The sequence below is a fragment of the Methylobacterium sp. J-048 genome (assembly GCF_022829515.1).
GTDB lineage: Bacteria > Pseudomonadota > Alphaproteobacteria > Rhizobiales > Beijerinckiaceae > Methylobacterium.
Genome location: NZ_JAKSYL010000296.1, coordinates 1 through 56,782 on the forward strand (window position 1 = coordinate 1; position 56,782 = coordinate 56,782).

A 56,782-nucleotide genomic window follows, 5' to 3' on the forward strand; every position below is an offset into this window, starting at 1 on the left:
CCTGTTCTCCGGGCCGCTGGTCGCCGACCGGTTCTCCGCCGGCTCCAAATCCGCCCTCATCCCCGAGCAGCCGGTCGGCCGCGACGGCGCGATCTCGGTGCCCTATGCCGGGCGCATCAAGGTCGCAGGACGCCGGCCCCAAGACGTCCAGGGCCTGATCGAGAACGAGCTCGCCGGCAAGGCCATCCAGCCGCAGGTGCTGGTCTCGGTCACACGGCCGATCAGCCAGGCCGTCACCGTCACCGGCGAGGGCGCGGCCGGCGCCCGCCTGCCGCTCTCGGGCCACGGCGACCGCATCCTCGACGTCATCGCCGCCGCGGGCGGCAACCGCTCGCCGGTGTCGGAGACCTTCGTGCGCCTGTCGCGCGGGCCGCTCACCGCGACCGTGCCGCTGACGACCGTGGTGTCGAACCCGAAGGAGAACATCTACCTGCGGCCCAACGACGTGCTGACCCTGGTGCGCGATCCCCAGACCTTCCTGGCGGTGGGCGCGCTCGGCCAGGCCACGGAACTGCCGTTCCAGGCCGACGGCATCACCCTGGCGCAGGCGCTGGCCAAGGCGCGCGGCCTGTCGGACTTCGCCGCCGACCCGGCCGGGACGTTCATCTTTCGGTTCGAGCCGGCCAGCGTGGTGCGCCGGCTGAACCCGGCCACCAAGCTCACCGGCACGCCGCTGGTACCGGTGGTCTACCGGATCAACATGCGCGACCCCAACAGCCTGTTCACCACCCAGGCGTTCCGGATGCGCAACCGCGACCTGATCTACGTCTCGAACGCGCCGTTCACCGAAGTCCAGAAGGTGTTGACCGCCTTCAGCGGCGTCACCGGCCCGCTCAGCTCGGCCGCCACGGCTTACGCCTACGCCAAGTAGGCCACGCAATCCCGCCGGCTACCAAGTCGGCGGAACCAGCATCCCCAAAACACAAACAGGGCGCGGATGGTATCCGCGCCCTGTTTGCATTCTCAGGTGGTGAACCGCGCCGGATCCCCGCGCGGCCCGAAAAAACTCAGCCGCGCTTGGCCAACAGTTGCTCGATCAGCGAGCCGCCCTTGTCGATCGCCGCCATCTCCTCGGCCACCGCGTTTACGGTGTCGCGGATCTGGTCGGCGGTGTGCTCGGAGGTCAGGAAGAAGCGCAGCCGCGAGGCCCGCTCCGGCACCGCCGGGTGGATGATCGGCTGCACGTTAATGCCGCGGCGGAACAGCCGGTCCGACAGGGTCACGGCCTTCAGCGAGTCGCCGACGATGATCGGCACGACCGCGAGGCCGAGGCTGAACCCGGTATCGAGGCCGAGCTTCTTGGCGGTCGCCAGGAACAGCGTGCCGTTCTGGCGCAGGCGCTCGACCCGCTCCGGCTCGGCCTGCATCACCGCCAGGGCCGCCTCGGCGGCGGCGGCCAGCGGCGGCGACATGCCGACGCTGTACACGAAACCGCCGGCCGTGTGCTTGAGGTACTCGATCAGGGCGATCGGGCCGCAGATGTAGCCGCCGCAGGTCGAGAGCGTCTTGGACAGGGTGCCCATCCAGATATCGACCTCGTTCGGGTCGACACCGCAATGCTCGAACAGGCCGGCCCCGGTGCGGCCGGTGACGCCGAGGCCGTGGGCCTCGTCCACCATCAGCCAGGCATCGTAGCGCTTCTTGAGAGCGACGAGCCCGGCCAGGTCCGGCGCATCGCCGTCCATGCTGTACAGGCCCTCGACCACGATCAGCGCCCGGCGGTGCTCGTGGCGGGTGTTCTGGAGCAGGCTCTCCAGGGCGTCGAGATCGTTATGCGAGAAGGAGCGCCGCTGGGCGCCGGAGAGCTGCGCGCCGGTGACGATGCTGTTGTGGGACAGCGCGTCGTGGAAGATCACGTCGCCGGCTTCGAGCAGGGCGCCGATGGTCGTGACGTTGGTGGCGTGCCCGCTCACCATCACGATGCACCCTTCGGTACGGTAATGCTTGGCCAGCGCCTGCTCGAGGCTGATGTGCCCCGGCCGCTCGCCCGCGACCACGCGGCTCGCCGACGCCGACGTACCGTAGGCCTCGATCGCCTCGCGGGCGGCATTGCTGACCCGCGGATGGCCGTTCAGGCCGAGATAGTCATAGGACGAGAAGTTAGTGAAGCTCTTCTGGTCGATCCGGGTGGTCGCGCCGGCCTTGGCGTCGTGGACCCGGAAGAACGGGTTGCCCAAGCCGATCAGCTGCGCCGCCTGGCGCTGCAGCTGCAGCTCGCGGTAGCCGGGCAGGTTCTCGAAGTTCTGCGCGGCCGATTTCCCGGCCGGGGACGCCGCCTTCGCGGGCGCCGGGCGCGGCGTCGCGCGTCCGAGGCGGTTCGTCACGAAGCCGGCGAGCGCCGCGCGCCCGCCGTCAGGCCGTGCCGTATCGGTCATGGGTTGGTCTCTTTGATCTCGCTGGACGTCTGCGCGATGAGTTCCCGGAGCGGCGCCATCATCTGGGCGTCGATCTCACCACCGATATGCTTCGAGACGAGGCTCATCGCGACACCGGCGGCCTCATCCATGGGGGCCGAAACCGCCTGAATTAAGGACTCCGACAGTTCGTTGACCGTCATGCCGGACGACAGGCCAGCCGGCGGCGCATCGAGGGCGAAGCGCTCCTGCAGGCTGGCGCCCAGCTCGACGCCCATCAGCGAATCGAGGCCGATCTCGGAGAGTTGGCGAACCCGGCTGATATCGTCCTTGGGCAGGCGCAGGATGCGGGCGATGTCCTCGACGATCGCGTCCGACACGGTCTTGCGGACCGCGTCCACGTCGCCGCCCTTGAGCAGGGCGCCGATGTTGATCGCCTGGACGCCGCCGGCCTCCACCTGCTGGTCCGACCCGAGGTCGGCGTAGCTCGGGGAGCGCATGGTGGCGAGCCGCTCGCGCGCCTTGCCCCAATGCATCGCCGCGATGGCGATCACCGCCTCGTCCGGCGAGGTCCCCTGGGCTTCCAGCGCGTCGGCCATCAATTCGAGGCAGCGGCGGGCCTCCATCGGGGTCACGCCGACGCGGCCGGCGAGACCTTCCATGACCGCCTTGTTGCGGGCGAGCATGCCGACATCGCCGATCGCGCCCCAGGCCACCGCCAAGGCGGGCAGGCCGCGGCGACGGCGCTGCCGGGCCAGACCTTCCATGAAGCCGTTGGCGGCGACGTAGGAGCCCTGGCCGGGATTGCCGATGAACGTCGTCGCCGACGAGAACATCACGAAGTAGTCGAGGCTGCGGTCCCGGGTGGCGGCATCGAGATGCTGAGCGCCGATCACCTTCGGACCGATCACCGCGTCGAGTGCAGCCGCATCGATGTTGGCGATCAGACCGTCCTGGAGCACCGCGGCGGCGTGGAGCACGCCGGCGAGCTTCCTGCCGCCCTGCTCGATCTCCGCGATCAGCCGGTCCACCGCCGAACGGCTGGTGATGTCGACCGCCTTGGCCTCGACCGTCACGCCGCGCCCGGCGAGCTCGGCGACGATCGCCTTGGCCTCGTCGGTGGTCGCGCCCTTGCGGCCGGCGAGCACCAAGTGCTTGGCACCCTTGTCGACGAGCCAGCGCGCCGCCTCCAGGCCGAAGCCGCCGAGGCCACCGGTCACCAGGTGGACGCCCTCGGGCGAGACCGTAAACGGCCGCTTCGTGTCCTTGAGGATCGTGCCGGCCTTGGGCGGGCTGATCACGATCTTCCCGATATGCCCGGATTGCTGCATCAGCCGGAACGCGTCCGAGGTCTCGGCCGCGGTGAACGGCTGGTAGGGCAGGGGCTTGAGGCCGCCGTCGTTGAACAGCGCCATGACTTCGCGGAACATCCGCGCGCCGTCGTCGCCCTGGTGCTGGATCACCTGATCGAGGTCGACGCCGAAGTAGCTGAGGTTCCGCCGGAACGGGCGCAGGCCGATATGGGTGTTGGCGACGTAGTCGCGCTTGCCCAGCTCGACGAAGCGGCCGAACGGCCGCAGGGCGTTGAGCGAGCGCTCCATCGCCTCGCCGAACAGGCTGTTCAGCACGATGTCGACGCCGTCGCCGGTGATCGCCCGGACCTCGTCCACGAAGGCGAGGGAGCGGGAATCGAGCACGTGCTCGGCACCCAGCGCCTTCACCAGGGCCCGCTTCTCGCGGGAGCCGGCGGTGGCGATGACCCGCGCACCCTTCAGCTTGGCGATCTGCAGCGCGGCGAGGCCGACGCCGCCCGCGCCGCCATGGACCAGGACCCACTCGCCGCGCCGCATCCGGGCGCAGGAGACGAGGCCGTAATAGGCGGTGAGGAAGGCCACCGGCACGGTCGCCGCCGCCATCGGATCGAGACCCTGCGGCATCGGCGCGACCACGAGCTCGGGCACGACGATGTGGGTGGCGAAGCCCGACTGGGCGAAGGCGACGACCGGATCGCCGGCCTTGAAGCCCTTGACGCCCGCACCCACGGCCGTGACCCGGCCGGCGCATTCGAGCCCGAGACGGGGGCCGGCGAATCCGTCCTCCAAGATCTCCTCGGGCAGCATCGAGAGCGCCCAGAGCACGTCGCGGAAGTTGAGGCCGGTGGCCTCGACCGCGATCTCGATCTCGCCCTTGCCGGGGGTACGGCGCTCGGCCGGGCCCCAGACCATCTCGTTGAGGCCGCCGGTGTTGCTGCGCTCCAGGCGCGCGGCCTCGGCCGGGACGGCATCCGCCGGATCCCGGTGCTTCGGCCGGCCGGCATGGAAGCGCACGACCTGCGTCCGCTCGTCGTCGAGCACGATCTCGGTCTCCGGCGTGCCGGAGAGGATGAGGTCGCGCAGGCGCTCGGAAGCGCGCTTCGACGACATCTCGGGCGAGAGGTCGATGCGGCGCACGTCGAGGTTCGGGGCCTCGTTGGCGAGGGTGCGCGAGAACGCCCACACGCCGGCCTCGATGTTGGTGGTCTGGCCGCCGCGATCACGGGTGGCGCCCGGCGCCACGACCCACAGGCGGGTCTGGCGGGAGCCGAGATGCTCGGTGCAGCGCTTCAGGCTGAGGCAGCGGTCGCGCAGACGCTCGGCCGCCTCGCCGCCGCGGGTGAAGGCGCCGGCCAGGAACACCACCGTGTCGGGGGTCTCCTTCTCCAGCTCCATCAGCGAGGTCTCGGAGTCGAGGATGATCGAGACATGCACGCCGCCCGCGACCAGCAGGGTCGCCAGGGAGGAGGCGGTCTCGGCCGCGAACTCGTCGTCCGAACCGATCACGAAGGCGAAGCTCTGGGCCGGGGCCGGGCCCGGACGCACCGGAGCCTCGGCGACCAGCAACAGGTCGTCGCCATTGGCCGAAGCCGCGCGCTCGACCGCGACCTTGACCAGGCCGTGGGCACTGAGCGTGCGCTGCCAGCCCTCGATATCCTCAAGGCGCCCGACCGGCATCCCGCCGACGGCTTCCTCGAACCAGCCGTTGGTGAGGCCGAACACGAGGTCGCGGAACAGGGACGCGCCCGGCTCCACGGCCACCAGCAGGCCGCCGGTGGCGAGGGCTCCGGCGAGCTGGCCCGGCAGGCTGCGCTCGCCACGATGCAGGCTGCCGGCCGCCAGGATCAGGTCGAAGCTGCCGGAGGCGAGTTCGTCGGCCGCCTCGACGACGGTGGCGCCGTGGGTCAGCGACAGGCGGGCGCGCTCGGCGAGCCTGCGGTCGGTCTCGAACACGGTGAGCCGGGCCTCGGCGGCGGCGGCGAAGGCCGCGGCCTGGGCCGAGAGCGGGCCGAAACCGACCTGCAGCACCCGCAGGGCGCGCTCCTTCGGGAGCTGGCCGCGGCTCTTCTCGATCAGGTCGGCGACCAGGTCGGCGGTGTGGCGCGCGGTGGCCGAGCGCATCACGAAGGCGTCGATGGCGCCCTGGGGCAGGGCCGGGGCGTCGGTCAGCTTGCCCGCGAGCAGGCGGTCGACCATGGCGCCGACATCGGCGATCAGCACCAGCTCGGCCGAGAGATCCGGATGGTCGCCGGCGATCCAGCGCATGATCTCGTCGGGGGCCGGCAGCGCCGAGCCGTCTTCGCCGAGGGTCCAGTTCTGGCCGGCACGTTCCGCGAGCCCGCTGCTTTCGAGCGCGTAGAGGGCGTTGAGCAGCCAGGGCCGCAGGGCCTCCGGCACACGCCGGTCCGTGACCGAGACGGTTCCACCGTCCGCAAGCCCCGAGGCGAGGCGGTAGGCGAGCGAGGTCGCCCAACCTTCCAGCAGGAGGTGGCCCGGCGACAGGGCGGCATCGGCCGGCCCCTTCGCCTCGGCGGTGAGCGGGCGCAGGCGCGCGGCCACGCTCGGCCGGCGCTCCATCGGGATCGCGGTCGGCTCGGTGGCGAGTTCCGGCACCTGCGAGATCGCGAAGGCGGAGAGGTCGCCGCCGCCCTTGGCGCGCAAGGCCTGGAAGCGGCCTTCGCGGATCGTGGCGACGACCGCGCCGTCGGCGTCGAGCAGGGTGAAGTCGGCCAGGATCGAGCGCTCGTTGCAGCGACGCGTCCGGATCACCGAGCGGGTGATCACCGCGCCGGGGCGCAGCAGCCGGACCTCGCCGAAGCGCACCGGGATGTAGGCCTTACCGGCATTCTCGCCGAGCAGGTCCGCGAACAGCAGGATCAGCCCGTGGAAGCAGGCGTCGAGCCGGGCCGGAACCAGGGTGAAGCGGCTGTCGGCCTCGGCCGGCAGCAGGTCCGACACGATCGTCGCGTCATCGAGCCGGGCGCTCATGGCGACCTGCCGGAAGCTCGGGCCGAACGCCAGGCCGGAGGCACGGGCGCGGGCGTAGAGCGCCTCGCCGCTCAGGACCTGCTCGCCGGCCGTGTCGAAGTCGAACCCGTTGAGGTCGGGCGCCTTCGGGGCCGTGAACGTGCCGTCGACGATCTTGGCCTGGGCGTGGAGTTGCCAGGGCGTCTGCGTCAGGCGCGGACGGCTGAGCACCTGGATGCCGTTGCCGGTGCCCGACAGGCGCACCGCGACCTCGCGCAGCGCCTCCTCGGCGAACACCATGGGCGACAGGATCTCGAAATCCGCCAGCACCACCTCGTCGTGGCGCATCGCCTCGCGGACGCAGGCCAGCGCCATCTCGACGAAGCCGGCGCCGGGCATGATCACCTGGCCTTCGACGCTGTGATCCTCCAGCTCCGGCAGGGTCGACGGATCGACGAAGCCGTTCCACTCCAGGCCGTCGAAGGTGGTCCGCGAGCCGATCAGCGGGTGGTAGGGGCGGGCGCTCATCGCGCCGACGCTCTCGGGGGTGTCGGCGAGGCGGAACGGGCGCCGCTGCCAGGGATAGGTCGGCAGGCGTACATCGCCACGGGGCGCGTCGCCGAAGAGCAGGGCCTCGTCGACCTGGGCGCCCTGGACCAGGGCGGCGCTGACCGCCTTGGCGATCGGGTCGCCGCCCGAGGCCTTGCGGTGCATCACGCCGACCGTGGCGGTCTCGATGCCGAGCGGCTCGACCGCGTCGCCGACATGGGACATCAGGGTCGCGCGCGGGCCGACCTCGACGAACACCCGAGCGCCGCGGCGGGTGGCATCCTGCACGGCCTCGCTGAAACGCACCGGCTCGCGGATGTTGCGCCACCAGTAGCCGGCGCCGAAATTGTCGCCCTCCAGCACGGCGCCGGTGACGGTCGAGACCATCGCGGTGGTGCCGGCGCGGGCCTTGAGCCCGGCGAGATCGCGCAGCAGCGGCTTCTCGGTCGGGTCCATGAGCCGGCCGTGGAAGGCGTAGGCGAGGTCGAGCTTGCGGCCCCGGCGGCGCTTGCGCGACAGCGCCTTGAGGGCGGCCTCGATATCGGCCACCGGCCCGGCGACCGTCACGGCCTTGGGGCTGTTATAGGCGGCGATGTCCAGGGACGGGTAATCCTTGAGGAAGGCTTCGACCTCCTCGGCCGGCATCAGCAGCACCGCCATGGTGCCCTGGCCGTGCGTCGTCTCCTGGTGGTGGCTGCGGTAGTAGATGACCCGGACCGCGTCCTCAAGGGTGAGGATGCCGGCCGCCTCGGCGGCGGCGATCTCGCCGACGCTGTGGCCGAGCACGTAGGACGGGATCAGGCCCTTGGCCTTGAGGGCCGCGGTCGAGGCGCTCTCGATGGCGAAGATCAACGGCTGCGAGACGCTGGTGAGCGCCAGGCGCTCGTCCAGGTCCTCGGCGTAGAAGGCCTGCTTCAGCGACCAGTCGGCATAGGTCTGGAACAGGGTGTCGACCCGGTCGAACGCCGCCCGGAAGGTTGGGTTCTCCTCATAGGCCTCGCGGCCCATGCCGGCCCACTGGCTGCCGTTGCCGGAATAGACGAACGCCACTTCGGCAGCGCGGTCGACCGCGGTCCCGGTGAACGCGTCCTGGGCGTCCTCGCCCTCGCCGACGGCGCGCAGGGACGCGGCCACGTCGGTCTTGCCGTCCAGCGCGATCGCCAGGCGGGCGGGCATGCGCTCGCGCCGATGCGCCACCGCGGCGGCCACGGCGGCGACCCGGCCGGGCTGGGCCTCGAAGCGCTCGGCGTAATCGAGGGCGAGCTCGTTCAGGGCGGCGCGGGTCTGGGCCGACAGCAGCAGCACCTGGGCGGACGGCGCCGAGGCGACGTCCTGCGACGGCGCGCCCGCGTTCCCGTCGGTGATCACGACGTGCGCGTTGGTGCCGCCGAAGCCGAAGGAGTTCACGCCGGCATAGCGCTCGCGCGGGCCGCGGCTGATCGGCAGGGCCTCACGGACGACGCTCAGGTTGAGCTCGTCGAACGGGATGTCGGGGTTCAGCTCGGCCGCGTGCAGGGATGGCGGCACGAGGTCGTGCTCCAGCGCCAGCGTCGCCTTCATCAGGCCGGCGAGGCCGGAGACCGGCTCGGTGTGGCCGATGTTGGTCTTGATCGAGCCGATCGGCAGCGGCGCCTGGCGGCCGCGCCCGAGCTTGGTCCCGATGGCCGAGGCCTCGATCGGATCGCCGACCGGGGTGCCGGTGCCGTGCGCCTCCATGAAGGCGAGGTCGTCGAGGCGGATCTCCGCGTCGCGATACACCCGCTCCAGCAGGGCGCCCTGGGCGTAGCCCGACGGCAGCGAGATGCCGGTGGTGCGGCCGTCGGAATTGATGCCCGAGGCCACGATCCGGGCGCGCACGGTGGCGCCGTTGCGCCGCGCGGCCTCGGCCGATTGCAGCACGAACACCACGCCGCCCTCGGAGCGCACGTAGCCGTCGGCGTTCTTCGAGAACGCCTGGCACAGGCCGGTGCGCGAGAGCATCTGCGCGGTGGAGAAGCAGATGAAGTTGAACGGGCTCGCCAGCACGTTGACACCGGCCACGACCGCGGTGTCCACGCGGCCGGACTGGATGGCCTGCACGGCGTTGTCGAAGGCGACGAGCGAGGACGAGCAGGCGGTGTCGACCGTGAAGCTCGGACCCTTCAGGTCGAAGATGTACGAGATGCGGTTCGAGATGATCGAGAGCGTGTTGCCGGTGGCCGCGTAGGCATCGCCCGAGGCCGCGTCGAGAATGCGCAGGTTGCCGTAATCGAGCGAGGAGGCGCCGACGAACACGCCGATGTTGCTGCCGGCCACGCTCGACGGGCGGAGGCCCGCATCCTCAAGGGCTTCCCAGGTCAGTTCCAGCAGCATCCGCTGCTGCGGATCCATCTGCTCGGCCTCGCGGGGCGAGATGCCGAACACGGCGGGGTCGAACGACCAGATGTCGTCGATGATGCCGGCGGCCCAGGTGTAGCTCTTCCCGCGCTCCTGGGCGCGCGGATGCGCAAACCGGTCGAGGGAGAAGCGGTCACTGGGGACCTTGCTGACGGCGCATCGGCCCTCGGACAGGAGTTGCCATAGCCCGTCGACACTGGGTGCCCCGGGCAGTCGGCATGCGCGTCCGACGATCGCAATATCTGTACGTTGTGTCACGTTCGGTTCGCACACGCTCGTTATCGGAAGTCGGCTCGGCTCGCGACGAGTGAGTACCGTCTCACCCCTTACTGTGGCACCATTGCGGTGTCCAACCTGCCCCCAGGCAACGTCATCCCGGCCCGGCCAGATTGCGCTGGGCTGTGACATGTATTCATCAGACCGCTATCCAGTGCCGACCAGCGAATTGCCAAGTCTGCTTGGCTTGACCAGCCGTCGAGACGGTCAAGCGACCATGGAAATGCCACAGTTGCGCACCGTCGAACGGGCCCCGTCTACCGGCATCGCGAGGGTTTTCCAAAGAGATCTTTGCTGCAACCTGCAGATCTGGCATCGCAATGCGACGACTCGACGCCATCCGGGCGACGTTCAAGACGCATCCGGACGCGCGTTATCCTTGGCGCTATCCTTGGATCGTCCGACGCCGCGATAGCTGAAACCGTGGCGTTCGGCCGTCTCGGGATCGTAGATGTTGCGCAGGTCGACCAGCACGGGCGCGGGCCCGGCGGACGCCATGATCTGACGCAGCCGGTCGAGGTCGAGGGCCCGGAAGGCGTTCCACTCGGTGACGATCACCAGGGCGTCGGCATCCTCCGCGCAGGCATAGGCGTTCTCGGCATAGTCCACGTCCGGCATCAGCGCGCGCGCCTGCTCCATCCCCTCCGGATCGTAGGCGCGGACCTTGGCGCCGGCATCCTGGAGCCCGGCCACGATCGACAGGGACGGCGCCTCGCGCATGTCGTCGGTGTCGGGCTTGAAGGTCAGGCCGAGCAGCGACACGGTCTTGCCCCGGACGCTGCCGCCGCAGGCCTTGATCACCTTGCGGGCCATGGCGCGCTTGCGCTGGTCGTTGACCGCCACCACGGTCTCGACCAGCCGCAGCGGCGTGCCGGCATCCTGGGCGGTCTTGACCAGGGCGAGCGTATCCTTGGGGAAGCACGAGCCGCCGTAGCCGGGACCGGCATGCAGGAACTTGCCGCCGATCCGGTTGTCGAGGCCGATGCCGCGGGCGACCTGCTGCACGTCGGCACCGACTTCCTCGCACAGATCGGCGATCTCGTTGATGAAGGTGATCTTGGCGGCCAGGAACGCGTTGGCGGCGTACTTGGTCAGCTCCGCGGTGCGGCGGCTCGTCACCACGATCGGGGCGGCGTTGAGATAGAGCGGCCGGTAGACCTCGCGCATCACCGCCTCGGCCCGGGGATCCTCGCTGCCGACCACGATGCGGTCGGGGCGCTTGAAGTCGGAGATCGCCGCGCCCTCGCGCAGGAATTCGGGGTTGGAGGCCACGGCGACGTCCGCCTCGGGCCGGATCTCGCGGATGATGCGCTCGACCTCGTCGCCGGTGCCCACCGGCACGGTCGACTTGGTCACCACCACGGTGAAGCCCGACAGCGCCCCGGCGATCTCCCGGGCCGCGTCGAACACGAAGGACAGGTCGGCGAAGCCGTCGCCCCGACGGGATGGGGTGCCCACCGCGATGAACACCGCGTCGGCCTCGGCCACCGCCTCCCGCAGGCTCGTCCCGAAGGCGAGCCGGCCTTGCCGGACGTTCTCGGCGACCAGGGCATCGAGGCCGGGCTCGTAAATCGGCATGCGGCCGTCGTTCAGGCTCGCGATCTTGCCCGGGTCGCGGTCGATGCAGACCACGCTGTGGCCGAAATCGGCCAGGCACGCTCCGGAGACCAGGCCGACATACCCGGCCCCAATCATCGCAATCCGCATACAGCCCTCCCGGCAGCCCGCCGCGCGGCTCGCTGCAATGCAGCATGATCCGGGACCAGCGGCGATGCAACCCGGACCGCTCGGCAGCGCCGGTTTCTGTCGCCAGCATGCAACACCGCGAAAACACGACTGTTTTTTGACAGCGCCGCCTCGGTCCGCTTGACGGCGGCCGGATCCTGTCGCCATCGCAAAACGCCAACCGGTGCGTTCGCGGCTTCGCAGCGCGGTCGGCTTCCTGTAGAAGCGCGCCCGCCGGCCGACGAGGCCGGGCGCCGCCAAGCCTCATCAAAAACAGGCCCCATCAAAAAATCGGCGAAGGACCACGATGACCGAATTGCCGAACGTGCACGTGCGCGCCGAAGTCCTGGCCCAGGCGCTGCCCCACATGCAGCGCTACGACCAGGAGATCGTGGTCATCAAGTATGGCGGCCACGCCATGGGCGACCGCGCGGCGGCGGAGGATTTCGCCGAGGACATCGTCCTGCTGGAGCAATCCGGCCTCAAGCCGATCGTGGTGCATGGCGGCGGGCCGCAGATCGGCAAGATGCTCGACCGGCTCGGCATCCAGTCAGAGTTCCGCGGCGGCCTGCGGGTCACCGACGAGGCCACCGTCGAGGTGGTCGAGATGGTCCTGGCGGGCTCGATCAACAAGCAGATCGTCGGCTGGATCTCGGCCGAGGGCGGCCGGGCCATCGGCCTGTGCGGCAAGGACGGCAACATGGTCCGCGCCAAGCGGGCCATGAAGACCGTGATCGACCCGGAGAATCACACCGAGCAGGCCGTCGATCTCGGCCTCGTCGGCGAGCCGGACCATGTCGAGCGCGGCGTCCTCGACGCGGTTCTGAAGGCGGAGTTGATCCCGGTGCTGGCCCCGGTCGCCTACGGGGCGGACGGGCAGACCTACAACGTCAATGCCGACACCTTCGCGGGCGCCATCGCGGGGGCACTCCGGGCCAAGCGCCTGCTGCTGCTCACCGACGTCCCGGGCGTGCTCGACAAGGACAAGAAGCTGATCCCGGAGCTGACCGTGGAGGATTGCCGCCGCCTGATCGCCGACGGCACCATCACGGGCGGCATGATCCCCAAGATCGAGACCTGCATGTACGCGATCGAGCGCGGCGTGGAGGCGGTGGTCATCCTGGACGGCAAGGTCAACCACGCGGTGCTGCTGGAGCTGTTCACCGATTACGGTGCCGGCACCCTGATCCGGCGGGGCTGAGCCCCCGCCGCCCTGCGGGACGACGACCAGGCGAATCGGACGCGGAAACCTCCGCACCGGCCATGCATTTTCGTCGTCCCGGCTCAGCCTCGCGCAAGCCAGCCTTGCAAGCTTGGCGGTGCCCGCCTATCGATTCCGAAGGGATGTGAAGCGCTCACGACTGAATCGGACTTGGATCCGGCAGACATGCGCGCGTCATGACAAAGACTTAGTGCCAGGGTCGATTGCACCGCGATCGGGTCAAGCCCAAGAGTCACCCGGAATCCGGATTGCAAAGGCACACGGTGCACCACCCGGAGAAAGCCCAGTTCACCACCCCCGCGTCCCGGGGGTTTACCGATGTCGACACCTGGGTGTTCGACCTCGACAACACGCTCTATCCGAGCGACGCGCAGGTCTGGCCGCAGGTGGACGAGCGCATCACCCTCTACGTGATGCGCCTCTACGGGCTCGACGGCATCTCGGCGCGCGCCCTGCAGAAATACTTCTACCATCGCTACGGCACGACCCTGACGGCGCTGCTGGCGGAGGACGGGGTCGACCCGCACGACTTCCTCGATTTCGCCCACGACATCGATCACTCGACGATCAAGCTCGACCAGGACCTCGGCGACGCGATCGAGCGGCTGCCCGGGCGCAAGCTGATCCTGACCAACGGGTCGCGCCGGCACGCCGAGAACGTCGCGGCCAAGCTCGGCATCCTCGACCATTTCGAGGACGTGTTCGACATCGCCGCCGCCAATTTCGTCCCCAAGCCCGAGCGCTCGACCTACGAGCGCTTCCTGGCGGCCCACGACGTCGAACCGACCCGGGCGGTCCTGTTCGAGGACATCGCCCGCAACCTCGCGGTGCCGCACGATCTCGGCATGGCCACCGTGCTGGTGGTCCCCAAGATCGTCGATCCCTATCGCGAGGCCTTCGAGCAGGAGGCGGTGCGCGAGTCGCATATCGACCACATCACGGACGATCTGGCCGCCTTCCTGTCCGCCTGCGTGCTGCCCCAGGTTGCAGGCGCAGCGCCGGGAGCGGATCGCCCCTGACCGGGCGACGCGGATCCGCAATCGACAAGCCGGCGGCGATCCTGTAGAGAGCCGCCCAACTCACAACAGGATCGCCGAAATCCTGGTGCCGGCCGCCCATGAGGGGCAGCACGGCGCAACGGCTGGAGCTATGCCATGAACATCATCGAGCAGCTGGAGCGCGAGGAAGTCGCGCGCCTGGCCAAGACCATTCCCGATTTCGAGCCGGGCGACACGCTCATCGTCAACGTCCGCGTCAAGGAAGGCGAGCGCACCCGCGTCCAGGCCTACGAGGGCGTCTGCATCGGCCGCCAGGGCGGCGGCCTCAACGAGAGCTTCACGGTCCGCAAGATCTCCTACGGCGAGGGCGTCGAGCGCGTCTTCCCGGTGCACTCGCCGATGATCGATTCGATCAAGGTCGTCCGCCGCGGCAAGGTGCGCCGGGCCAAGCTGTACTACCTGCGCGACCGCCGCGGGAAGTCGGCCCGCATCGTCGAGCGTACCGACCGCTACAAGACCAAGGACGCCGCGAAGGGCGCGACGCCCGCCGCCGCCGAGTAAGAATAGGGACGCCTCCGGCTCGCGGCCGGGGGAACCCGAGGTTTTTCAACCGGTCCGGCTCCAGCCGGGCCGGTTTTTTTGCGGTCCGGTCAGGCGGCCCGGACGCGGTCGAGGAAGCCTGTGATCTCCGCGGAGAGCCGTCCGGACTTCTGCGACAGCTCGGCCGCGGCACCCAGCACCTGCTCGGCCGCCTGTCCGGATTCCCTGGCGGCGGTCGAGACATCGGCGATGTTGCCCGTCACCGTGCTGGTGCCGTCCGCCGCCTGCGCGACGCTGCGCACGATCTCGCCGGTGGTCGCTTCCTGCTCCTCGATCGCGGCCGCGACGCTGGTGGCTAGCGTGTTGACCTCGGCGACGGTGCGGCCGATCTCCTGGATCGCCTCGACCGCCTGCCGGGTCGAAGCCTGCACGGCTCCGATCCGGGTCGCGATCTCCGCCGTCGCCTGCGCGGTCTGGTTGGCGAGGTCCTTCACCTCGGAGGCGACCACCGCGTAGCCGCGCCCGGCCTCGCCGGCTCGGGCCGCTTCGATCGTGGCGTTGAGGGCCAGGAGATTCGTCTGGCCGGCGATCGCCGCGATCATGCTCGCCACGGCGCCGATCTTCTCCGCGCCCTCGGCCAGGTCGCGCACGATCGCGTCGGTGCGCTGCGCTTCCGTCGCCGCCTGCGCGGTCATGGCCGAGGAGCGCGCCATCTGGCCGGAGATCTCCCGAATGGTCGTCGACATCTCCTCGGTCGCCGCAGCCACGGTCTGTACGCTCGCCGAGGTCTCCTGCGCGGCCTCGGCGACATGGGCCGAACGCGCGCTGGTCTGCGCCGCGCTCTGCGCCATCGTGGCGGCATTGGCCTGCATCTCCGTGGCGGCGGAGGTCAGACCCTGCATCAGAGTCCCGGCGCTGCCCTCGAACTGCCGGGTGAGGGCATCGAGGGCCTGAGCCCGCTCGATCTTGGCCTCGGCGTCCCGCGCGGCGGCCACATCCATCTCGCCCTTGGCGACCAGGGCCTGGCGGAACACCTCGACGGTGCCGGCCATCCGGCCGATCTCGTCCCACCGGTCGGCGTCGGAGACCGGGCTCGTGATGTCGCCGTCCGCGAGCGCCTGCATCCGCCGGTGCAAGCGGCCGAACGGGCGGGTGATGCTGCGCGCGACCAGAACCGATCCGAGCACCGACAGCGCCAGCACGCCCAAGAGCAGACCGACCACCGTGATCGCCGCCGACCGGAACGCCTCCGTGATGTCGTCGGTATAGGCGCCGGTGGTGATGACAAGATCCCAGGGTTTGAACCGAGCCGAGAACGCTATCTTTGTGGACACACCGTCCCGCCCGGGACGGGGGAAGTCGTATCTGGCCACCAGGGTGTCGGACGTCTTAACGCCATCGACGACCAGACGCGTGATCTTTACACCGTTAACCTCGAAATCCATCCGGTTCTTGCCGAGGATCGAGCGGTCGGGCACGGCGACGGCGACGCCGTCCATCGTGTAGATCGAGATGTAGTTGGATCCGCCATCGTAGCGCATCGCCATGGTTGATTCGGTCAGCTCCGTCAGGGCGGCCTCCTTGGTCATGGCGCCCGACTTGACCCGCCCGTCGAGGGCCTGGGCATGGGACACGACCAACTCGACCATATAGCGTAGAGATTGAGTCCGAACCGCAATCATCTCTTGATAATAAAAATATAGACCCCCAACACCAATCAATACGATCAATAAGGCCGGCGACAAAGCGATCACGGCGATACGACGCGACAGACTCAGATGCAGAAGAGAATTTTTCATATCAAATCAGACCCAACGGGCACCTAGGACTTCTATAATACGCAATATCTTTCGGATTCAAAATTCGAATCCGACGAAATCGTATTCAGAAACCGCGATAGTTTGCAATTTTTGTATAAATATAAAAAGATTATCTTATCAATTTATTCGGAATTATTTGTGATGTACGGTGATTCGAACGCGCATGACGAATTTAATTAGCCCACGAAAATTAATCCGATCGCGAGGCGAGATCTAGTTCGACGCCCGCATCGCAGTACGGCGCAGCGCCGGAGCGCTTGCCGCAGACGCCGGGTCCTTGCAGCGGCCGCTCTTTCAACCTCCCCGTCACTCCGGGCTCCGCTTCGCGGCCCTGCAATGATGGGGTTGGTGCCGACACGACGGAGCCGGTCTCAAACCCGTGGGACGGGGGCATTTTTCATGCCTCCGTCCCTCCCGCCTTGCATCAGGCCGTTGTCCTGCCTGGAGAGCGAACGGCTCGATCCGGCGACCCTGTAGGTATGGATCGAAGCGATGGATGGAATTGGCAACACGCTTCGCGTGCGGCCTGATCCAAACACCTTGAAAGGGCTGGATCGAAGACCTCCTGCGAGTCAGGGCGATAGGCAGCGGAGCTGCGGGGACTTCGCCCCCGATCCTTGCCAAAGAGCTTCAAGCCCTGCGGACACCCACATTCACGCTTAGCGAGCCGGTCGGGATCAACTCCCGCGCAGGGCCTCCAGAACCTTGCCGCCGGGGCGGCCCGTGGGATTCATGCCGAGCTTGCGCTCCACGTCCTTGATCGCGTCCCGGGTCTTCTGGCCGACCTTGCCGTCCGGCTCGCCGACATCGTAGCCGCGGGCGGCCAGCCGTGTCTGGAGGTCGCGCCGCTCGGCCCGGGACAGGGGCGGATCGTCGGTGGGCCAGGCGGCCTGGACGCCGGCCTTGCCGCGCAGGCGGTCGGACAGGACCGCGATGGCGAGCCCGTAGGATTCGGCCGCGTTGTACGAGTAGATCGCGTCGAAGTTCCGGGTGACCAGGAAGGCCGGCCCGTCGATTCCGGCGGGCGCGATGATGCCGGCCGGTCCCTCGCCCGAGAGCGGGCGGCCGTCCACCCGGGTCACGCCGAGGGAGGCCCAATGGGCGATCGGCTTCTTGTTCTTGCGCCCGGCCGCGCCGACGCTGAAGCTGCGGGGCAGCTTCACCTCGTAGCCCCAGACCTGGCCGTTCTGCCACTTGGCCACATGCAGGAAGTTGGCCGTGGAACCGACCGCGTCGGCCACCGAATCGACCACGTCGCGCCGCCCGTCGCCGTCGCCGTCGACCGCGAGCCGGTGATAGGTGGTCGGCATGAACTGGGTCTGGCCGAAGGCGCCGGCCCAGGAGCCGGTCAGCCGCTCGGGCGCGATGTCGCCGCGCTCGATGATCCGCAGAGTGGCGATCAGCTCGCCCCGGAAGAAGTCGCGGCGACGGTTGTTCGAGCAGGCGAGCGTCGCCAGCGACTGCACCAGGGGCATCTTGCCGAGGTTCTTACCGAAATTCGATTCGACGCCCCAGACTGCCGCGATCGTGTAGCGGTCGACCCCGTAGCGCGATTCGGCCTGGGCCAGGGCGGCCGCGTTCTGCCGCATGGCCGCACGCCCGTCCTCGACCCGCTCGTCATCCACGAGCGCCGCCATGTAGTCCCAGATCGGCGTCTTGAACTCGGGCTGCGCCTGCGAGAGCTCGATCACCTTGTCGTCGTAGCTGATGCCGCGGGTGGCCGCCTGGAAGGTCTGGGCCGACACCCCGGCCGCCGCCGCCTGCCCCTGGATGCCCGCGAGGCAGGAGTCGAAATCGGCGCGCGCCGGCATCGCGGCGAGGCCCACGAGCAGCCCGAGCGCGACGCCCGATCCGAGGGAGTGATTCCGCATCCTGGCGTTCCCGTTCGACGTCCGTTGTCTGGCAGCCGAATCAGGCAATACCAGGGTTAAGGACCGGTTAGGTCGCGCGTGACGGCCGTCCGCGTTTGCGGGCGAGCAGGTCATCGATCGTCCGGGCGCGCGGCCTCCGGGTGACGGCAAGGCGACGGCAAGCCCTGCCGCCTTCGCGGAAGCGCGAGGCCACGGGATTTTTGCTCGAAGCGGGCCCGCTTCCGTCGAGAGCCTTTCAGAGGCCGTGCGCCCCTTCCCTCCGGGCCCCGGCCTGCTTGAACCCCGGCGGCTGCCGTATGGTCCCGCATCCTTGTTTATCCAGCTCGAATAGGAACGATCTAGTGATATCCGGATTTCTTATCTCGATCATACAAATATTGAATCGAAAGATAATTTTTATAATAATTATCAGAGCAATATATGCAAATAAGATCATTAGAGAAATTTACTTCGCCGCGTCATACAAATTACCACGATCCTTGACGGCAATTGATTAATTCACGACCGTACATATGGACAGGAATCATTCTCATCGGATCGGGAGGAACACGAATTATGCGTCTGTCAGATCTATCGATCGCGAAAAAGGTCGTCGGCGCGTTCGCAATACTGATATTGATTGTTGTTGTCAGCAGCTTGACCAACTATCGGAAACTTTCATTCATTCAAACATCGATCGGCTGGTCGGAACATACCTACGACGTCCTGAACGTGAACGCGTCCCTGATCACCACGATGGTCGATCGCGAGACCGGGCTGCGGGGCTATTTGGTCGCCGGCGACCCGGTGTTCCTGGCGCCTTACCAGAGTGGCGCGAAAGCCTTCGAGGCCGCCGTGCAACGGCTGCGGACGCTCACCGCTGACAACCCGGCACAGCAGCCCCGCATCGCGGGAATCGAGACCTTGGCCAAGCGGTGGCAATCCGAAATCGCCGAGCCCGAAATCGCCCTGATGGGCCAGCCGGGCAAGCAGGCCGAGGCCCGCGCGCGGGAAGCCAGCGGCGCCGGCAAGGCCCTCGTGGACGGGATCCGGGCCAAGGTCGCGGAGATCGAATCGACCGAGCGCGCCCTGCTCACGACCCGTCAGGCCGACGCGGCCGAAGCCTTCTCGACGTCTCACCTCGCGACGCTGATCTCCCTCATCGCCCTTCTGGCGAGCGCCGTCGCGGGCGCGTTGCTTCTGACCCGGCTCATCGCCGTCCCGACCCGCACGATGACCCTCGTGATGGGTGAGCTGTCCAGCGACAATCTCGACGTGGCCGTTCCGAGCAGCGACCGGCGCGACGAGATCGGCCGCATGGCCGCGGCGGTCGAGGTGTTCAAGCAGGCGCTGATCGCCAAGCGCGCCGGCGACGCGGCCGCCGCCCGGGAAGCCGAGGCCAAGGTTCGCCGCGCCGCCCATCTCGACGCGGTGGTGAAGCGTTTCGAGACCGAAGTCTCCGGCCTGACCCAGGCTCTGGCCGGCGCCGCCACGGAACTCGAGGCGACGGCCCAGTCGATGACCGGCATCGCCGAGGAGACCGACGCCCAGGCGCAGACGGTGGCGAGCGCCGCCGAGCAGGCCTCTGCCAACGTGCAGACGGTGGCCGCCGCCACGGAGGAACTGTCGATCTCGACCCGGGAGATCAACAGTCAGGTCAACCGGGCGGCCCAGGCCGCGAGCGCGGCCTCGGACGAGGCGAGCCAGACCAACAGCGCCGTGCAGGTGCTCGCCGAGAGCGCGGAGAAGATCGGCAGCGTGATCGCCCTGATCTCGAACATCGCCGGCCAGACCAACCTGCTCGCGCTCAACGCCACGATCGAGGCAGCCCGAGCCGGTGACGCGGGGCGCGGCTTCGCGGTCGTCGCGAGCGAGGTCAAGGAACTGGCCGGGCAGACCACCCGCGCCACCGAGGAGATCGGCGCGCAGATCGGCGAGATCCAGATGGCGACCGGCAACGCGGTCTCGGCGATCCAGTCGATCGCCCGCATCGTCGGCGAGATCGCCACCAGCTCGACCGCGATCGCGGCGGCGATCGAGCAGCAGGGGGCGGCCACCCAGGAAATCGCCCGCAACGTGCAGCAGGCCGCCTCCGGGACGGAGAGGGTCACCGGCAACATCGTCGACGTCAAGCGTGCCGCCGGCGAGACCGGCTCCGCGGCAACCCAGGTGCTCGGCGCGGCCCGCGACCTCTCGCAGAACTCCAACGACCTCGGCCGCGTCGTGGCGACTTTTTTGGCCGACGTGAAGGCGGCCTAACGGAGAGCGCCGACGGGTCCGAATTCAGGGCCCCATCCTCCGAGGGCCGAATGGGCGCCCTCGGAGCTGAGAAGGCGCCACGGCAGCGAAGCTGCCTTAGCGCCGGGCACGTCGCTGTTTGACAAATAATTATCGTCTCGCAATAATTCTTGCCATCGAAGCGAGTCGATCCCTACGCATGCCGAACGTCGTCCCCCTGCCTGCCGCGCCGGTGCCCACCGAACCCGCGGACGCGCCACATCCGGCTCTCCGCCGCCAGGGGCGATGCCTGACTTGGCTGCTGACGGTCGCCCTGGGACTGACGGTGCTGTTCGCCGGGGCGGTGCTGGCCTGCGGTCTCCTCGCCGGCGATGCGTGGCTGTGGCTGGCGCCCGGCGCCGCCTTCCTGGGTCCGCCGCCCCCCGATATGCCGGGCCTCGTGCCCTTCGGGGCGCTGCCCCGGGCGACGCGCTGGGCCTATGCCGCCACCTTCGTCCTCGACACCCTGCCGGTGATCCTGATCCTGGCCGAGGCGCGCGCCTGCGCCCGGGACTTCGGCATCGGGATCGCCTTCGGGGCGACGGCACCGGCCCGGATGCGCCGCATCGCCCTCGGCCTGGCGGCCTACGCGCTCGCGCCCGCCCTGGGGCACGGTCTCGTCCTGCTGGCGGGGCACGGGGTCGACCTGGCTTGGCTTCACGCGTCGTCGCTGCAGGCCGTCGTGCTGGCGGCCTGTTGCGCGGCCCTCGCCGAGGTCGCGCGGATCGGGCACGCCATCGCGCGCGATCTCGACGGATTCGTCTGATGCCGATCGTCATGCGCCTCGACGTGATGCTGGCCAAGCGCAAGCGCCGCTCCAAGGACTTGGCCCAGGCGATCGGCATCACCGAGGCGAACCTGTCGCTGCTGAAATCCGGCAAGGTGCAGGGCGTCCGCTTCGCGACGCTGGACGCGATCTGCCGGGAGCTCGACTGCCAGCCCGGCGACCTGCTGGAATACCTGCCCGATCACGCGACCGAGCGCCCGCGCCGCGCCGGTTGAGGCTCGCCGACCTCCCCAATCGCACCGCCGTTCCGCGGATCGGAGACCCATGCCGTGTCGCGTCGCTCCCTGCGCATGTTCGTCTGCGGGCTGGCCGCCTTGCTGCCCGCATCCTGCACCGAGCCCACCCGCCTGGACGGTGCGCCCGTCGCACGGCCGGTGGTATCCGACGCGGCGATGACGCGCGTCCCGATCGTCTACGGCTCCGAGCGTCCTCTGGTCGAGCTCGTCTTCGCCAGGGCGGACGGGCGCGAAAGGCGGGTGCTGGCCTGGGTCAACATGGGCGCGCCGACGGTCATCCTGTCGAAAAACCTCTATCGCGAACTTGGCATCGGGGCGGGGCGCGACCTCGCGTTCCGGATCGGCGAGATCGGGATCACCGTGGCGGCGGCCGCCGTGACCGACGGTCCGGGAGAGCTGGACGGCCGGGATCTGTTCGACCTGCTGTTCGCACCGCGCCAAGTCGAGGCTGTCCTGCCGGCGAGCGTCCTGCGCCGTTTCGCGATCGTGCTCGATCCGGCAGCCCGGACCCTGACCCTGGCCCCGCCCGGAACCCTGAAGCCCGCGGGCGTCCCAGTTCCGATCCGGGTCGATCCGGCGAGCGGGATTGCTACGGTCGAGGCTCGGGTAGGCGATACGGTCCTGCCGCTCGTTCTCGATGCGGGCGCGCCCTACACGTGGCTGCGGGGCAGCGCCGTCGCCGGGCTGCTGCGGCTCCACCCCGCGTGGCACCGGGCCGACGGTGCGGTGGGGCGCAGCAATCTCGCGATGGCCGATCTCGGCCTGGAGCGGGACGGCACGCTGGTGCGGTTGCCCGACCTTGCCCTCGGCGACCTTGTCCTGCCGGCTTTGGGCGCCCTCGGCACGGGTCCGATGCTCGGGCGCGTCGGCGACACGCTCGTCGGCGAACTGTTCTGGGACCTGTGGCAGAAGCCGGCGCCGATCCCGCTGGCGGGCTGGCTCGGCGGGAACGTGCTCTCAGATTTCCGGCTGACGATTGATTACGCCGCCGGCCTGAGCACCTGGCAGCGCCAGCGGCCCGCGGACCCGCACGACCTCGACGGCATCGGCCTGACCCTGGTGCGCCAGGGCGACGCTTACGCGGTGAGCCGGGTCGCCGAGCGGAACGAGCAGCACCTCGTCGCGGGCGTCGAACCCGGTGACCGCCTCGTCGCAGTCGATGGCCGGCCGCTCAGCGGCGCGGCGCCCGAACTCGCCTGGGAGGTGCTTCGAGGCCACCCCGGCACAGTTCGGCGGCTCGATCTGGAGCGTGACGGCCGCCGCCTTCAGGTTGAGGCGCCCGTCGTGCCGTTTTGAGGTCCGACCAGACCGATCAGGCCCATTCCCGCGCGGCAAGCTTCTGCTCGTAGGCGTCGATCGCCGCGCCGCGCTGCAGGGTCAGGCCGATCTCGTCGAGGCCGTTCAGCAGGGTGTGCTTGCGGCCGCTGTCGATGTCGAAATGCAGGGTGCCGCCATCCGGCCCCTTGATGGTCTGGGCGTCCAGATCGACCGACAGGGTCGCGTTCGAGCCGCGCTCGGCATCCTCGAACAGCTTCTCCAGGTCCTCCGGCGAGACCGTGATCGCCAGGATGCCGTTCTTCGCGCAATTGTTGAAGAAGATGTCGGCAAAGCTCGTGGAGATCACGCAGCGGATGCCGAAATCGGTCAGCGCCCAGGGGGCGTGTTCCCGGGAGGAGCCGCAGCCAAAATTGTCGCCGCAGACCAGGATCTTGGCGTTCCGGTAGGCCGGCTTGTTGAGCACGAAGTCCGGGTTCTCGGAGCCGTCGTCCTTGTAGCGCATCTCGGCGAACAGGCCCTTGCCGAGCCCGGTGCGCTTGATCGTCTTCAGGTACTGCTTCGGGATGATCCGGTCGGTGTCGACGTTGATGATCCGCATGGGCGCCGCGACGCCCTCCAGCGTGGTGAATTTTTCCATCGTTCGAGGCTCTTGAAGGCTGGGTCTGGCGCCGGTTTAGCAGCCTCGGGGGCGGCCCGGAAGCGTCAGGCCGGATCCCCGGCCTCGGCGTATTGCAGTGTGCCGTCGTGGAGCGCGGAGGCGACCAGCGCCCCGGCGATCCCGGCCGCGCGCAGAGCCCGCAGATCGTCCGGCCCGCGCACGCCGCCGGCTGCGTAGACCCGGCGGCCCGGCGCCCGCAGGGCCCGGAGCGCGTCGAGATCGGGACCGGCCCCGGCGCCGACCCGGGCGAGCGTCATCGCGATCACGTCCGGCGGCCAGAGCGACGGATCGTCGTGGAGCGCGTCCGGGCCGAGGCGCTCGGCGCCGCGCGTGTCGAGGGACAGCACGGCGCGATCCCCGAGACCGACGACCAGCCCGGCATCCGTCTGGCTCTCGCTGCCGATCACCGGCCGCCCGAAGCCGGTGGCGAGGAACGCCGCGATGCCTGCCTGTTCGGCAAAGCCGGCATCGACCCACAGGTTGATGCCCGGGCAGGCCCTGGCGATGGCCTCCAGCGCTGCCAGATCCGGCCCGGCGCCGTCCATGATCGCGTCGAGATCGGCGACGTAGAGGGTCTCGGCCGGCCACGCGTCGAGCAGTCCGCGCGCCACGGCGGCGGGTTCGGAGCCCTTTGCCAAGGGCGTCTCGATCGGGGCATAGGAGGAGCGCTCGCCCCGGCGCGCCCGCACCACGCGGCCGCCGCGCAGGTCGAGCACCGGGATCACCGCGAAGCCGGGGCGCCCGATTCCGTCATTCATTGAGGCGCTCGTCGCGGTCATATGCGTATGCCAGGGGCAAAGACGATCGGGTGGGACCTCGGCGGGGTCCACGTCAAGGCCGCTCTGGTCGAGGACGGCCGGGTGGTCGCGGCGGCCCAGGTCCCGTGCCCGCTCTGGCAGGGGGTCGCGGCCCTCGACGGATCCCTGGCGGCCCTTCCGAACTGGGCCCGCGGCGCAGCCCGGCACGCTGTGACCATGACGGGGGAGCTGACCGATTGCTTCGCCGACCGGCGCGAGGGCGTCGCGGCGCTCTCCGGCTGGGCGGAGAAGCACCTGTCCGGCGGCGTGCGGATCTATGCCGGCCGTTCCGGCCTCGTCGCCCCGGAGACCGCCGCTTCGGTATCCGCGGACGTGGCCTCGGCCAATTGGCACGCCACCGCGGCGCTCGCCGGACGGCACACCCCGGACGCGCTGCTCGTCGATATCGGCTCCACCACCGCCGACCTGATCCCGATCGTCCACGGCCGCCCGGCCGCCGCCGGCTACAGCGACGCCGAGCGCCTGGAGACGGGGGAGCTGGTCTATACCGGGATCGTGCGCACGCCGGTGATCGCGCTGGCCGACCACGTCCCGTTCGCGGGCCGCCGCACCCGGCTGATGACCGAGACCTTCGCCCATATGGCGGACGTGTACCGGATCCTGGGCCTGCTCCCCGAGGGCGCCGACCAGCAGGCCAGCGGCGACCGCAAGGGCAAGTCCGTGGCGGAGAGCGAGACCCGGCTCGCCCGCATCGTCGGGCGGGACCGCGGGGAGGGCACGCCCGAGGCCTGGGCGCTGCTGGCGGCCCACTTCGCCGAGGCGCAGCTGCGGCTGCTGCATGACGCCGCCGCCACCCTGCTCAGCCGGCCCGACCTCGCCCCGGCGGCTCCCCTCGTCGTCTGCGGCGCCGGTGCCTTTCTCGGGCCGCACCTGGCCGAACGGCTCGGACGCGAGGCCGTCCGGCTCGTGAGCCTGCTGCACGACCGGATCGCCGGGGAGCCCGACTGGATCTCGACCTGCGGGCCGGCCGTCGCCGTCGGCCTCATCGCCTCGGAGGACGCATTCGCATGAGCGCCATCAAGATCCTGGCCCGGGTTCTCACGAGCCGGGTCGGACCGCATATCGAGCTGGCCGTGGAAACCGAAACCGGCGAGGTCCTCAAGGTGCTCGCCACCGAGGACCAGATCGACCGGCTCGTGGACGAGCTGGAAGACATGCTGAACTCGCCCGCCGAGCCGGATGACGGGGAGCCGCCGGAGGCGGCCTGAGACGGGGCGGGGCGGATCAGGGACCCGCGATGAGCCTGATCGCCGCCAAGATCGCCATCACGCCGACGCTGATGTGGGCAGTGTCGGCGGCATCACGCCGCTGGGGCAGCCTGGTCGGCGGGCTGCTCTCCGGCCTGCCGCTCACCTCGGCGCCGATCTCGATCTACCTCGCCGTCGAGCAGGGCGAGGGCTTCGCCGCCGAGGCCGCGATCGGCTCGGTGGAGGGGCTCGGGGCGGTGACGCTCTGCTACCTCGCCTACGCCCTGTGCGCCCCGCGGATGGGCCCGGTTCCGGTGCTCTGCGCCGCCCTGTCGGCCTTCGTGCTGGGCGGAGTCGTGCTGCATGGGCTGATCCAGCCGGGGCTGTGGCTCGCCACCGCGATCGACCTTCCGGCCATGGCGCTCGTGGTGGCACTGGGCCCGCGAACGGCCGAGTCCGGTGCGCCGCTCCGCCGCCCGCGGCCGCCGCGCTGGGACATGCCGGCACGTCTCGCGGCGGCGACCGCGCTTGTGCTGCTGGTCTCGGGGCTCGCGCCCCATCTCGGCTCCGGACTGAGCGGGCTCCTGGCGCCGATCCCGATCATCTCCTGGCCGCTCATCGCCTTCGCCCGCTTCCAGGACGGCGTCCGCGCCTCCCTCGACGTGGTGCGCGGCAGTGCCCAGGGCGCATTCGGCGTGCTGGCCTTCTACGTGTGCATCCACCTGCTGCTCGGCCGGATCGACATGGGCACCGCCTACGCCGTGTCGATCGCCCTGTCGGCGACCTGCGTGCTGCCGTGGCTGTTCGTGGGGCGCCGCATCCGGGCAGGGTGAGGTTGGCAAAGGGTGACCTGCGTTCAACCCGTAGTCAGTTGCACGTGTCATAGGAAACATGCGTACCTGTCCTCCATTGAGAGGATCGTTTCGGGAGCGCGACTCATGCGGAGCATGACCATCGAGCAGCTCCGCGCCACCAAGGTTGCAGGCGGGGTGGCGGGCGTGACGCTGAAAGGCGAGGGCGGGACGTTCCTCGTGGAGATTGCCACACGCAGCGGAAAAGCCGCCGTGCTGGCAAAGGCCCGTAGCAGCGAGCCGCGCCGCTTCGGCAATCCACTCGCGGCCTTGAACGTGCTGCGCGGCCTCGGCATTACCGTCGGCCATTTTGACGCCAGCGCCTGGACCCCGGCCGAGAAGGTACCAGCACCCGGCAATCGGGGCCGGGCCGAGGCCATGCGCAAAGCCCACCAAGCCGCAGCCTATTCGGACTGGCTCGCCGCCGAAATTCAGGACTCCATCGACGACCCGCGGCCGAACCTCTCGCACAATGAGCTCATGGCCGAGTTGCGCGACGACCTGGCTGAGCTTGCGGCCGAGTCCGGGCGGACCTGAAGAATTGCCGCCGGGCCTGACCGATGCCGCCCGCGAAGGCGTCCTACCGGATCGCGTGGCGACCGAAGGCCCGCGAGGATCTGCGCGCCATCGTTCGGTACATCGGCCAGGACGACCCGAGCAAAGCACGCAATTTTGCCCAATCGCTCCACCACAAGACCTTGCCGCTCGCACGCTACCCGAACCTCGGTCGACCGGGACGGCCCGGCCTGCCGGACGCCGTGCGCGAGCTGATCGCGCATCGGAATTACATCGTCTTCTATCGCGTGCGTCCCGAAGCGCACATCGCGGAGATCCTGCGCGTGAAACACAGGGCGCAACAGGCGCCGTGACATGGGACGAGGCCAAATTCCCGTCGTTCAAGACTCGGGCGAGCGCGACCTGGGCACGATCACCGCCGACACGGTCTCAATCGCCCGGGCGGCGGGATGACAGGCTCGACATCACCCCGGCATCCGGTCCGGAGGACGCGGTCCGCTTCAATCGATCTGGTACAGGGCGACGCGGCCGATGCCCTCGATGCCGAGCTTCTGGGCGCTCGCGCGCGACAGATCGATCATATAGGTCCGCTTGGCCTTGGTGTGTTCGTTGGTGCGATCCGTGATCTGAACGATGACCGAGCGACCGTTACGGGTGTTGACGACCTTCACCTTCGTCCCGAACGGCAGGGTGTGATGCGCAGCCGTCAGCTTGTTCGGGTCGTATTTTTCGCCGCTGGCTGTCCGACCGGAGTGCTTGTACCAACTCGCCCGGCCGCTCCCGAGAAGTCTCGGCTTGGCCGTCGCCGTATCGTGTCCGGTCTGAGGATCGGGCGGTGCCGGCTGCTCTGCGACGGCCTCCGCGGTCGACGGCTCTGCACTGGAAGGCTCGGCGCTCGAAGGCTCAGATCGCGCTCCGGCAAGCCCATCCTGTGCCGACACGGGATCCACAGTCTGGCCGAAGCGCCCCATGAGACCGGCCTGTTCCTGACCGGCCGGATGGGCCGATGCCGGAAACGTCGGTTGCGCGGGCAGGCTGAAGGATGACGCCTCCGGCGGATCCGTATCCTCGAGCGATGCTGACAGGGAAGGCAGTTGCGTCGTGAACTGGCGATAGGTGAAGACCGGTGCTTCCCGCTTCAGGACGTTCACCTGATCCAGGCCGGATCGGCTTTCCATGCCCGGCGATGGATCAGCCCGAGCCGCGTCGGCTGGAACCGACAGGATCGAAGCTAAGAGCAGGGCGCGAGCGACGCTTCGTCTGTTTTCGCCGCCAGGCCCGACCATAGCATTCACCCGTGATTATTGATAATCGACGGACGCATAAATCGTTTCAGTCGCCTGAGTTCCACACAACTGCTAAAACCGCCGTCTGAGCGGGATCATCCTTCGGACGTAGCCTATCGGCCGAGCTTGCCGATCGGACAGCCGGGCGTTCGGTTCTGCGTGTCGACGGCACCCCGTGCGGTCCGCTCGACCGATGCAGCCGCCTGTGGCGCTCGATTCACGCAAAGAAAAACCCGCGGCCGTGAGGCCGCGGGTCTTTACCGACAAATCCGATGCGGGCGGATCAGGCCGCGGTGCGCTTGCGGGCTTCCTGCTTGGTGTCGACGCCGGCCGCTTTGATCTCGGACAACTTCTGGGCGACGTTGCGCGAGAACACGAACTCGGCCGGGCGCTGGTTCTCCAGGCTGACCTCGGGCGCCATCGCGCCGTCGGTCTTGATGCCGCGGATCGCGTGGACCAGCGGCTTCCAGGGCTTGCGCACCGAATCGACCACCGAGGAGGCCTCGTAGCCCGAATGGACCATGCAGTCGGCGCACTTCTCGTAGTTGCCGGTGCCGTAGGCGTCCCAGTCGGTCTCTTCCATCAGCTCCTTGAAGGTCGCCGCGTAGCCCTCGCCGAGCAGGTAGCAGGGCTTCTGCCAGCCGAACACGGTGCGGGTCGGGTTGCCCCAGGGGGTGCAATGGTAGGTCTGGTTGCCGGCCAGGAAGTCGAGGAACAGGCCCGACTGCTGGAAGGTCCACTTCTCACGGCCCTTCTCCTTCCCGTGGCGGAAGACGCCGCGGAACAGCTCCTTGGTCGCCTTGCGGTTCAGGAAGTGCTTCTGGTCGGGGGCGCGCTCGTAGGCGTAGCCGGGAGAGACGGTGATGCCGTCGATGCCCATCCGGGTCACGCTGTCGAAGAAGTCGGCGATCTTCTCGGGCGAAGAGTTGTTGAAGAAGGTGCAGTTGATGGTGACTCGGAAGCCCATCTCCTTCGCCTTGGCGATGGCCGCGACCGCCTTGTCGTAGACGCCGCGCTGGCACACCGACTGGTCGTGCATCGACTGGTCGCCGTCCAGGTGGATCGACCAGGTGAAGTACGGGCTCGGCTTGTAGTCCTTGATCTTCTTCTCGAGCAGAAGCGCGTTCGTGCAGACGATCGCGAACTTCTTCTGGTCGATGATGCCCTGCACGATCTGCGGCAGATCCTTGTGCAGCAGCGGCTCGCCGCCGGCGATCACCACCACGGGGGCGCCGCACTCGCGCACTGATTCGAGCGCGTCGGCGACAGGCAGCCGCTTGTTGAGGATCTCGTCCGGGTAATCGATCTTACCGCAGCCGGCGCAGGCGAGATTACAGCGGAACAGGGGTTCCATCATCATCACAAGCGGGTAGCGCTTGCGGCCCGTGAGGTGCTGCTTGAGGATGTAGCCGCCGATCTTCGCGACGTACCGGAGGGGGATACCCAAGATTGCGGCTCCTTACTGCGTCGGCCCCGGGGCGTCGGGGTGCTTACCGCGAAAAAAACTCGAATTCCAGCGCCCTAGCTTGGAACTAATCTGAAACAGCCCTGTTTCGGCGGGCCATGACGACTAATTCTGCTCCTGACGCAACCGAGCCACATGGAGTGGATCGGCCGGTCGGGTCGCCTGACGGTTGAGGACAGCACGTGCATTGCGTCGGCAATGCGACCGAAATCCCAAGATTTTCGTCCTCATCCCGCGATTGCAGTGCGCTATCGCACATCCGCCCAGGCGAGGACCGCGCCGAGGCCCTCGCGTTGCAATCTGGGATCGCCCTCTTTACTGAGCCCTGTGGCCGCGATGCAAGGGGTGGCCCCGGGGTGGCCCCTAACGAGGCGGCCGTGCAGCGAGCCGCATCGGACCGGTGTGGCTTGCGCCCGCGCATCGGGCGACCAGATTGGGCGATGCAGCGTTCCCCGGATCCGAAGGGCGTTCGCGCGGATCGTGAGGCGGCTTTCATGCGGGCGTCCGAGCCCGGTCGCGCCGATCCGGCCGGGACGGTTGGGATGAGCCGGTCGCGCATGGGGCGCGTCCGGGGCGAACAGGCAGGGTGCTCGTGATCGAAGGTCTCGTCGCGTTCTCGGTGCGGTATCGGTGGAGCGTGATCGCCCTTACGGCGTTTATCACGATCGCGAGCCTCGGAGTCGCGGCGCATCTGTTCCGCATCAACACCGATGTCGAGCGGCTGATCGACCCGAAGGAGCCCTGGCGCCAGGACGAGATCAACTTCGAGACGGCGTTCCCGCAGCGCGGCAACACGATCGTGGCGGTGATCAACGGCGAGACGCCCGAGGAGACCGAGGAGGCGGCCGCCAACCTGGCCAAGGCGCTGACCGCCCACAAGAACCTGATCGAGACCGTCTACCGGCCCGATGGCGGCCCGTTCTTCGACAAGAACGGCTTGCTGCTGATGCCCCAGGCCCAGCTCGACAAGACGCTGGAGGAACTCACCCAGCAGCAGGGGCTGCTTGGGCCGCTCGCCGCAGATCCGTCCTTACGCGGTGTGATGCGGGTCCTGTCGCTCGGCGCGCGCGGCGTGAAGACGGGCGACGCCAAGCTCGAAGACCTCGACAAGCCCATGGGGCAGATCGATTCCACCCTGCAGAAGGTGCTGGCCGGCAAGCCGGCGCGGATGTCGTGGCAGGAGCTGCTGGCCAATGGCGAGAGCAGCGTCACGGACAAGATGAAGTTCGTGATCATCCAGCCGGTGCTGGACTTCAACGCCTTGGAGCCCGGCTACCAGGCGACCAAGCTGATCCGGAACGTCGCGCAGGACCTCAAGATCGATTCCGAGCACGGCCTGCGCATGCGGCTGACCGGCACGGTCGCGGTGGCGGACGAGGAATTCGCGACGCTCTCGGAGGATGCGGGCCTCAACAACAGCATCATCGTCGGGGCGATCGTGCTGTTCCTGTGGCTGGCGCTTCGCTCCGGCAAGCTGGTCGGCGCGGTCCTGATCACCACCTTCGCGGGCCTGGTCGTGACGGCCGCGCTGGGCCTCGTCATGGTCAAGGAGCTGAACCCGATCTCGGTGGCCTTCGCGGCCCTGTTCGTCGGGCTCGGCATCGATTTCGGCATCCAGTTCTCGGTGCGCTACCGGGCGGACCGCTACCAGCAGCCGAACCTGCAGAGCGCGATCCGGGCCGCCGCCCGCGGGGTCGGCTGGTCGCTGACGCTCGCCGCTGTGTCGCTGGTCGCCGGCTTCTTCGCGTTCCTGCCGACCGCCTTCCGGGGCGTCTCGGAACTGGGCCTGATCGCCGGCGTCGGCATGGTCGTGGCCTACCTGTTCGCCCTGACGCTGCTGCCGGCGCTGATCGCGGTGTTCGAGCCGAAGGGCGAGAAGCAAGCGGTGCAGACGGAATGGCTCGTGGGCGTCGATCCCTGGATCATCCGCCACCGCAAACCGATCCTGATCGCCGTCGGCGTGGTGACCCTGGCCGGGGCGCCCCTGCTGTGGCACCTGCCGTTCGACTCCAACCCGATGCACCTGCGCAGCACCAAGACGGAGTCGATCGCCACCTATCTCGACCTGATCAAGAACCCCGAGACCAGCCCGAACCTGATCGACGTGCTGGCGCCCAACGTCGATGCGGTTCCGGCCCTGACGAAGACGCTGGCGGCGCTTCCGGTCACGTCATCGATCAACAGCGTCGATACCTTCGTGCCGCGGGACCAGGACAAGAAGCTCGCGGCGATCGCCGATACGGCGCAGCTCCTCGATCCGGTGCTCAATCCCGGCCGCAAGCCGCCGCCGCCGACCGATGCCGAGAACGTCAAGGCGCTCAAGGATGCCGCCACGGCGCTGAACGGCGTCTCGGGCGAGGGCAAGGAGGCCGCGGGCGCGCAGACCGCCAAGCAGCTCGCCGGGACGCTCGACAAGCTCGCAGGCGGCCCGGTGCAGCTGCGCGAGGCGGCCTCCGTCGCCCTGACCAAGGATCTCGTGCCGCTGCTGCAACGCCTGCGCGACCTGCTCCACCCGGAGAAGATCACGCTGGACAACCTGCCGCCCCAGTTGAAGGCCGATTGGGTCGCGGCGGACGGGCGCGCCCGCATCGAGGTCCATCCCAAGGGTGATTCGAACGACGACGAGGTGCTGCGCACCTTCTCGGACGAGGTGCTGAAGGTCGCCCCGCACGCCACCGGCGCACCCGTCGCCACCACCCGCTCGACCTACACCATCCTGGGCGCCTTCGTGCAGGCGGCCGTGACCGCCTTCGTGCTGATCTTCGTCATCCTGTCGGTGGCCCTGCGCAAGCCCTGGGACGTGGCGATGACCCTGGGCCCGCTGGTGATCGCGACCCTGTGGACCCTGATGTTCCTGCGCATCATCGACATGCCGCTGAACTTCGCCAACATCATCGCCCTGCCGCTCATGCTGGCGGTCGGCGTGGCGTTCCACATCTACTACGTGATCGCCTGGCGCGCGGGGGTGACCGACATGCTCGCGTCCAGCCTGACCCGGGCGATCTTCTTCTCGGCGCTCACCACCGGCAGCGCGTTCGGATCCCTGGTCCTGTCGAGCCACCCGGGCACGGCCAGCATGGGCAAGCTGCTGGCGCTGTCGCTGTTCTTCACCCTGATCGCGGCGTTCTTCGTGGTGCCGGCGACGCTGGGCGAGCCGCCGGCCCAGCCCGACGACGACCGTCCGGAGGGCGAGAAGGCCGCCGGTGCCGCTTTGCGGAAGAGCACCGCTTCGGCGGATCCGGTGCTGGCCAAGTAGGTCAGCGCGGATCTCTCAGAGAGCCTTTTCGAAGAAATGGTCGGGGTAGGGGTCGTCGTTGAAGCGCGCGATCTCGACCCAGCCCGTTCGGCGATAGAGGGCCAGGGCCTCCGGCAGGGCAATGTTGGTGTCGAGGCGCAGGACCGCGATCGAAAGGTCCCGGGCTGCATCCTCGACGGCCTGCATCAGGCGTCGGGCGAGGCCGAAGCCCCGGGCTGCGGGATCGATCCAGAGCCGCTTGACCTCGGCGACCGGGCCGCCGCCGCCCTTCAGGCCGACGCATCCCACCGGCAGGCCATCCGCGATGGCGAGCAGGAATGTGCCGCGCGGCCGGACCATGGCCTCCGCTTCCGGATCGCAGGACAGCTTGACGTCGAACCCTGTCTCCAGCCGGCGCGCGAGTTCGCCGTAATACGCCTCCAGGCAGAACCGGGCTGCCTCGCTACGCGGATCCGCTTCCTCGATGGCGATCCGGTCGCCGCCGAGCGTCAGGGCGACCAGGTCCATCGCGCGTAGAAGCTCCTCGGAACGCGGCGCGCGCGCCAGCAGCGCGGAGGCGCGCGCGTCGGACAAGTCCTCGTAGGCCGAATACTCCCGCTGCCCGGCTTCGGTCAGTCGTGCGACCCGGCGGCGGGCGTCGTCCGGATGAGGCTCGGTGGTGAGCAGCCCCTCCTCCTCGAGGCTGCGCAACAGGCGGCTCATCAGACCAGAATCGAGGCCGAGATAGGCGCGGATCTCGGCCACATCGGTCCGCCCCGCACCGATCGCGTTCACCACGCGGGCCGCCCCGAGGGGCCGGCCCCGGCCGAGGAACGAGCTGTCGAGGGCGCCGACCTCCGCGGTGACGGCGCGGGCGAAGCGGCGGAAGCGGGCGATGGAATCAGGTCTCATTTATCTGACCTTAGTCAGACAACATGAGCCATCAATCGCACTCGGCGTCTGTTCGACGGCATCTTCCCCTCGAACGCTGCGCGCTCTAACCTCGCCGTATGACGACGATCGCGCTCGAAATGGCAGCCCCAAGCTTGGCGGAACTCGCCGCGCGTGTCGAAGGTGGCGAGACCATCGTCCTGACGCGGGATGGCAAGCCGGTGCTCGATCTAGTGCCGCATCGCCGGACACGCGGGCTCGATATCGAGGCCGGGGAGGCGTTTCTTCGGGCGCGTGGGATCACACGCAGCCAGGGCTTCATCGCGGACGACTTCGACGATCCCCTGCCTGAGGATTTCCTCATCCAGCCGTTGTCCGGGTCGTGAGGCTGATCCTCGACAGCCACATCCTTCTTGCCATCGCGCTGAAGCGGCGCGACGCTGTTTAACCCAGAAAGTCCGAAAACCCGCCCCTGACGGCCCCTGATGCGTCGGCGGCTGCCCGCGAGGCCGGGGCGATCAGCGCGTCGCGCTCGGCAGCATACAGGTAACCCGGAGCCTCGCCCGGAAAACCGCCGGCGGTGGCCGGGTGGGTGTAGAGCTCGGTCAGGCCGTCCGGCAGCTGCGCCAGGAGCGCCGCCACCCGCGGCGGGGTCATCGTGCCGGACCAGGCGAGGCCGAGGGTGCGGTCGGGGATCAGCAGGCCGGCCTGGCGGGCGCGCACGGCGAGCAGGGCCGCCCAGGGCGCGATGTCGAGGGCGGGGCGCGGCCGGGCGCTGGCCTCGGCCCGGCGGAGCAGCTGGCGCGGCTCCCGGGGGACGCGGATCGCCCGCATGCCGTAGCCGCGCCCGATCCGCAGCACCGCGCCGGCGATCAGCGGATGGACGTGGAAGTGCTTGTGGGCGTTGACGTGGTCGAGGGGCAGGCCGGTCGCCCGGTAGGCCTCGAACTGCGCCGTGATCTCGGCGGCGAGCTGGCGCCGGGCCGCGGGCTTGCGGGCGAGATCGAGGCCGACGCGCGCCATGTCGGCCCGCATCAGGCCGGCGGCATCGGTCAGGTCGGGCAGCTGCGCCGCCGGCAGGGTCGGCCAGGCTTCGACCAGGACGAGGTGGAGGCCGACCCGCAGGAACGGCATCCGCTTCGCCCGGGCCACGGCATCGGCGGCGGCGGGCGCCGAGACCATCAGGCTCGCCGCGGTGAGGATCCCCTCTCGGTGAGCCTGCTCGACGGCTTCGTTGACCTCGAGGCTCAACCCGAAATCATCGGCCGTAACGACAAGACGCTTCACGACGACCTCGTAGCGGGTGTCGAGAGGGCGAGCCCTCTCGCGGGTCCAGGGCGGAGCCCTGGGAAGAGACGCGGGACTCTACCCCGCGCTCCCCGCCGGGGCCGTGGGCCCCGGACCCCTGACTTCACGCCGCCTTGGCGGTGCCCTGGCGCTCCTTGAGGAAGCGGTAGAACTCCACGCCTTCGCGCAGGCGGCGCTTCATCATGTCGGGGGAGCGCACCATCTCGCCGACGATCGAGGCGATCTTCGGGGCGCGGAAGTAAAACTTCTTGTAGAACTCCTCCACCGACGTGAAGATCTCGGTGTGCGACAGGTGCGGGTAGTGCAGCGGCGCGACCTGCACGCCGTTCTCGTCGACGAGCTCGGCGTTCTCGATGTCGAGCCAGCCGTTCTCCACCGCCTGCTTGTACAGGAAGGTGCCCGGGTAGGGGGCCGCCAGCGAGACCTGGATCGTGTGCGGGTTGATCCGCTTGGCGAAGGCGATCGTCTCCTGGATCGTCTCCTTGGTCTCGCCCGGCAGGCCGAGGATGAAGGTGCCGTGGATGGCGATACCCAGCTCGTGGCAATCCTGGGTGAACTTCTCTGCGACCTCGACGCGCATGCCCTTCTTGATGTTGTGCAGGATCGTCTGGTTGCCGGACTCGTAGCCGACCAGCAGCAGGCGCAGGCCGTTCTCCTTGAGCACCTTCAGGGTCTCACGGGGCACGTTCGCCTTGGCGTTGCACGACCAGGTCACGCCAAGCTTGCCGAGCTCGCGGGCGATCTCCTCCGCGCGGGGCAGGTTGTCGGTGAAGGTGTCGTCGTCGAAGAAGAACTCCTTGGTCTGCGGGAACTCCTTCAGGCAGTACTTGATCTCCTCGATCACGTGGGCGACCGAGCGGGTGCGGTAGGTGTGCCCGCCGACGGTCTGCGGCCACAGGCAGAAGGTGCAGCGGCTCTTGCAGCCCCGCCCGGAGTAGAACGAGATGTAGGGGTGCTTCAGGTAGCCGATGAAGTACTTCTCCATCTCCAGGTCGCGCTTGTAGACGCTGGTGACGAAGGGCAGCTGATCCATGTCGGTCATGATCTCGCGGTCCTCATTATGGACCACGACGCCGTTCGCATCGCGATAGGACAGACCCTTGATCTCGGACATCGGGACGCCGTCGGCGACTTCCTTGACGGTGAAGTCGAACTCGTTGCGGGCGCAGAAATCGATCACCGGGGCCTGGGCCATGGCGCCGGCGGCGTCGACCGCGACCTTGGCGCCGATCAGGCCGGCGATCAGCTTCGGGTTCGCGGCCTTCAGCGCCTCGATCGTCTTCACGTCGGACTTGAACGACGGCACCGAGGTGTGGAGCACGACGAGGTCGAAGTCGTTGGCCTGGGCCACGATCTCGGGGAGCTTGATGTTGTGCGGGGGCGCGTCGATCAGCTTCGAGTTCGGCACCAGGGCGGCCGGCTGGGCCAGCCAGGTCGGGTACCAGAACGACTTGATCTCGCGCTTGGCCTGATAGCGGGAACCGGCACCGCCGTCGAAGCCGTCGAAGGTGGGAGCCTGAAGGAAGAGCGTGCGCATGGGGTTCAAGGCCTCAGGGCGTTGCCGGGGGAGGGGTGAGGAAGCGGGAGCCGCGTTCAACGTGTGGGTGCGCTGGCGTCGCGGCCGAGGTCGGCGTCCGGGATCAGGGTACCATCCGCAACCACGTGATAATCATGACCTTTCCATGTCACCGCCCCCGACACGAAGGCCCAGGAGAAGTTCATGAACGAGAGGATGTCGCGGATCGGCAACAGTCCGTAGGGGTGCGGCGCGAGGCCGAAGGCGCGCTCGAGCTGCCGGCACAGCACGATCCGGCCCGCGAGCGCCAGGCCGGCCACCACCAGGGCGCCGGTGCCGGCGCCGGGCAGGAGTGCGCCGACCAGGGCCAGCGGGAAGGCGTGGGTCACGATCGACCCGGCATAGCCGGCTGGGTCGACGTTGCGGATGGTGCGGTTCCAGCGCAACTCGTGCCGCCACAGGCCGGCGAGGTCGGTGTCGACGCTGGTATGGCCGATGGTGAAGCTCGGGATCACCACCTTGCCGCCGAGGCCGCGCAGGGCCGCGCCGATGGCGTAATCGTCGGCGAGATCGTTGCGGAAGCGGCGGAAGCCGCCCACCGCGTCGAGGTTCGCCCGGGTGAACGCGATGGTCGAGCCGAAGCACGGCTTGGCGAGCCCGAGGCTCAGGCCCATCACCACGTTGGGCAGGAACTGCACGTCGATCGCCAGCGTCGAGAGCTGGTCGTAGAGGCCCCGGAACGCCGGGACGCCGTGATACAGGCAGGTGACGCCGGAGACGCCGTCCTGCGACAGCTCGGCGACCAGCCGCTCCAGGTAGTCGGGCCGGACCACCATGTCGCTGTCGGCCAGCACAATCACGTCGTGGGCGATCCGCTCGGCCATGTTGATCAGGTTCGAGACCTTGCGGTTCGAGCCGTGCTGGCGGCCGTCGATCACGAGATCGATGCGGGCGTCGGGATAGGCCTGCTTGAGCCGCTCGACCACGCCGATGGCCGGGTCGGCGGATTTCTGGACGCCGAACACCACCTGGACCGGGCCGGCGTAATCCTGGCGCAGCACGGTCTCGAGATTCTCGTACAGGTTGGGCTCCAGGCCGCAGAGCGGCTTGAGCACCGTCACGGAGGGGCGGGGCGCCCCCGGTTCCAGCACCGGCACCGGCCGCGCGGCAAACCGGCCGGCGAGATAGGCGGCCGCCAGCCCATAGAGGCCGCCCGCCGCCGCCAGGAGGAGGCAGAGCAGCGAGAGCCACGACAAGGCGGCGAGTGCCAGAGAGGTGAGGTCCATCCGGTCGGGTCCGTGCGGTCGTCCGGCCGCCTCAGGCGGCGATGGCCGCGTGCGGCCCGGTCAGGGCGGCAGGCACAGCTGTTCTATTCACGGCGTCGTGGGTCACGGTGTCGGTTTTGCGGCGAGCATGCCGTCGGCGCGCTGGCGCAGGAACTTCACCGCCGCGTCGGCGCCGCCGGCCTTCAGCGGGGCGGACAACGCGTTGCGCTGGGCGGCGATCTCGCTGACGTCGCCGTTGAGCAGCACGTCCTGGATGCGGTTGCCGGCATTGACCACGAAGTCGACCGCCGAATCGTCGCCGTCGGCCGCGGTGACCCGGGTGGGCACCACGCGCTGGCTGCCGCGCTCCTCGACCTTCGGGGTCACCTCGAACTTGCCGCCGGCCGCCCGGGCGAGGCGATTGGCGTAGGTCACGGTCAGGCTGCGCTTGAACGCGTCGGTGACCGCTGTCTGCTGCTCGGGGGTGAAGCCCGACCATTTCGAGCCGACGGCGACGCGGGTCATGGCCGGGAAGTCGAACGCCTTCTCCAGTGCCGGTCCCACGGCGGCCACCCGGGCGGGCAGGGGGCTTGGGCCGTCCTTCAAGGCGGCGGTGAAGGCCGCGTAGAGGTCGCGCACGGTCTGCACCGCGGGATCGTCCGCCGCCCAGGCCGAGACCGGAGCGAGGAGGGGGGCGGCCAGCAGAGCGATGGCCGCGAGCCGACGGGTCAGGCGCACTTCTTCAACTCCTCGCCGTCGCCGATCCGCGAACCCATGCGGGGCGGGGCGTAGCTGTAGAACGGGCCGAGGGTCGCCGGTTGCGGCACCATCTTGGCGGTGCGGCCGATCGCGGCCTCGGGCTCACGATCCGCATCGGCGGCGGTCTCGGCCGTGAGCTTGGCCTCAATCCGGTGCCAGAGCAGCAGGCCCGGCACGCCGACGCCGAGATCGGCGAAGCGCTTGACCAGCGACAGGGCGAGCGCCGCCTCGGCGGGAATGTTGAACAGGCCGCAGAGCGCGATCAATCCGCCCTCCTGGGCGCCGAGCGCGCCCGGCACCGCGAAGGCCGCACCGCGGACCGCCTGGGCCAGGCTCTCGATCACCAGGGCCTGGGCGAAATCGACCGGGTAGCCCATGAAATGCAGGCCCACATAGACTTCGAGGGTGCCGATGACCCAGCCCGCCAGATGGATGACCAGGGCCGAAAGGAAGCGGCGGTGGTTGCCGTACATCCGGCGCAGGCTGTCGTAGAGCTGATCGATGGCGCCGAAAGCGCGCCACTCGCGGCCCGAGGCGAAGCGGGTCATCAGGCCCTGGATGATCCGGTGCCCGGCCCGCCGCTGGATCAGGTAGAACGCGCCGAGGGCAGGCACCGCCACGGCCAGCCCGCCCGCCACCGTCCGGGCGATCGGCCCATCGCCGGCGATCAGGACCAGCAGGCCGAGGCCGATAACGGTGAACAGGAGCTGCGTGAGCGCCTGCGTCATCAGGTCCACGAACATGCTGGCGCCGGCCATGGCGCCCGGGACGCCGCGCTTGGACATCAGCCGCGCGCCGACGAAGTCGCCGCCCACGGTCGCCACCGGCAGCAGCGTGTTGATTCCCTCGCGGACGAACCGCAGCGACACGCAGTCGCTGAGCCTCGCCGCGCCCGCCGGGAACACGACGTGCCAGCCGAGCCCCGCCCAGGCGACGGCGGCGACGCGGGCCACCACCACCAGGGCGGCGCCCCAGCCGGCGCTCATCACGGCGGCCGACACGTCCTCCAGGCCGGAGGACATGAACAGGCCGACGACCGTGCAGAGACCGGCGATCGAGGCCAAGGTCGTCAGGCGCTTCATAATGGTCTTTCAAGCTCGCAAATGGCTTGATGCGGGAAATCGGTCACGGTCGCGGCAGAAATAGGTCCGGGCGACCAAGAACGTTTCTGCCACGTTGCAGCACGGATTACCGGTGTCTATCACCCGTTTGACACACCGGGAGCCAAAGCGGTGGCCGGGCCGAGGAGCCCGCGCAGAAGACCGCGGCACGTCGCAGAAGGGGCACACGTCATGGAGCGCGAATCACCGATCACGGCCGTCGAGGCCGTGAGCGACGACACGCATGCCGACGGCCTCCGGGGCAGACTGGAGCCCGGCGTGCCGGCGCCTCACTCCCCGGTCATGGCCTGGAACGAGTGGGACCCGCTGGAAGAGGTGATCGTCGGATCCCTCGACGGTGCCACCATCCCGACTCACCACCTGACGGTGATCTTCAACCTGCCGCGGGCGGCCCAGCCGTTCTACCGCTTCGCCAGCGGCTGGAAATACCCCAAGTTCATGAAGAAGCTGGCGCAGCAGGAGCTCGACAACTTCATCAAGATCCTGGCCGGCGAGGGCGTCAAGATCCGCCGCCCCGACGCGGTGGACTTTTCCCGCAAATTCAAGGCGCCGCGCTGGACCTCCCGGGGCTTCTGCGTCGCCTGCCCGCGCGACCCATACCTGGTCATCGGCGACGAGATCATCGAGAGCCCGATGTGCTGGCGCTCGCGCTACTTCGAGGGCGACGCCTACCGGTCGCTGTTCAAGGAATACTTTCGCGCCGGCGCCCGCTGGACCTCTGCGCCGCGGCCGCAGCTGACCGACGATCTCTACAATTACGATTACCGGGTGCCGAACCTGAAGGCCGGCGAGCCCATGCAGTTCACGGTCAACGAGTTCGAGCCGGTCTTCGACGCCGCCGACTTCGTCCGCTGCGGCCGCGACCTGTTCGTGACCCGCTCGAACGTGACCAACCTGATGGGCATCGAGTGGCTGCGCCGCCACCTCGGCCCGGGCTTCCGCATCCACGAGATCGAGAGCCGCTGCCCGCAGCCGATGCACATCGACTCGTCGTTCATGCCGCTGGCGCCGGGCAAGGTGCTGGTGAACCCGGACTATATCGACGTCGAGAAGCTGCCCGCCGTGCTCAAGAAGTGGGACGTGCTGATCGCCCCGCGCCCCGACCCGGTCGAGGGCTTCATGAGCAAGATCTCGATGTGCTCGCCCTGGACCTCGATCAACGTCCTGGCGATCACCGAGAAGAAGATCGTCGTCGACCAGAGCCAGCCGACGCTGATCAAGGCGCTCAAGGATTGGGGCTTCGACCCGATCCCGGCGCCGTTCCTCAGCTACGGCCCGTTCGGCGGCTCGTTCCACTGCGCCACCCTCGACGTCCGCCGCCGCGGCGTGCTGAAGTCGTATTTTTAGGACCTAGGACCTGCTCGCTCCGACGACCGCCATCGCGGGTCGTCGGCAAACTCCGGACATCCGAACCTCTCCCCTCATCCTGAGGTGCCGAGCGATCGAAGATCGCACGGCCTCGAAGGAGCCCTCCAGGGTCCACCGCGATCCCTGGAGGGCTCCTTCGAGGGCGACGCTGCGCGTCGCCACCTCAGGATGAGGTCTAGGATGGGATAGACCGTCCGAGCATGAAGTCAGATGAATCCGCCTCCGAAAGCGGACGACCGGGCCTTCACGGCGCCGAAATCCCCTCGATCAACGCCCTGTTGAACCCCTCGGGATCCGACATCTGCGGCGCGTGCCCCAGCGCCGGGAACTCGACCAGCCGGGCCCCCGGGATCGCCCTGGCGGCGGCCTTGCCGAGCGCGGGATAATTCCCGAGCGCGGCCCGAGCCTCCGGCGGGGCGAGGTCCTTGCCGATCGCCGTGTTGTCCTTCTGGCCGATCATCAGCAGGGTCGGCACCGCGATCTGCGGCAGCCGGTAGACCACCGGCTGGGTCAGGATCATGTCGTAGAGGAGCGCCGAGTCCCAGGCGACCGCCTCCTTGCCCGGGCCGGCGTTGAGCCCGGCCAGCATCGTCACCCAGAGCTCGTAGCGGGGCTCCCACTGGCCTGCGTAGTAGGTCGCGGTCTCGTAGGCCCGGATCGACGCCGCCGAGACCTTCAGCTCGCGCTGGTACCATTGCTCCACCGATGTCGGGGGCACGCCCTTGGCGCTCCAATCCTCCAGCCCGATCGGGTTAACCAGCACCAGCTGCGCCACGTCCTTCGGGTAGAGCAGCGCGTAATGCGCGGCCAGCATGCCGCCGGTGGAATGGCCGACCAGGATCGGCCGCGCGATCCCGAGCGTGTCGAGCAGGGCGCGGGTGTTCTCGGCGAGCTGGCGGAACGTGAACTGATAGGCGGCCGGCTTGCTCGACTTGCAGAAGCCGATCTGGTCCGGGGCGATCACCCGGTAGCCGGCCCCGGTCAGCGCCCGGATCTGGCTCTCCCAGGTTGCGGCGCAGAAGTTCTTGCCGTGGAGCAGCACGGCGGTGCGCCCGTTCGGTTTTTCTGGCCGGACGTCGAGATAGGCCATCTGCAGGGGCTGGCGCTGCGACGTGAAGGCGAAGCGCTTCACCGGGAACGGGTAGTCGAACCCTTCGAGTTCGGGGCCGTAGGCCGGATCCATCAGCGGCTCGGCGCTGGCGCCGGAGAGCATCAGGGCCAGCAGGACGGCGGATGCAAGGGTGGATCGGCGCGTGGATCGGAGCATGGATGGCCTGAATGCTTCAGCGACGTGAGGCGCCGCGCTGGCCGCTCAGATCGGTCATCGGGGCCGCCCTGTCCAATCGGCGAGGGCGCGCATCTTCGCGGCAGCGCCGGCCCGCGCTATCTCTCGGAACGTCCCGCCGGTCCCAGACGCGGCGCGCAGGAGCCCACACCGATGCGCCTCCCCATCCTGGCCGCCCTCGCCGGCGCCCTGGTTCTCGCCGCGGCGCCGGCCCGGGCCGCGGATGCCTGCGACGCCCTCGCCGCCAAGGTGATCCGGATCACGGGCGCCTCGCTCGCCGGGCGGGAGGGCCCCTACGCGGTGTTCCGGGCGCAGGACGCCGAGCGGATGAGCCTCGATTGCCGGGCGCCCGCCCGGATCACGATCGCCTCCCGCGACCGGGAACCGGCGCCTGCCTATTTCGCTCTGATCGGCCTGGCCGCCCGGGCGCTCACCGGCGCGGAGCCGTCCACGGCCGAGGTGCTGGCGCTCAATCTCCACCAGGACAGCCTGCTGGCCGACGCGCCGCAGCGGGGCGGCGCCGGCCGGGCGCTGATGCTGTGCGAGACCGGCCCCCGGACGGATGGGCTCCGGGACGACCTCACGGTCTGCCGGGTCGCGCCCCGGGCCGGGGTTTCGCGAATCCGCCGCGCGGGGTAGAGCGCAGCCCATGTCGACACGCGAAACACCCGGCCCCGTCGTCCAAATCGGCGCGGCGCGCTTTGCCAACCACCTGCCGCTGACGCTGATCGCCGGCCCATGCCAGCTCGAAGGGCGCAGCCACGCCCTGGAGATCGCCGCGGCGCTCAAGGAGATGGCGGCGGGCCTCGGGATCGGCCTGGTGTTCAAGACCTCGTTCGACAAGGCCAACCGCACCTCCGGCACCGCCGCCCGGGGCATCGGCCTCGACGGGGCGTTGCCGATCTTCGCCGAGATCCGTGAGTCCTTGGGCTTGCCGGTGCTCACCGACGTGCACGCCGCCGAGCAATGCACGCCGACCGCCGAGGCCGTGGACGTGCTGCAGATCCCGGCCTTCCTGTGCCGCCAGACCGACCTGCTCCTGGCCGCCGCCGCCACCGGCCGGGCGGTCAACATCAAGAAGGGGCAATTCCTGGCCCCCTGGGACATGAAGCACGTCGCCGCCAAGGTGACGGAAGCCGGCAACCCGAACGTCATCGTCACCGAGCGCGGCGCCTCGTTCGGCTACAACACCCTGGTCTCGGACATGCGCAGCCTGCCGATCATGGCGCAGGTGACCCACGGGGCGCCGGTGGTGTTCGACGCCACCCATTCGGTGCAGCAGCCGGGCGGGCAGGGCGCCAGTTCCGGCGGCCAGCGGGAATTCGTCGCCGTGCTGGCCCGGGCCGCCGTGGCGGTGGGCGTCGCCGGGGTGTTCATCGAGACCCACCCCGATCCGGACCGGGCGCCCTCGGACGGGCCGAACATGGTGGCCCTGCGCGATATGCCGGCCCTGCTCGAGGAGCTGATCGCCTTCGACCGCCTCGCCAAGCGCCGCTTCGCCTGAACCGGCGTCAGGCCGGCTGGAGCACGTGGATCCGCAGGGGCTGGACCAGGGCATAGCGCCCGTCGGCCTCGCGCTCGGCAGCCTCGTGGAACGCCGCCTCCACCACCGGCCGGCGCGCTTCGATCGTCGCCGCCCGGGCCGGATCGACCGCGCTGATCCGCGCCAAGAAGGCGTCGAGGGCGGAAAAGCTTTCGCGCCGCGCCACGGTCACGTCTTGACGGCAGACAAAGGCGCCGCTCCCTAGCGCCGCCGCGATGGCTTCTTGAGCGGCGGCCCGCACGGCGGTCTCGTCCTCGATCGGCCGCAGGGCATCGAAGAAGCTGCCTTTCGCCAGGGGCTCCACCACCACCAGGATGCCGCCCGGCACCAGGACCCGCGCGGCTTCCGCGAGGGCGGCGGCCGGGTCCGGCATGTGGTGGAGGGCGTTGAACATCACGGCGCCGTCGAAACTGGCTGCAGGAAACGGCAGGGCCTCGGCCGAGGCCACCTCGAACCGCGCGGCCGGCACGGCATCCCGGGCCTTCGCCAGGGCCGCCGTGCCCGGATCGATTCCGGTGACCGCCGCGCCGTCCTCGGTGAGCCGCTTCGCCAGGGTCCCGGGTCCGCACCCGATGTCGAGGATGCGCTTGCCCGGAAGCGGCGCGAAGGTGTCGCGGATCAGCGTCAGGGCATCCATCTTGGCTCTCCGGTACGGCGTCATCGGCGCCCCCCGCACATAAGCAGTTTCCGGTTGGAACGGGATGCGCCGACCCGCGTCATCCCGGCTGATGCCGCCCGCGGCCCGATCCCCCTCCGCGCACCCGGCGACGCCCCGACAGAGCTTCGGCCTCCGGCGACCCGCAGCGGAAAATATTCGCAAGAGCAACGGCCGGGGTGAACGGCAGCTGAGGCACCAGCGGCCGCCTTCGGCTGCCATGGCTGAGATGAACCGCTGTTCAGCCGGTCAAAGCCTTCAGAATTCAGCGGCGAAAACTTGGAACCCTTCGCCCAACGGCCACGTTGATGGGCATGTTCGATCGAGGATCGAGAAGGAACGTTATGCGCAAGATTGGTATCATCGCCACCGCCGCCGCTCTGGCTCTCGGCAGCGTCGCTGCCACGACCGGCGCCGAGGCCCGTCCGTATGGCTTCCACGGCGGTTACGGCCATGGCTACGGCGGCGGTTACGGCTACCGTGGCGGCCGTCGCGGCATCGGCACCGGTGCGGCCATCGGCCTCGGCATCGCCGGCCTCGCCGCCGGTGCGGTCGCTGCCGGTGCGGCGAACAACTACTACAACGGCGGCGGTTACGGCTACGCCCCGGCCTACGGTGCTCCGGCTTACGGCTACGGCGCCCCGGCCTATGGCTACTACGGCTCGCCCTACTAAGGGCAGCGATCCGAACGGATCCGAGGGCGACCGGCGCGAGCCGGTCGCCCTTTTCGTATGCGGCTCAGCGCCCTCGATAGGGGGCGACGCCGGTCTCGGGCAGCCAGATCGTCTTGGGTGGCTCACCGGTCTGCCAGAACACGTCGATCGGGATGCCGCCGCGCGGGTACCAGTAGCCGCCGATACGCAGGTAGCGCGGCTCGAGCAGATCGCGCAGGCGCTTGCCGATCGCCACCGTGCAATCCTCGTGGAACGCCCCATGGTTGCGGAAGGCGCCGAGGTAGAGCTTGAGCGACTTCGACTCCACGAGCCAGTCGCCGGGCACGTAATCGATCACCAGGATCGCGAAGTCGGGCTGGCCGGTGACCGGGCAGATCGAGGTGAACTCGGGCGCGGTGAAGCGCGCCACGTAGTCGGTATCGGCATGCGGGTTCGGCACCCGGTCGAGGCGGGCCTCGTGGGGCGAATCGGGCAGCGGCGTCGGCTGGCCGAGCTGGAGCGTCTCGGATGTGGTCATGACGCCCGTATAGGGCCGGACAGTCCTGGATTCAAAAGGGCGAGCCCTTTTGCGGGTCCAGGGCGGAGCCCTGGTTGATGGGGGCTCCACCCCATACCCCGCCAAAGGGCTCGCCCTTTGGGATCCCCCGACCCTGAGTGCCGGCACGTGAGGGTTGTCACGACACGTGCACAGGCTGGGCCTACGCCCGTGCTTGCCGCCGAACGCGGCTTGACGGATAAGCCGCCGCGATGCGCCGCACCCCGGATCGGGGCTGCCGCCGCCGACAAGCGGCCCCGCGAGAGGACGTTCCATGACCGCGATTACCAATATCAGCGCCCGCGAGATCCTCGATAGCCGGGGCAACCCCACGGTCGAGGTCGATGTCCTGCTGGAGGACGGCTCCTTCGGCCGCGCCGCGGTTCCGTCGGGCGCCTCCACGGGCGCGCACGAGGCGGTCGAGCTGCGCGACGGCGACCAGAGCCGCTTCCTCGGCAAGGGCGTGCTGAAGGCGGTCGAGGCCGCGCAGACCGAGATCTTGGACGCGATCGGCGGCATGGAAGCCGAAGAGCAGGTCGCCGTCGACGAGGCGATGATCGAGCTCGACGGCACGCCCAACAAGGCGCGCCTCGGGGCGAACGCGATCCTGGGCGTGTCGCTGGCGGTCGCCAAGGCGGCGGCCGAAGCGTCGGGCCTGCCGCTCTACCGCTATGTCGGCGGCGTGCAGGGCCGGATCCTGCCGGTGCCGATGATGAACATCATCAACGGCGGGGCGCACGCCGACAACCCGATCGACTTCCAGGAATTCATGATCCTGCCGGTGGGCGCGGAGTCGCTCGCCGACGCCGTGCGCATGGGCTCCGAGGTGTTCCACACCCTCAAGGGCAAGCTGAAGAAGGCCGGCCACAACACCAATGTCGGGGACGAGGGCGGGTTTGCCCCGAACCTGCCGTCCGCCGAGGCCGCCCTCGACTTCGTGATGGACGCGATCACGGCCGCCGGCTTCAAGCCCGGCACCGAGATCGCCCTGGGCCTCGACTGCGCCGCCACCGAGTTCTTCAAGGACGGCGCCTACGCCTACGAGGGCGAGGGCACGACCCGCTCGATCGAGGCCCAGGTCGACTACCTGGCGCAGCTGGTCGCCAACTACCCGATCCTGTCGATCGAAGACGGCATGTCCGAGGACGATTGGGCCGGCTGGAAGCTCCTGACCGACAAGATCGGCGCACGCTGCCAGCTCGTGGGCGACGACCTGTTCGTGACCAATGTCGAGCGCCTGTCCCGCGGCATCGCCGAGGGCACGGCCAACTCGATCCTGATCAAGGTCAACCAGATCGGCACGCTCACCGAGACCCTGGCGGCCGTCGATATGGCCCAGCGCGCCGGCTACACGGCGGTGATGTCCCACCGCTCCGGGGAGACCGAGGATTCGACTATCGCGGATCTCGCGGTCGCCACCAATTGCGGGCAGATCAAGACCGGCTCGCTCGCCCGCTCCGACAGACTTGCCAAGTACAACCAGCTGATCCGCATCGAGGAAGGCCTCGGCCCGCAGGCGCTCTACGCCGGCGCTTCGGCGATCAAGCATCTGGCGCGCGGCTGAGTTCGGACACGTCTTCCCTCCCCAGCTTGCGGGAGGGAAGACGTGGGCCGTCTCTCAAATCGCACCGTCACTCCGCCGGCAGCGTCCAGACCTTCTGCGGGCGCGCCAGGCCCCGCAGTTCGATGATGCCCACGGCGTCCAGCGCCCGGCCGCACCGCTCCGCGAAAGAATCCGAGACCAGCAGGGCGTGCCCGAGCGCCTCGCACTGGCTCTCGATCCGGCTGGCCTCGTTCACCGCCCGCCCGATCACCGTGAAGTCGAGGCGCCGCTCCGTGCCGACATTGCCGTAGACCACCGTGCCGAAATGCACGACGCAATCGGCAGTCAGCTCCGGAAGCCCGGCGTCGCGGCGCCGGGCGTTGAGCGCGACGTTGGCGGCGAGCCCGTCCGCGGCGGCGTCGAGGGCGCGGCCGCAGACCGGGCAGGGGAGGATGCCGGCATCGGCCACCGGGAAGATCGCCAGGAAGCCGTCGCCGAGGAATTTCAGGATCTCGCCGCCGTGCCGGGCGACCGGGTCGCCCAGCGCGTCGAAATGCTCGTTGAGCCACGTGACCATGTCGTAGGGATCGGCCCGGTCGGACAGGGCCGTGAAGCCGCGCAGGTCCGTCAGCAGGATCGCGGCCGGAACGGCCCGTCCCTGGCCGCGCTGGATCTGGCCGTCCAGCACCCGCTCCGCGGTGGAGCGCCCGAGATAGGTCGCCGTGACCTCGCGCAGGGTATGCCCGAGGCCGAGCTTGGCCACCGCCAGAGCGAGGACCGGCAGCACCTCCGCTATTGCTTTCAGGTCGGCCTCCGAGAAGCCCGAGCGCGCCCGGGTGCAGAACGAGATCGCGACGCCGCGCAGGGCCGTGCCGGGCGCGAAGCCGACGATATGGACCGCGTATTCGGTGCCGCCCTCGGCGCGCAGGTCGTGCAGGACCGGATAGTCGGTCTCCGGGCCAGGGGGGTCGAGCCGCCAGCGCCCAAACGTCTCCGCCCGCTCCAGCATCGCGAAGATCGGGCTGCGCAGCCAATCCGCCTCCTGCTCGGCGCCGTGCGGGTTGGGCACGAAGCTGAGCCCCTGGCCGAGATGCCAGTTCAGGCTGACGCCGCGCACCATCGGGTCGATGGCCGGCGTCATGACGCTGACCCGCCAGAGCGGGACGCCGGACTCGCACAGGCCGTCGCAGACCCGGGCGAGCAGCATATCGTAATCGTCGGTCGCGGTGGCGTGCTCGGCGATCCAGCGCGTCAGCTCGGTCATGTCCATCTGCGCGCGTGGGCTCCCGCGGTCTGGCCCGGATCATACCCGATGGGCACGATCCCACAGCCTTGAAAAGCTCCGTTAACCTTTCCGCGCGAGGCTCCCGCCATGGTCGTCCGCCGCCGCGTCAGAATGGTCGTCTTGCCCCTGGGTCTCTGGACCCTGTCGGCGCTCGTTGTCGGCTTCTTCGTGTGGCAGGCCGAGAGCGGCAATCGCGGCCTCGAAGCCAAGAAGGTGCTCAAGATCCGCGCCTACGGCCTCACCCAGGAGCTGACCGCCGTGCGGGCGGAGCGCGCGACCTGGGAGCACCGGGTCGCCTTGCTCAAGAGCGATCAGATAGACCGCGATCTCCTCGAGGAACGGGCCCGGATCGTGCTGGGCCGCGTCCACGCCAACGACGTGGTCGTCATTACACCCTGACAGCGCGGCCCGGCTCGCGCCGCTGCGACTTTAGATCCCCTCTGACAAGAGGGCCGACCTGTCAGAGCGTCCGCCCTCGCTTTCCAAACGGTGCTGTCCTACACCCCGTTCCAGTCGCGTGGAATCACGGGGAGAGCGCCGATGGACGCCGCCAAGGAGCCTGCGAAGGACGCTTCGTCCTCGCAACCGCAGGTCGCGAGCCCGGAAGCGGGAAGCTCCCAGGCCGGAAGCCCTCAAGTCATTGAGGCGCACAAGCCCGCGCCGAACATGCCGCAATTCACCCGCGAGGAAGACCTCCACGCCTATCACGAGATGCTGCTGATCCGGCGTTTCGAGGAGAAGGCCGGCCAGCTCTACGGCATGGGCCTGATCGGCGGCTTCTGCCACCTCTATATCGGCCAGGAAGCCGTGGTGATCGGCATGCAGATGGCCTCGATCGACGGCGATCAGGTCATCACCGGCTACCGCGACCACGGCCACATGCTGGCCTGCGGCATGGACCCGAAGGGCGTCATGGCCGAGCTGACCGGGCGCCGGGGCGGCTACAGCCGCGGCAAGGGCGGCTCCATGCACATGTTTTCCCGCGAGAAGCAGTTCTTCGGCGGCCACGGCATCGTCGGCGCCCAGGTCTCGCTGGGCACCGGCCTCGCCTTCGCCGACCATTACCGGGACAACGGCAAGGTCAGCCTCACCTATATGGGCGACGGCGCGGCCAACCAGGGCCAGGTCTACGAGAGCTTCAACATGGCGGCGCTGTGGAAGCTGCCGGTGGTCTACGTGATCGAGAACAACCGCTACGCCATGGGCACCTCGGTGGCCCGGGCCTCGGCGCAGACCGACTTCTCCAAGCGCGGCCTCTCCTTCGGCATCCCGGGCGAGCAGGTCGACGGCATGGATGTCCGCACGGTGCGCGAGGCGGCGGCGCGGGCGGTCGAGCACGCTCGCACGGGCCAGGGCCCCTACATCCTCGAGATGCAGACCTACCGCTATCGCGGCCACTCCATGTCCGATCCGGCCAAGTACCGGACCAAGGACGAGGTCTCGAAGATGCGCGACGAGCACGACCCGATCGAGATGGTGCGCAAGCGCCTGCTCGAGCTGCACGGGGTGCCGGAGGCGGAGATCAAGGCGACCGACGCCAAGGTCCGCGAGACCGTGAACGCGGCGGCCGAGTTCGCCACCAATGATCCCGAGCCGGATCCCGCCGAGCTCTGGACCGACATCCTGCTGGACGCGCACGCCTAGCGCGCTCCCGAAACCCTGGCCGCCCCGACCGATAGAGACGACCGCAGAGCTGAGCATGGCGACCGACATCCTGATGCCCGCCCTCTCCCCCACCATGGAGGAGGGCAAGCTCGCCAAGTGGCTGAAGAAAGAGGGCGATCCGGTCAAATCCGGCGACGTGCTGGCCGAGATCGAGACCGACAAGGCGACCATGGAGGTCGAGGCCATCGACGAGGGCGTGCTCGCCAAGATCCTGATCGAGGAGGGCACCGAGGGCGTCGCGGTCAACACGCCGATCGCCATCATCGCCGGCGAGGGTGAGGACGTCGCGGCGGCCGCTGCCAGCGGCGGCAAGCCGAAGCCCAACGGCGCCGGCGGCCACCCGGCCCCGACCCCGGACATGCAGGCCGAGGGGATGGCCGACAAGCCGGCCCCGGCCGCGAAGTCCGGCGAGGATGCGCAGAAGGCCCCGGCGGCGCCGGCAATCATCACCAACAAGGCCGACGAGCCGGTGATGGAGGAGTTCCCGGCCAACACCCCGATGGTCACCACCACGGTGCGCGAGGCCCTGCGCGACGCCATGGCCGAGGAGATGCGCCGCGACGGCGATGTCTTCGTCATGGGCGAGGAGGTCGCCGAGTACCAGGGCGCCTACAAGATCACCCAGGGGCTGCTGCAGGAATTCGGCGCCCGGCGGGTGGTCGACACCCCGATCACCGAGCACGGCTTTGCCGGCATCGGCGTCGGCGCGGCGCTCTCCGGCCTGAAGCCGATCGTCGAGTTCATGACCTTCAACTTCGCCATGCAGGCGATCGACCACATCATCAACTCGGCGGCCAAGACCCTGTACATGTCCGGCGGCCAGCTCGGCTGCCCGATCGTGTTCCGCGGCCCCAACGGCGCCGCCGCCCGGGTCGGCGCCCAGCACAGCCACGATTACGCCGCCTGGTACTCGAACGTGCCCGGCCTGAAGGTGATCGCCCCCTATACGGCCTCGGACGCCAAGGGCCTGCTCAAGGCCGCGATCCGCGATCCGAACCCGATCATCTTCCTCGAAAACGAGATCCTGTACGGCCAGTCCTTCCCGGTGCCGCAGCTCGACGACTTCGTGCTGCCGATCGGCAAGGCGCGGGTCCACCGCACCGGCAAGGACGTGACCATCGTGTCCTTCGCGATCGGCATGACCTACGCGCTCAAGGCGGCGCAGATCCTCGCCGAGGAGGGCATCGAGGCCGAGGTGATCGACCTGCGCACGATCCGGCCGATGGATTCCGAGACGGTGGTGCGCTCGGTCAAGAAGACCGGCCGCTGCATCACCGTGGAGGAGGGGTTCCCGCAATCCGGCATCGGCGCCGAGATCGTCGCCCGCCTGATGGTCGACGCCTTCGACTATCTCGACGCCCCTGTCCTGCGCATCACCGGCAAGGACGTGCCGATGCCCTACGCGGCCAACCTGGAAAAGCTCGCCCTGCCGAACGTGGCCGAGGTCGTCGAGGCGGCCAAGAGCGTCTGCTACAAGTGACGGGACTCGCGGGCGGCACCGCAGCGCCGTCCTCCCGCCCCGTCCGGGTTCGGAGACCAGCCGGCGCACCATGAGCCAGGATCCCACACAGGACTTCGTCGAACTCGCCGTCCCGCCGGACGCCCGCGCCCAGGGCGGCATCGAAGTGCTGCGCGCGGCCGTGGTGGACGGCGCCGTCAGCGTCGCCCTGCGCCGCTCCTTCGACGATCCCGCGACCTGGGGCCGGCTGCTGATCGACCTCGGCCGGCAGGCGGCCCGCGCCTACGCGCTGGAGACCGACATGTCGGAGGAAGAGGCGTTCGAGCGCATCCGCGCCGGCTGGGAGGCCGAGGGGCTCGACCCCGGCGGCTTCAACTAGCGATGGCGGCATCCGACCATGGCTGAGGCAGCTGTCCTGCAGGCGACCTACGCCGATCTCGTGGCCGTGCCGGAGCATCTCGTCGCCGAGATCATCGATGGCACCCTGGAGACGCACCCGCGTCCGCGGCCTGGGCACGCCAGCGCGGCAGTACGTCTCTCCAGTGAGCTCGATTTCACCTTCAGCCGTGGGCGTGGGGGTCCCGGGGGTTGGATCTTCATGATCGAGCCGGAGCTTCATCTCGACCCTCACGTGGTCGTGCCGGATATCGCTGGCTGGCGCCGCGAGCGGATGCCGACCGAACCCGCGGATGCCTTCATCACGACCTCGCCGGATTGGGCCTGCGAGATCCTCTCGCCGTCCACCATGCGCCTCGACCGTGGTCCCAAGCGCCGCATCTACGCGGAAGCCGGGATCGGCCATCTCTGGCTGCTCGATCCGGGTGAAGGTTTTCTGGAAGGTTTTGCCCTCGCGGACGGGCGCTGGGTGGTCCTGGCCACCGTCCAGCGCGGCGAGACCGTAGCGCTGCCGCCCTTCGACGCCGTTCCGTTCCCCCTCGACGACCTGTTTCCCTTCGACGATCCGGCCGCCCCGGCCTTGCCCGAGACCTGATGCCATGCCGATCAACGTGCTCATGCCCGCCCTCTCGCCGACCATGGAGAAGGGCAACCTCGCCAAGTGGCTGAAGAAGGAGGGCGACGCCGTGAAATCCGGCGACGTGCTCGCCGAGATCGAGACCGACAAGGCGACCATGGAGGTCGAGGCCATCGACGAGGGCGTGCTCGCCAAGATCGTCGTGCCCGAGGGCACCGCCGACGTGCCGGTCAACGACCTGATCGCGGTGATCGCCCAGGAGGGCGAGGATCCGTCGGCCGTGCAGGCGGCGGGCGGCGGCAACGGCAAGGCTGCGCCGGAGTCCAAGTCCGATCCGAAATCCGCTGCCGCGCCGGCGCCGGCCGACCAGAACACCACGCCCGGCGGCGGCCACATGTCCTACGAGCGGGTGAACGAGGCCCCGGAGGGCGCGCAGCCCGGCGGGCCCGCGAAGCAGCCGCAGGGCGAAGGCGGACGGGTGTTCGCCTCGCCGCTCGCGCGCCGGATCGCCAAGCAGGACGGCGTCGACCTCGCCGCCGTCGCGGGCACCGGCCCACACGGGCGGATCATCGCCCGCGACGTCCAGGCCGCCAAGGCCTCGGGCGGGACCAAGGCGCCGGCACCGCAGGCCGCCGCCGAGGCGCCCAAGGCGGCATCGCCCGCCCCGAAGGCAGCCCCCGCGGGCGGTGCACCCGCCGGCCCCACCCTCGATCAGGTCCGGGGCTTCTACGCCAAGGGCTCCTACGAGGAGGTGCCGCTGGATGGCATGCGCAAGACCATCGCCAAGCGCCTCACCGAGGCGATGCAGGTGGCGCCGCACTTCTACCTCACGGTGGATTGCGAGCTCGACGCGCTGATGAAGCTGCGCGAGACGCTCAACGCCTCCGCGGGTAAGGACAAGGACGGCAAGCCGGCCTTCAAGCTCTCGGTCAACGACTTCGTCATCAAGGCCATGGGCCTGGCGCTCATCCGCGTGCCCGCGGCCAACGCGGTCTGGGCCGAGGACCGGGTCCTACGCTTCAAGCAGGCCGAGGTCGGCGTCGCGGTGGCGATCGACGGTGGCCTGTTCACGCCCGTCATCCGACGGGCCGACGAGAAGACCCTCTCCTCCATCTCCAAGGAGATGAAGGATTTTGCGGCCCGGGCGCGCGCGAAGAAGCTCAAGCCGGAAGAGTACCAGGGCGGCGTCACCTCGGTGTCGAACCTCGGCATGTTCGGGATCAAGCATTTCACCGCGGTGATCAACCCGCCGCAATCGAGCATCCTGGCGGTGGGCGCCGGCGAGAAACGGGTGGTCGTTAAGGACGGGGCGCCGGCAGTGGTCCAGGTGATGACCGCCACCCTGTCCTGCGATCACCGCGTCCTCGACGGCGCGCTCGGCGCGGAGTTGGTCGCGGCCTTCAAGGGGCTGATCGAGAACCCGATGGGCATGCTGGTGTGAGGGCGACTCTGCTATGATCGCGTGAGCGCTCGATGCTTGGAGGCTGTCGCGTGTCCGAAGTCACCGATCTGGTCCTGCCGGTTCTTCAAAGGATGCAGAGCGACCTCGCCGAGGTGAGGCGCGACGTCGCCGCGATCAAAAGCACGCTGACGGGTCACACCGAGAAGCTCGAAGAGTTAGAGATCTACGTCGCCTACGAGACCGGCCTCGGCACACAGACGAAGGCCGATCTCCAGTCGATCAAGAGAACGATCAAGGCCATGGAGCAGCGGCTGAGCGCGCTGGAATCCTCGCCCTGATCGCCGCCGAGCGGAACGACGGTACGGGCGAGCGCCCGACAGCGGAGAGCTGAGACACGATGTCCGACACCTACGACATCCTTATCATCGGCGCCGGCCCCGGCGGCTACGTCACGGCGATCCGGGCGGCGCAGCTCGGCTACAAGACCGCGGTGGTCGACCGGGAGCACCTGGGCGGCATCTGCCTGAACTGGGGCTGCATCCCCACCAAGGCGTTGCTGCGCTCGGCCGAGATTTTTCATTACTTCCAGCATGCCGGCGATTACGGCCTCACCGCGGAGAAGGTAGGGTTCGACACCGCCGCCATCGTCAAGCGCTCGCGCGGCGTCTCGGGCCGGCTCAACGGCGGCGTCGGGATGCTGCTCAAGAAGAACAAGGTCGACGTGATCTGGGGCGAGGCCTCGGTCGACAGCGTCGCGAAGGGCAACCAGCCCGGGCAGGTCACCGTCAAGGAGACCAAGCGCGCCGAGGCCCCGAAGGGCGCCAAGGGCGCCGGCAGCTACCAGGCCAAGCACATCATCGTGGCCACCGGCGCCCGGCCCCGGGCTATCCCCGGGATCGAGCCCGACAAGAAGCAGATCTGGACCTATTACGAGGCCATGGTCCCCGAGACGATGCCCAAGAGCCTGCTCGTCATGGGCTCGGGCGCGATCGGCATCGAGTTCGCCTCGTTCTACCGGACCATGGGCGCCGAGGTGACCGTGGTCGAGCTGCTGCCGCAGATCCTGCCGGTGGAGGATGCCGAGATCGCCGGCCTCGCCCGCAAGCGCTTCGAGAAGCAGGGCATCAAGATCCTCACCGGCGCCAAGGTGACCAAGGTCGAGAAGGGCGCCGATTCCGTCACGGCGACCATCGAAGGCGGCGACGGCAAATCACAAACCATCACGGCCGAGAAACTGATCTCGGCGGTGGGCGTCGTCGGCAACATCGAGAATATCGGCCTGGAGAAGCTCGGGGTAACGATCGACCGCGGCATCGTCGTCACCGACGGGCTCGGCCGGACCAACGTCCCCGGCCTCTACGCCATCGGTGACGTCGCCGGGCCGCCGATGCTGGCCCACAAGGCCGAGCACGAGGGCGTCATCTGCATCGAGACCATCAAGGGCCTGCACACCCACCCGATGGACAAGGCCAAGATCCCGGGCTGCACCTATTGCCAGCCGCAGATCGCCAGCGTCGGGCTCACCGAGGCCAAGGCCAAGGAGCTGGGCTTTGCCGTGAAGGTCGGCCGCTTCCCATTCGCGGGCAACGGCAAGGCGATCGCGCTCGGCGAGCCGGACGGGCTGATCAAGACGGTGTTCGACGCCAAGACCGGCCAGCTGCTCGGCGCCCACATGGTCGGCGCCGAGGTGACCGAGCTGATCCAGGGCTACGTGGTGGCGATGAACCTCGAGAGCACCGAGGAGGAGCTGATGCACACGGTGTTCCCGCACCCGACGCTCAGCGAGATGATGCACGAGAGCGTGCTCGACGCGTATGGCAAGGTGATCCACAGCTGACGGTCGATGCCGGCGCGGAGGCGGCTCGCTCGCTCCGCGCCTTGGTTACGCGCACAGCCGCCCGAAGGCACGTCGTGCTCCGGGCTCGCTCAGCTCCACGCGCAAAGATGACGGCTGTGGCGAGCGCTTTGGAAATCCCAACCTCACTCCTCATCCTGAGGTGCCCGGCGATCGAAGATCGCTGGGCCTCGAAGGAGGGCTCCAGGGATCACAGAGCCCTCTGGAGTGCTCCTTCGAGGCCTCCGCTTCGCTGCCGCACCTCAGGATGAGGGTGAGGGTGGGACGACCCGCGCAACCCGCCGCTAGGTCGGCGACTCGGTGTTCGAGCGTGACCAAGCCGTCAGGGCGAGGCTCACGCCCTGGAACAGGGCGATCACGAACAGGGTCGCGACGCTGCCACCGATGGGGATCAGCACCAGGGCCCAGGGGTCGAAGCCCCGGACCAGCAAGAGCGTGATGGCGCTTCCGATCACGGACGCGATGATCATGCGAAAAATGCAGCATTCCGACGGTTGCATGATCCCTCCCGGTCGGCAGCCCCCCGTATCATAATTGAAACTTTAACCACATTATGCAACCGTAAATAGTACGCAGCACACAGGGTTGCGGGGACTGGTCCGTTTCATGATCCCGGTGGCCGTACCGATCGGTGGGCAGGCGCTTCCCGGATCCATACGGGCTCGTCGGAAGCGACGATCAACCTTCGCCGGCAATTCGCGGCGCCCGAGGCCCGAGGCCCGGCAGTGGAGACCGGTTTCCAGAAACGGTCAAGCGAACGCCCGGGCGGGAGCCCGGAACGGCGCGGTGGCGCCTCAGCCGGAGCCGCGCTCCACCGGCTCCGCCTGGTCCTGCGAGGGCACGTAGGCGCACCATTCGCAGATGCCCCGCTCGGCGCCCCGGCGGGCATTGCGCTGCGAACAGAGCGGGCAGACGAGCAGGATCAGCCGGCCGCCGGACCGCAGCGCGAGCCCGCGCCCCCGGAACGTGACCTCCGTGGCCTCGTCGCCGGCCCGTCGATCGCGCGTCCTGTCGCTCATCGGGCGCCCGTCAAACCGCCCGGCATCCCGGCGGGGGATGCGATCCCGACCTTCGATTCGCTCTGCATGCGGCGCTG

General features: G+C 69.0%; 49 protein-coding genes. 28 read left to right on the forward strand and 21 right to left on the reverse strand.

Features of this window, described 5'->3' with window-relative positions; all coding sequences use genetic code 11:
• Nucleotides 1-871, forward strand: an 871-nt coding sequence (locus MKL09_RS30325; RefSeq protein ID WP_244025663.1) for a polysaccharide biosynthesis/export family protein, incomplete at its 5' end; no start/stop codon positions are given.
• A 136-nt stretch (nt 872-1,007) separates the two neighbouring features.
• On the opposite strand, the gene MKL09_RS30330 is transcribed toward MKL09_RS30325, so the two are convergent.
• The 3 genes from MKL09_RS30330 to MKL09_RS30340 all read right to left on the reverse strand — a co-directional run bounded on the left by MKL09_RS30330 (nt 1,008) and on the right by MKL09_RS30340 (nt 11,542).
• On the reverse strand, nt 1,008-2,375 hold the full coding sequence (locus MKL09_RS30330) for an aminotransferase class I/II-fold pyridoxal phosphate-dependent enzyme (RefSeq protein ID WP_244025664.1): 1,368 nt from the start codon (nt 2,373-2,375) through the stop codon (nt 1,008-1,010).
• Nucleotides 2,372-9,817, reverse strand: coding sequence for a type I polyketide synthase (locus MKL09_RS30335; protein ID WP_244025665.1), 7,446 nt, complete (start codon nt 9,815-9,817; stop codon nt 2,372-2,374). The genes MKL09_RS30330 and MKL09_RS30335 overlap by 4 nt, the downstream gene beginning before the upstream one ends.
• Before the next feature lie 369 nt (nt 9,818-10,186).
• Complete coding sequence (locus MKL09_RS30340; protein WP_244025666.1) at nt 10,187-11,542, reverse strand: UDP-glucose dehydrogenase family protein; 1,356 nt, start codon at nt 11,540-11,542, stop codon at nt 10,187-10,189.
• 325 nt (nt 11,543-11,867) lie between these two features.
• On the opposite strand from MKL09_RS30340, the gene argB reads away from it, so the two are divergent.
• The 3 genes from argB to rplS all read left to right on the forward strand — a co-directional run bounded on the left by argB (nt 11,868) and on the right by rplS (nt 14,341).
• On the forward strand, nt 11,868-12,761 hold the full coding sequence (argB, locus tag MKL09_RS30345) for an acetylglutamate kinase (RefSeq protein ID WP_244025667.1): 894 nt from the start codon (nt 11,868-11,870) through the stop codon (nt 12,759-12,761).
• A 284-nt stretch (nt 12,762-13,045) separates the two neighbouring features.
• Nucleotides 13,046-13,801, forward strand: coding sequence for a pyrimidine 5'-nucleotidase (locus MKL09_RS30350; protein WP_244025733.1), 756 nt, complete (start codon nt 13,046-13,048; stop codon nt 13,799-13,801).
• 135 nt (nt 13,802-13,936) lie between these two features.
• The gene (rplS, locus tag MKL09_RS30355; protein ID WP_244025668.1) at nt 13,937-14,341 is read left to right on the forward strand and encodes a 50S ribosomal protein L19; all 405 of its coding nucleotides are present in this window, start codon (nt 13,937-13,939) and stop codon (nt 14,339-14,341) included.
• 89 nt (nt 14,342-14,430) lie between these two features.
• Here rplS and MKL09_RS30360 read toward each other — a convergent pair whose 3' ends face one another.
• Together MKL09_RS30360 and MKL09_RS30365 are read right to left on the reverse strand one after the other, a co-directional pair.
• Entirely contained in the window at nt 14,431-16,119 is a 1,689-nt protein-coding gene (locus tag MKL09_RS30360) for a methyl-accepting chemotaxis protein (RefSeq protein ID WP_279606214.1), read from the reverse strand.
• A gap of 698 nt (nt 16,120-16,817) precedes the next feature.
• Nucleotides 16,818-18,011: a lytic murein transglycosylase gene (locus MKL09_RS30365; protein WP_244025670.1), complete on the reverse strand. Its 1,194-nt coding sequence runs from the start codon at nt 18,009-18,011 to the stop codon at nt 16,818-16,820.
• 555 nt (nt 18,012-18,566) lie between these two features.
• On the opposite strand from MKL09_RS30365, the gene MKL09_RS30370 reads away from it, so the two are divergent.
• The 4 genes from MKL09_RS30370 (at nt 18,567) to MKL09_RS30385 (ending at nt 22,586) form a co-directional block, all read left to right on the forward strand.
• Nucleotides 18,567-20,249 (forward strand): methyl-accepting chemotaxis protein, encoded by a 1,683-nt coding sequence (locus MKL09_RS30370; RefSeq protein ID WP_279606215.1) that lies wholly within the window; start codon nt 18,567-18,569, stop codon nt 20,247-20,249.
• Nucleotides 20,250-20,427: 178 nt separating this feature from the next.
• Nucleotides 20,428-21,033 carry a hypothetical protein gene (locus tag MKL09_RS30375; protein WP_244025672.1) on the forward strand — a complete coding sequence of 202 codons (606 nt, stop codon included), beginning with the start codon at nt 20,428-20,430 and terminating at the stop codon, nt 21,031-21,033.
• Entirely contained in the window at nt 21,033-21,269 is a 237-nt protein-coding gene (locus MKL09_RS30380) for a helix-turn-helix domain-containing protein (RefSeq protein ID WP_244025673.1), read from the forward strand. The genes MKL09_RS30375 and MKL09_RS30380 overlap by 1 nt, the downstream gene beginning before the upstream one ends.
• Before the next feature lie 54 nt (nt 21,270-21,323).
• Nucleotides 21,324-22,586: a peptide-binding protein gene (locus MKL09_RS30385; RefSeq protein ID WP_244025674.1), complete on the forward strand. Its 1,263-nt coding sequence runs from the start codon at nt 21,324-21,326 to the stop codon at nt 22,584-22,586.
• 16 nt (nt 22,587-22,602) lie between these two features.
• Here MKL09_RS30385 and leuD read toward each other — a convergent pair whose 3' ends face one another.
• Nucleotides 22,603-23,205 (reverse strand): 3-isopropylmalate dehydratase small subunit, encoded by a 603-nt coding sequence (leuD, locus tag MKL09_RS30390; protein WP_244025675.1) that lies wholly within the window; start codon nt 23,203-23,205, stop codon nt 22,603-22,605.
• Nucleotides 23,206-23,270: 65 nt separating this feature from the next.
• The gene (locus MKL09_RS30395) at nt 23,271-23,984 is read right to left on the reverse strand and encodes a HisA/HisF-related TIM barrel protein (RefSeq protein ID WP_244025676.1); all 714 of its coding nucleotides are present in this window, start codon (nt 23,982-23,984) and stop codon (nt 23,271-23,273) included.
• A gap of 21 nt (nt 23,985-24,005) precedes the next feature.
• On the opposite strand from MKL09_RS30395, the gene MKL09_RS30400 reads away from it, so the two are divergent.
• The 5 genes from MKL09_RS30400 (at nt 24,006) to MKL09_RS30420 (ending at nt 26,951) form a co-directional block, all read left to right on the forward strand.
• Complete coding sequence (locus tag MKL09_RS30400; protein ID WP_244025677.1) at nt 24,006-25,055, forward strand: hydantoinase/oxoprolinase family protein; 1,050 nt, start codon at nt 24,006-24,008, stop codon at nt 25,053-25,055.
• Nucleotides 25,052-25,252, forward strand: a complete 201-nt coding sequence (locus MKL09_RS30405) for a hypothetical protein (protein ID WP_092040591.1) — start codon at nt 25,052-25,054, stop codon at nt 25,250-25,252. Before MKL09_RS30400 ends, MKL09_RS30405 begins: the two co-directional genes overlap by 4 nt.
• Before the next feature lie 29 nt (nt 25,253-25,281).
• A complete protein-coding gene (locus MKL09_RS30410) occupies nt 25,282-26,064 on the forward strand; it encodes a hypothetical protein (protein ID WP_244025678.1) in 783 nt (260 codons plus the stop codon).
• Nucleotides 26,065-26,169: 105 nt separating this feature from the next.
• Nucleotides 26,170-26,619 (forward strand): hypothetical protein, encoded by a 450-nt coding sequence (locus MKL09_RS30415; protein ID WP_244025679.1) that lies wholly within the window; start codon nt 26,170-26,172, stop codon nt 26,617-26,619.
• Between the two features lie 23 nt (nt 26,620-26,642).
• Nucleotides 26,643-26,951, forward strand: coding sequence for a type II toxin-antitoxin system RelE/ParE family toxin (locus MKL09_RS30420; RefSeq protein ID WP_244025680.1), 309 nt, complete (start codon nt 26,643-26,645; stop codon nt 26,949-26,951).
• A 147-nt stretch (nt 26,952-27,098) separates the two neighbouring features.
• Here MKL09_RS30420 and MKL09_RS30425 read toward each other — a convergent pair whose 3' ends face one another.
• Together MKL09_RS30425 and hpnH are read right to left on the reverse strand one after the other, a co-directional pair.
• Nucleotides 27,099-27,749: a septal ring lytic transglycosylase RlpA family protein gene (locus MKL09_RS30425; RefSeq protein ID WP_244025681.1), complete on the reverse strand. Its 651-nt coding sequence runs from the start codon at nt 27,747-27,749 to the stop codon at nt 27,099-27,101.
• 418 nt (nt 27,750-28,167) lie between these two features.
• Nucleotides 28,168-29,331, reverse strand: coding sequence for an adenosyl-hopene transferase HpnH (gene hpnH, locus MKL09_RS30430; protein ID WP_244025682.1), 1,164 nt, complete (start codon nt 29,329-29,331; stop codon nt 28,168-28,170).
• A gap of 610 nt (nt 29,332-29,941) precedes the next feature.
• Here hpnH and MKL09_RS30435 point away from each other — a divergent pair.
• Nucleotides 29,942-32,605: an MMPL family transporter gene (locus tag MKL09_RS30435; protein WP_244025734.1), complete on the forward strand. Its 2,664-nt coding sequence runs from the start codon at nt 29,942-29,944 to the stop codon at nt 32,603-32,605.
• Nucleotides 32,606-32,620: 15 nt separating this feature from the next.
• On the opposite strand, the gene MKL09_RS30440 is transcribed toward MKL09_RS30435, so the two are convergent.
• Nucleotides 32,621-33,496: a helix-turn-helix domain-containing GNAT family N-acetyltransferase gene (locus tag MKL09_RS30440; RefSeq protein ID WP_244025683.1), complete on the reverse strand. Its 876-nt coding sequence runs from the start codon at nt 33,494-33,496 to the stop codon at nt 32,621-32,623.
• 119 nt (nt 33,497-33,615) lie between these two features.
• On the opposite strand from MKL09_RS30440, the gene MKL09_RS30445 reads away from it, so the two are divergent.
• Nucleotides 33,616-33,861, forward strand: a complete 246-nt coding sequence (locus MKL09_RS30445) for a type II toxin-antitoxin system Phd/YefM family antitoxin (protein ID WP_409567020.1) — start codon at nt 33,616-33,618, stop codon at nt 33,859-33,861.
• Nucleotides 33,862-33,919: 58 nt separating this feature from the next.
• On the opposite strand, the gene hpnK is transcribed toward MKL09_RS30445, so the two are convergent.
• The 5 genes from hpnK to MKL09_RS30470 all read right to left on the reverse strand — a co-directional run bounded on the left by hpnK (nt 33,920) and on the right by MKL09_RS30470 (nt 39,405).
• Complete coding sequence (gene hpnK / locus MKL09_RS30450; RefSeq protein WP_244025685.1) at nt 33,920-34,762, reverse strand: hopanoid biosynthesis-associated protein HpnK; 843 nt, start codon at nt 34,760-34,762, stop codon at nt 33,920-33,922.
• A gap of 124 nt (nt 34,763-34,886) precedes the next feature.
• The gene (gene hpnJ / locus MKL09_RS30455) at nt 34,887-36,320 is read right to left on the reverse strand and encodes a hopanoid biosynthesis associated radical SAM protein HpnJ (RefSeq protein ID WP_244025686.1); all 1,434 of its coding nucleotides are present in this window, start codon (nt 36,318-36,320) and stop codon (nt 34,887-34,889) included.
• 56 nt (nt 36,321-36,376) lie between these two features.
• A complete protein-coding gene (hpnI, locus tag MKL09_RS30460) occupies nt 36,377-37,585 on the reverse strand; it encodes a bacteriohopanetetrol glucosamine biosynthesis glycosyltransferase HpnI (RefSeq protein WP_244025687.1) in 1,209 nt (402 codons plus the stop codon).
• A gap of 102 nt (nt 37,586-37,687) precedes the next feature.
• Nucleotides 37,688-38,302 (reverse strand): phospholipid-binding protein MlaC, encoded by a 615-nt coding sequence (locus MKL09_RS30465; RefSeq protein WP_244025688.1) that lies wholly within the window; start codon nt 38,300-38,302, stop codon nt 37,688-37,690.
• Complete coding sequence (locus MKL09_RS30470; RefSeq protein ID WP_244025689.1) at nt 38,293-39,405, reverse strand: flippase-like domain-containing protein; 1,113 nt, start codon at nt 39,403-39,405, stop codon at nt 38,293-38,295. Before MKL09_RS30470 ends, MKL09_RS30465 begins: the two co-directional genes overlap by 10 nt.
• Before the next feature lie 210 nt (nt 39,406-39,615).
• Between MKL09_RS30470 and MKL09_RS30475 the strand changes: the two genes are divergently transcribed.
• The gene (locus MKL09_RS30475) at nt 39,616-40,791 is read left to right on the forward strand and encodes an amidinotransferase (protein WP_244025690.1); all 1,176 of its coding nucleotides are present in this window, start codon (nt 39,616-39,618) and stop codon (nt 40,789-40,791) included.
• Between the two features lie 265 nt (nt 40,792-41,056).
• Here the strand turns inward: MKL09_RS30475 and MKL09_RS30480 are convergent, their stop codons facing one another.
• Nucleotides 41,057-42,079, reverse strand: a complete 1,023-nt coding sequence (locus MKL09_RS30480) for an alpha/beta fold hydrolase (RefSeq protein ID WP_244025691.1) — start codon at nt 42,077-42,079, stop codon at nt 41,057-41,059.
• Between the two features lie 171 nt (nt 42,080-42,250).
• Here MKL09_RS30480 and MKL09_RS30485 point away from each other — a divergent pair, with 171 nt between their 5' ends.
• Both MKL09_RS30485 and kdsA read left to right on the forward strand, forming a co-directional pair.
• Nucleotides 42,251-42,736, forward strand: a complete 486-nt coding sequence (locus MKL09_RS30485) for a hypothetical protein (protein ID WP_244025692.1) — start codon at nt 42,251-42,253, stop codon at nt 42,734-42,736.
• A 10-nt stretch (nt 42,737-42,746) separates the two neighbouring features.
• Nucleotides 42,747-43,601: a 3-deoxy-8-phosphooctulonate synthase gene (gene kdsA, locus MKL09_RS30490; protein WP_244025693.1), complete on the forward strand. Its 855-nt coding sequence runs from the start codon at nt 42,747-42,749 to the stop codon at nt 43,599-43,601.
• A gap of 7 nt (nt 43,602-43,608) precedes the next feature.
• On the opposite strand, the gene MKL09_RS30495 is transcribed toward kdsA, so the two are convergent.
• Complete coding sequence (locus tag MKL09_RS30495) at nt 43,609-44,277, reverse strand: class I SAM-dependent methyltransferase (RefSeq protein ID WP_244025694.1); 669 nt, start codon at nt 44,275-44,277, stop codon at nt 43,609-43,611.
• A gap of 362 nt (nt 44,278-44,639) precedes the next feature.
• Here MKL09_RS30495 and MKL09_RS30500 point away from each other — a divergent pair, with 362 nt between their 5' ends.
• On the forward strand, nt 44,640-44,969 hold the full coding sequence (locus tag MKL09_RS30500; protein WP_244025695.1) for a hypothetical protein: 330 nt from the start codon (nt 44,640-44,642) through the stop codon (nt 44,967-44,969).
• 64 nt (nt 44,970-45,033) lie between these two features.
• Here MKL09_RS30500 and queF read toward each other — a convergent pair whose 3' ends face one another.
• On the reverse strand, nt 45,034-45,486 hold the full coding sequence (queF, locus tag MKL09_RS30505; RefSeq protein ID WP_244025696.1) for a preQ(1) synthase: 453 nt from the start codon (nt 45,484-45,486) through the stop codon (nt 45,034-45,036).
• A gap of 292 nt (nt 45,487-45,778) precedes the next feature.
• Between queF and eno the strand changes: the two genes are divergently transcribed.
• Complete coding sequence (gene eno / locus MKL09_RS30510; RefSeq protein ID WP_244025697.1) at nt 45,779-47,068, forward strand: phosphopyruvate hydratase; 1,290 nt, start codon at nt 45,779-45,781, stop codon at nt 47,066-47,068.
• Nucleotides 47,069-47,135: 67 nt separating this feature from the next.
• Here the strand turns inward: eno and MKL09_RS30515 are convergent, their stop codons facing one another.
• Nucleotides 47,136-48,317 (reverse strand): adenylate/guanylate cyclase domain-containing protein, encoded by a 1,182-nt coding sequence (locus MKL09_RS30515; RefSeq protein WP_409567021.1) that lies wholly within the window; start codon nt 48,315-48,317, stop codon nt 47,136-47,138.
• 102 nt (nt 48,318-48,419) lie between these two features.
• On the opposite strand from MKL09_RS30515, the gene MKL09_RS30520 reads away from it, so the two are divergent.
• From MKL09_RS30520 to lpdA, 8 genes are all read left to right on the forward strand, one after another.
• A complete protein-coding gene (locus tag MKL09_RS30520; protein ID WP_244025699.1) occupies nt 48,420-48,731 on the forward strand; it encodes an FtsB family cell division protein in 312 nt (103 codons plus the stop codon).
• Nucleotides 48,732-48,872: 141 nt separating this feature from the next.
• Complete coding sequence (gene pdhA, locus MKL09_RS30525; RefSeq protein WP_244025700.1) at nt 48,873-49,976, forward strand: pyruvate dehydrogenase (acetyl-transferring) E1 component subunit alpha; 1,104 nt, start codon at nt 48,873-48,875, stop codon at nt 49,974-49,976.
• A gap of 55 nt (nt 49,977-50,031) precedes the next feature.
• Complete coding sequence (locus MKL09_RS30530) at nt 50,032-51,477, forward strand: pyruvate dehydrogenase complex E1 component subunit beta (protein ID WP_244025701.1); 1,446 nt, start codon at nt 50,032-50,034, stop codon at nt 51,475-51,477.
• A gap of 70 nt (nt 51,478-51,547) precedes the next feature.
• Nucleotides 51,548-51,835 carry a DUF5076 domain-containing protein gene (locus MKL09_RS30535; RefSeq protein WP_244025702.1) on the forward strand — a complete coding sequence of 96 codons (288 nt, stop codon included), beginning with the start codon at nt 51,548-51,550 and terminating at the stop codon, nt 51,833-51,835.
• 18 nt (nt 51,836-51,853) lie between these two features.
• Nucleotides 51,854-52,447, forward strand: coding sequence for a Uma2 family endonuclease (locus MKL09_RS30540; RefSeq protein ID WP_244025703.1), 594 nt, complete (start codon nt 51,854-51,856; stop codon nt 52,445-52,447).
• A 4-nt stretch (nt 52,448-52,451) separates the two neighbouring features.
• Nucleotides 52,452-53,870, forward strand: coding sequence for a pyruvate dehydrogenase complex dihydrolipoamide acetyltransferase (locus tag MKL09_RS30545; RefSeq protein WP_244025704.1), 1,419 nt, complete (start codon nt 52,452-52,454; stop codon nt 53,868-53,870).
• 50 nt (nt 53,871-53,920) lie between these two features.
• Nucleotides 53,921-54,169: a hypothetical protein gene (locus tag MKL09_RS30550; RefSeq protein WP_244025705.1), complete on the forward strand. Its 249-nt coding sequence runs from the start codon at nt 53,921-53,923 to the stop codon at nt 54,167-54,169.
• Nucleotides 54,170-54,228: 59 nt separating this feature from the next.
• The gene (lpdA, locus tag MKL09_RS30555; protein ID WP_244025706.1) at nt 54,229-55,668 is read left to right on the forward strand and encodes a dihydrolipoyl dehydrogenase; all 1,440 of its coding nucleotides are present in this window, start codon (nt 54,229-54,231) and stop codon (nt 55,666-55,668) included.
• A 302-nt stretch (nt 55,669-55,970) separates the two neighbouring features.
• Here the strand turns inward: lpdA and MKL09_RS30560 are convergent, their stop codons facing one another.
• Both MKL09_RS30560 and MKL09_RS30565 read right to left on the reverse strand, forming a co-directional pair.
• A complete protein-coding gene (locus MKL09_RS30560) occupies nt 55,971-56,156 on the reverse strand; it encodes a hypothetical protein (RefSeq protein ID WP_244025707.1) in 186 nt (61 codons plus the stop codon).
• 324 nt (nt 56,157-56,480) lie between these two features.
• Entirely contained in the window at nt 56,481-56,705 is a 225-nt protein-coding gene (locus tag MKL09_RS30565; protein ID WP_244025708.1) for a hypothetical protein, read from the reverse strand.
• Nucleotides 56,706-56,782 lie beyond the last annotated feature (77 nt).

What these genes read in the sequence shown, in the direction of transcription:
- hpnI (WP_244025687.1), bottom strand. Translation starts at nt 37,585, where the DNA reads ATGGACCTCACCTCTCTGGCACTCGCCGCCTTGTCGTGGCTCTCGCTG.
- MKL09_RS30360 (WP_279606214.1), bottom strand. Translation starts at nt 16,119, where the DNA reads ATGAAAAATTCTCTTCTGCATCTGAGTCTGTCGCGTCGTATCGCCGTG.
- MKL09_RS30340 (WP_244025666.1), bottom strand. Translation starts at nt 11,542, where the DNA reads ATGCGGATTGCGATGATTGGGGCCGGGTATGTCGGCCTGGTCTCCGGA.
- kdsA (WP_244025693.1), top strand. Translation starts at nt 42,747, where the DNA reads ATGTCGACACGCGAAACACCCGGCCCCGTCGTCCAAATCGGCGCGGCG.
- eno (WP_244025697.1), top strand. Translation starts at nt 45,779, where the DNA reads ATGACCGCGATTACCAATATCAGCGCCCGCGAGATCCTCGATAGCCGG.
- MKL09_RS30330 (WP_244025664.1), bottom strand. Translation starts at nt 2,375, where the DNA reads ATGACCGATACGGCACGGCCTGACGGCGGGCGCGCGGCGCTCGCCGGC.
- MKL09_RS30470 (WP_244025689.1), bottom strand. Translation starts at nt 39,405, where the DNA reads ATGAAGCGCCTGACGACCTTGGCCTCGATCGCCGGTCTCTGCACGGTC.
- MKL09_RS30515 (WP_409567021.1), bottom strand. Translation starts at nt 48,317, where the DNA reads ATGGACATGACCGAGCTGACGCGCTGGATCGCCGAGCACGCCACCGCG.
- MKL09_RS30545 (WP_244025704.1), top strand. Translation starts at nt 52,452, where the DNA reads ATGCCGATCAACGTGCTCATGCCCGCCCTCTCGCCGACCATGGAGAAG.
- hpnJ (WP_244025686.1), bottom strand. Translation starts at nt 36,320, where the DNA reads ATGCGCACGCTCTTCCTTCAGGCTCCCACCTTCGACGGCTTCGACGGC.
- MKL09_RS30405 (WP_092040591.1), top strand. Translation starts at nt 25,052, where the DNA reads ATGAGCGCCATCAAGATCCTGGCCCGGGTTCTCACGAGCCGGGTCGGA.
- MKL09_RS30395 (WP_244025676.1), bottom strand. Translation starts at nt 23,984, where the DNA reads ATGAATGACGGAATCGGGCGCCCCGGCTTCGCGGTGATCCCGGTGCTC.
- MKL09_RS30445 (WP_409567020.1), top strand. Translation starts at nt 33,616, where the DNA reads ATGGCAGCCCCAAGCTTGGCGGAACTCGCCGCGCGTGTCGAAGGTGGC.
- MKL09_RS30495 (WP_244025694.1), bottom strand. Translation starts at nt 44,277, where the DNA reads ATGGATGCCCTGACGCTGATCCGCGACACCTTCGCGCCGCTTCCGGGC.
- MKL09_RS30485 (WP_244025692.1), top strand. Translation starts at nt 42,251, where the DNA reads ATGCGCCTCCCCATCCTGGCCGCCCTCGCCGGCGCCCTGGTTCTCGCC.
- argB (WP_244025667.1), top strand. Translation starts at nt 11,868, where the DNA reads ATGACCGAATTGCCGAACGTGCACGTGCGCGCCGAAGTCCTGGCCCAG.
- MKL09_RS30565 (WP_244025708.1), bottom strand. Translation starts at nt 56,705, where the DNA reads ATGAGCGACAGGACGCGCGATCGACGGGCCGGCGACGAGGCCACGGAG.
- rplS (WP_244025668.1), top strand. Translation starts at nt 13,937, where the DNA reads ATGAACATCATCGAGCAGCTGGAGCGCGAGGAAGTCGCGCGCCTGGCC.
- MKL09_RS30560 (WP_244025707.1), bottom strand. Translation starts at nt 56,156, where the DNA reads ATGATCATCGCGTCCGTGATCGGAAGCGCCATCACGCTCTTGCTGGTC.
- MKL09_RS30380 (WP_244025673.1), top strand. Translation starts at nt 21,033, where the DNA reads ATGCCGATCGTCATGCGCCTCGACGTGATGCTGGCCAAGCGCAAGCGC.
- MKL09_RS30415 (WP_244025679.1), top strand. Translation starts at nt 26,170, where the DNA reads ATGCGGAGCATGACCATCGAGCAGCTCCGCGCCACCAAGGTTGCAGGC.
- MKL09_RS30520 (WP_244025699.1), top strand. Translation starts at nt 48,420, where the DNA reads ATGGTCGTCCGCCGCCGCGTCAGAATGGTCGTCTTGCCCCTGGGTCTC.
- MKL09_RS30540 (WP_244025703.1), top strand. Translation starts at nt 51,854, where the DNA reads ATGGCTGAGGCAGCTGTCCTGCAGGCGACCTACGCCGATCTCGTGGCC.
- MKL09_RS30535 (WP_244025702.1), top strand. Translation starts at nt 51,548, where the DNA reads ATGAGCCAGGATCCCACACAGGACTTCGTCGAACTCGCCGTCCCGCCG.
- pdhA (WP_244025700.1), top strand. Translation starts at nt 48,873, where the DNA reads ATGGACGCCGCCAAGGAGCCTGCGAAGGACGCTTCGTCCTCGCAACCG.
- MKL09_RS30370 (WP_279606215.1), top strand. Translation starts at nt 18,567, where the DNA reads ATGCGTCTGTCAGATCTATCGATCGCGAAAAAGGTCGTCGGCGCGTTC.
- MKL09_RS30375 (WP_244025672.1), top strand. Translation starts at nt 20,428, where the DNA reads ATGCCGAACGTCGTCCCCCTGCCTGCCGCGCCGGTGCCCACCGAACCC.
- queF (WP_244025696.1), bottom strand. Translation starts at nt 45,486, where the DNA reads ATGACCACATCCGAGACGCTCCAGCTCGGCCAGCCGACGCCGCTGCCC.
- lpdA (WP_244025706.1), top strand. Translation starts at nt 54,229, where the DNA reads ATGTCCGACACCTACGACATCCTTATCATCGGCGCCGGCCCCGGCGGC.
- MKL09_RS30475 (WP_244025690.1), top strand. Translation starts at nt 39,616, where the DNA reads ATGGAGCGCGAATCACCGATCACGGCCGTCGAGGCCGTGAGCGACGAC.
- leuD (WP_244025675.1), bottom strand. Translation starts at nt 23,205, where the DNA reads ATGGAAAAATTCACCACGCTGGAGGGCGTCGCGGCGCCCATGCGGATC.
- MKL09_RS30365 (WP_244025670.1), bottom strand. Translation starts at nt 18,011, where the DNA reads ATGCGGAATCACTCCCTCGGATCGGGCGTCGCGCTCGGGCTGCTCGTG.
- MKL09_RS30410 (WP_244025678.1), top strand. Translation starts at nt 25,282, where the DNA reads ATGAGCCTGATCGCCGCCAAGATCGCCATCACGCCGACGCTGATGTGG.
- MKL09_RS30530 (WP_244025701.1), top strand. Translation starts at nt 50,032, where the DNA reads ATGGCGACCGACATCCTGATGCCCGCCCTCTCCCCCACCATGGAGGAG.
- MKL09_RS30400 (WP_244025677.1), top strand. Translation starts at nt 24,006, where the DNA reads ATGCGTATGCCAGGGGCAAAGACGATCGGGTGGGACCTCGGCGGGGTC.
- MKL09_RS30440 (WP_244025683.1), bottom strand. Translation starts at nt 33,496, where the DNA reads ATGAGACCTGATTCCATCGCCCGCTTCCGCCGCTTCGCCCGCGCCGTC.
- MKL09_RS30500 (WP_244025695.1), top strand. Translation starts at nt 44,640, where the DNA reads ATGCGCAAGATTGGTATCATCGCCACCGCCGCCGCTCTGGCTCTCGGC.
- MKL09_RS30480 (WP_244025691.1), bottom strand. Translation starts at nt 42,079, where the DNA reads ATGCTCCGATCCACGCGCCGATCCACCCTTGCATCCGCCGTCCTGCTG.
- MKL09_RS30420 (WP_244025680.1), top strand. Translation starts at nt 26,643, where the DNA reads ATGCCGCCCGCGAAGGCGTCCTACCGGATCGCGTGGCGACCGAAGGCC.